Genomic DNA, 40,390 nt, shown 5'->3' on the forward strand with positions numbered 1-40,390 from the left:
AGAGGGGCCGGGGGTCGCCAACGTTCGATTGCAACCACACCCACGCCGTATTCGTACCCTCATCCGCCCCGGTCCCCTTCTCCCACAGTGAGAAGGGAACAGCCCTGACGGTCCGCTCCTGGCAAAGTCGGAACATCAAGCCGCGTGGCTTTCCTGATTGGCCTGCGGCCGATTGAGGTGCAGGCGCTCGACGACAATGCCTTCCACTTCGGCCAGTTTCTGCAGCAGTTCGGGTTCTGCGCGGACGCCGAATTTGCCGTTGGCGTCGAGGGTGCCGCGGGCGGTGGGGGTGCTGATGTCTAGGCGCAGCGGGGTGTTGCCGGGGCGGTACTGCTTTAGCAGGTCGTTCAGTCGTTCGAAGGCGGCGGGCTTTCTGAGGTCGAGTTGCAGGTCGAGGCGGCGGGCGAGGCGGGTGATCTCGGCTTTGAAGTCCCAGGCGTGTTTCACACGCAGTGACCAGCCGCCGTTGAATTCGTCTTCCTGCAGATTGCCTTCCAAGATGAGAATTCGGTCGCGGCTGAGCAGGCCGCGGTAGTTCATGCAGGGTTCGCGGAAGAAGGCGGCTTCGACCCGGCCGAGGCCGTCTTCGAGCTGCACAAAGGCCTGGGTATCGCCGCGCATGCGCACGGCGGTCACCAGTCCGGCGAGCAGAATGTAGCCCGCTTCGAAGCGCTGACCTTTCTTGTCGGCGTAGGCCTTTTCCAGTTGATCGAGGCGATAGCCAGCGACTTGGCTGAGCAGTTCGCGGTAGGGGTCGAGGGGATGGCCGCTGAGGTAGTGGCCCAGGGTTTCGCGTTCGCCTTCCAGGCGGGTTTCCAGCGCCGATTCGTTGCAGGTAGGGAGTTCAATCTGGATTGGCTGCGCTGCGCTGCCACCAAAGATATCGATCTGGCCGGCGGCCTTGTCGCGTGCGGCTTGCTCGGTGGCGCGCAATACTTCGGGCAGCTGCAGGAACAGCGAGGCGCGATTCGGGCCGAGGGCATCGAGGGCGCCGGCCGAGATCATTGCTTCGATCACCCGCCGGTTCAGCTTGCTGGCTTCGACGCGCTGGCAAAAGTCGAGCAGGTCCCTGTATGCGCCGCCACGCTGGCGTTCCTCAACAATGGCTTCCACCGCGCCGCGACCGACGCCCTTGATCGCGCCGAGACCGTAGCGGATCACCTTGTCGCCGACTGCTTCGAACATATAGGCCGAGGCATTCACATCGGGCGGTAGCACCTCGATCTTCAGTGCTTTGACTTCGGTGAGGAAGTTCACCACCTTGTCGGTGTTGTCCATATCGGACGAACAGACCGCGGCCATGAACTCGGCCGGGTAGTGCTGCTTCAACCAAGCGGTTTGATAAGCGACCAGGGCGTAGGCGGCCGAGTGCGACTTGTTGAAGCCGTACTCGGCGAATTTTTCCATCAAGTCGAAAATCGGGGTGGCGATTTCCGCCGCGATGCCGCGCTCGGCGCAGCCCGCCTCGAACTTGGCACGCTCCTTGGCCATCTCTTCGGGCTTTTTCTTGCCCATGGCGCGACGCAGCAGGTCGGCGCCGCCCAGCGAATAGCCGGCCAGCACCTGAGCGATCTGCATCACCTGTTCCTGGTACACGATCACCCCGTAGGTGGGTGAAAGTACCGGTTCAAGCAACGGATGCGGATAAGTGACCTCGGCATTGCCATGCTTGCGGTCGACCCAGTCCTTATCCATCCCCGAGCCCAGCGGGCCGGGGCGGAACAGCGCGGCCAGAGCGATGATGTCTTCGAAACGGTCGGGCTTGGCCCGCTTCAGCAACTCGCGCATGCCGCGCGATTCGAACTGGAACACCGCCACGGTGTCGCCGCGGGCAAACAGACGGTAGGTGGCAGCGTCGTCCAGGGGCAGGGCGGTGATGTCAAGAAAGCCGGGATTGGGGATTCGGGATTCGGGATTCGTGAGAGCAGTCTGCGCGGGCCCTGAAACCGAGTCCTGCTGCGAGCCTTTTGAAATCGCCGAGTCCCGCTTTTGCGAATCTCGAATCCCGAATCCCGAATCCCGCCGCTTGTTGATCGCCTTTACGGCCCAATCAATGATGGTGAGCGTGCGCAGGCCAAGAAAGTCGAACTTCACCAGGCCGACGGCTTCGACGTCGTCCTTGTCGAACTGGGTAACCGGATTCTTACCGCCTTCTTCGGCGAACAGCGGGCAGAATTCGGTCAGCGGTTTGGGTCCGATCACCACGCCGCCGGCGTGCTTGCCGGCATTGCGGGTCAAGTCTTCCAGTTTCAGCGCCAGGTCGACCAGCTCGCGGACATCATCCTCGTCCTGGTAGCGCTGAATCAGTTCGGCTGAGCAGAGCTCGCGATCCTTGGCCGCCTTTTCGCTGCGGCCCAGCGCATCGTCCAGGCAGATGCCGAGGGTCATCGGAATCAGCTTGGCGATACCGTCGACGAAACCGTACGGATACCCCAGCACGCGGCCGGTGTCGCGGATCACCGCCTTGGCCGCCATGGTGCCGTAGGTAATGATCTGGCTGACGTGGTCGCGACCGTACTTGCGGGCGACATAGTCGATCACCTCGTCGCGCCGATCCATGCAGAAATCGATGTCGAAGTCGGGCATCGACACGCGTTCTGGATTGAGGAATCGCTCGAACAGCAGGTCGTAGGGCAGCGGATCAAGATCGGTGATGCCCAGTGCCCAGGCGACCAGGGAGCCGGCGCCGGAGCCGCGGCCGGGTCCGACCGGGATGTCGTTCTGCTTGGCCCAATTGATGAAGTCGGCGACGATCAGGAAGTAGCCAGGGAAGCCCATCTTGATGATGACGTCGAGCTCGATGTCGAGCCTTTGTCGATAGCTGGCCTCATCGTGGCCGGCGGCGCAGGGCTGCTTAGCCAGGCGTTCGCTCAGCCCCTCGTGCGAGGTGTGGCGAATCCAGCTTTCCAGCGTGTGGCCGTCGGGAATCGGGAACTCGGGCAGGTAGTAGGTGCCGAGTTGCAACTCGATGTTGCAGCGCTTGGCCAGTTCGACGCTGTTCTGCAGTGCCTCGGGCAGATCGGCAAACAGCTCGGTCATCTGCTCGGGCGATTTCAGATACTGCTCGGCGCTGTACTCCCTTGGCCGTTTCGGGTCGGCCAGCACCCGTCCGGTGGAGATGCAGACCCGCGCTTCGTGCGCCTCGAAGTCATCGCGCTCGACAAAGCGCACATCGTTGCTGGCGATCGCCGGCAGATCGAATTCGAAGCCGAGATGGAGGGCCTGTTGCACCCAGACCTCCTCGCCGGCGCGACCGCAGCGGGTCAGCTCCAGATACAGCCGGTCAGGGAATATCCGTGACCAGTGGCGCAGCTGGCGTCTGGCAAGCTCTTCTCGCCCCTCGGCCATGCACTGCGCCACCGCCGATTCGCGGCCCAGGATCAGGATCAGGTCTTCCGCGTGCTGGGCCAGCCAGTCTGGGTCAATCTGTACCCGCCCGTCGGCGTGGCCCTGCAACCAGGCCTTGCTCAACAGGCGCGAAAGGCTGAGGTAACCCGCGTAACTCTGACAGAGCACGGTGATGCGACACGTCGCCTGTTCCGGGCTGGTCAGCCACAGGTCGGCGCCCACAATCGGCTTCAGTCCGGCCTTGCGTGCGTCCTTGACGAACTTGACCGTGGCGAACAGGTTGCTCTGATCGGTAAGAGCGACCGCCGGCATGCCCATGGCGGCGCAGCGCTTGACCAGATCGCCAATGCGAATGGTCGAATCGGTCAGCGAATACTCGCTGTGCAGATGGAGATGGATAAAGCTCGGGGACATGGGTACTCGCGCCGACCCGCTACCCTTGGTGAGGACGCACCAAGCAGCCGGTCTGAAGCAGGAGCGTAGCCTTCGCATGCATCACGAACAAGGCTTGACGTGCGATGCATAAGGCCTTCCGGGCATGGTCGTGGTGGCCGGTGGAGGGCGGCAGCGCCTGCCGGACAACGGATGCTCTCGGCAAAGCTCATGTGTCAGTTTGAGGCGGCGCACTCTGCATGCTGCCAGGGGGGCGTCATCACGCCGGTGAAAGTGACTTTTTTACCTTGCATGGGTCGGTTTGACATCGGCAAGCTTCAAACAGCACCAGCTCGCACGTTCGGCAGGGGGGCGCAACGTGCCAAAGCAATCATGCGCCAGGCAGACTAATGCGCGGGGCGCCGGCCGTTCGGTGCTCACCTGCCTGAGCGCAATCAAATCGAATCAACGACTTGGAGATACCGGAAATGAAAGTGCAAGCCTTGATCTTGTCGGCTTCGGCCGCGCTTCTGCTCAGCGCCTGCGCCAGCGCGCCGGTGGCCAATCCGTCGGGTATGCGTACGGTGGATGTGCCGGTCGATAGCAAGGGGCCGGTGCAGGGCGTCGGAATTGAAGGCGCCGACATTGTCGCCATGACCAACCAGATGGCCCGCGACCTGATGGCCAACCCAACCGTGGCCGGGCGTTCCACGGCACCGCGGGTGATCATCGACAGCCAGTATTTCACCAACGATGGCATGCAGCGGATCAACAAGAACGCCATCACCGATCGACTGCGCGTCGAACTGAATCGGGCATCGGCTGGACGGATGGTGTTCGTCGGTCGCCAGGGGGTCACGGCGATGGTGGAAGAAGAACGCGCACTGAAGCGCGAGGGCGTCACTGATAGCGGTACCGTGGGCATGGCGCGGGCGCAATTCGGCGGCGATTACCGTCTGGCCGGCCGGATCAGCTCGCTCGATAGCCGTGATCCGCGTACCGGCGTGATTCAGCGTTATACGCAGATCACCTTCCAGTTGGTCGACCTCGAAACGGCAGAACTGGTGTGGGAAAACATCTATGAGTTCCAGCGTGCGTCGGCAGACGACGTGATCTATCGCTAAGGCAGCCTAGCCGAGCGCATTATTCCAGGGGGTCAAGATGCTCAATCGAAGCAAGATGTCCGCGGCCCTGATGGCCGCCCTGTTGGCCGGCTGCGCATCGGCACCGGTGCAAACCGTGCAAAACGACGCACGACTCGACCGCATGCTGGATGGGCACTCGCCGCGCATGCAACGAGTGTTGACCGATATGTATCAGCAGGGCGAGTGGAACGCCGTGCTAAATCTGGGTCGAGCCGCGCATCTGGCATTGGAGGAAGGCGATACCGCCACCGCTGCCCGCGCTCTCGACATGGCCATTCTGCGCGTTGAGAGCGTCTACGCCGACAACGAGTCGGCGAAGAAGGCGCGCTCGGTGTGGTCGAAGGAAGCGATCAAGGACTTCAAGGGCGAGCCGCACGAGCGCTCGATGCTGTATTTCTACCGCGGCCTGGTGGATCTCGCCGAGGGCGATTACGAGAACGCGCGTGCCATGTTCCGCTCGGCCGAGTACCAGGACACCCTGTCGGAGGCGGAGTCCTATCAGTCGGACTTTGCGCTGATGAACTGGATGTCGGGTTGGGCCTCGCAGTGCGCCGGCGACAGCAGCTCGGCCGAGGAAGGCTTCAGCCTGGCCAAGGCGCAGCTGCAGGCGCGCGCCGATAGCGGCGCCGAATGGGAAACCAAGCTGATCGAGAGCAATGGCGAGATCGCGCCGGTTGCGGATGCCACCCGATTGCAGGTGTTCGAGCTGGGACGGGGGCCGACCAAGTACGCCGGTGGCAAGAACAATGAGCTGTTGATGTTCACCTACGGCGCCCTCAGCGAGCCGCGCGAGTGGGCGTTGGGGCCTGATGTGGAATCGCTGCGCCCGGACGAGAAGACCAATGGCTGGATGGCTGAAAGCCTGGGCTATCAGGCCACCACGCGTGGCGGTCGGCAGGTCGATTCGGTGCTGGCCGGCAAGGCCAACTTCAAGAACAACGCCGAAACTGTCGGCCAGGTGGCCCAGGATGTCGGCACTGCGGCGATGTACGCCGGTGCGTTTTCCGGCAATGACGACCTGATGGGGGCCGGCGCTGCGGTGGCCTTGATCGGCCTGTTCTCCAGCGCCATGGCGGCGGCCGCAGATCCTGATGCTGACAAGCGCGCCCTGGGTCTGCCAGAGCTGCTGTTCGCCGGTGCCGCTCCGCCGTCGGACAAGCTGTTCTCGCGGCCGAGCGAGGGCGGAGAGTGGACCTTGGTCGAACCGGTATTCACGGCCGAAGCCGGCAAATGCTCGATCGAAATCTATCGCGATCAAGAGGCCAGCAATGTCGCTCTTAACGGGCAGTTTGTATTGGATCCGCTGACCGATCGCGAACGACGCAAGCTGATGAAGAAAAACAGCGCACGCGACACCGCGTTCCGCAATGAAATCACTTCGCTATTCGAGCGACCGCTGAGCCCGCCTGCCGAAGCGCCGGCCGACGCTGAGTCGTTGACCAATCAAATCGACTAGGACATTGAGATGAGCAGTTCTTTTGATGTTGTTCGCAGTGCTCGCAGCGTGCTGGCGGCGATGGCCTTGGCTGCGCTGGCAGCGGGGTGCGCCGCGCCCGCCGGCGTGCGTCCGCAGTCGGTGCCGGAGTGCGACTACAAGGCGCTGAAGAGTGCTACACGAGCGGACGGTCCGGCGATTGTCGCTACCGCCTACAACTCGATTTCCAATGTGCCGCTCAACGCCATTTCGATGGGCGATCAGGGCATCTACAACTCGATCATCGTGCAGACGATCGCCTCCGAGCGTACCGCCACCGGTACCGTGCGCACCATGGCGCGCTTCATGAACTGCACCGACCAGCCGCTGCAATTCCGCATGCGTACCAGCTTCCTGCGCGGACCGGCTGACAGCGCCGTGCCTAGCGAGGCAGTGTCAGCCTGGAAAACGGTGTTCTTCCAGCCGCGCGCGCTCAGCGTCTACGAGGAGCTGTCGCTGAGCAAGGATGTCGACTACTTCCTGATCGAAGTTGGGCGTTGAGCCGGAGAAGGCCATGAGCAGTCGAGTCGCAAATTACACTGTTGGTATCGGACGGATGACCCAGGTCGCGATCGGGATGGCCGCCGTACTGGGCGTCGTCGGCACGGCGGTTGCACAGGATCCTGGATATCGCGATCAGCCGCCGGTGATGCAGAGCCCGGACTACGGTCCCAGCTCGCAGCAGCGCTGGCAGGAAGCCTTCGACTCGTTGCGCATACGCTATGCCGATCGCGGGCCGCTGCGCATCGCGGTGTATTGGGGCAAGCAGATCGACTCCGAGGCGCATAGCAGGGTGGTCGATGTGGAAGTCAGTGAGACCGTGACCGGCGCCGCTGCGGCGACCGTGCGTGCCGCGGGCTATGCCTCGGAGGTCGAGCATGGGGCCGGCGTTCGGGTCGAGCGCTCGGCCACGGTGCGTGGCCAGGCCCGTCTCGACAATAGCGAGTCATCGGCGTTGTCCCGGCATCAGGGCTGGGATCTGGAAACGCGCTTCAATCAAGTGCTGCGGCAGGCCGGTGTGTCCCTGGTGCGTTCCGATCTCGCGGCCCGACAGGCACGTGAGAAAGGCGAAGGGGATGCCAATCAACTCGAAATCCGCGGCTTGAACCAATCGGCCGATCTGATTCTGGAAGTCGAGGGGCGCCCCGACTACGCGCAACCCACCGGCTGGGAGTTTCGGGTCACCGCCACCGCACTGAAGAATTCGCAGATCGTCGCTGAGTTTGTCACCAGCGCGATTCCACCCGCCGGGCCACGTCCGCGATTCGTTGCCGGGCCAGATGGCTTTGAACGCGAGCGTCCGGCCGATATCAGCGAGTATGAGGTGGCCCAGCAGCTCGCGCTGGAAGTGGCGCAGCAGATTCTCGGCAGGTCACGCTGAAGCGGTGACCCATCTGGTGCGGCGTGCCGCACGAGATGGCTGCGTTGAAGGGCGGAGTCCCGGCCATCCTTGGCCGAGCTCCGGCGCCTGCGCCGAGGGGAGGGCGGTACAGGCGGGTTGGTTGCGCGGAACTCAGTTGACCCGGAACGTCGTCAGTTCGGCCTGCGGGGCATAGCCCTGACGCAGGCGACGACGATGGCGCAGCGCCAGCTTAAGTTCCTGCTCACGCATGTCCATCCAGCCGTCGCGGTCCAAGGCGGCGAACTGCGGATAGTCGCGCAGGAATCGGCGGTACTCGCGCCAGGCCTGCCACTCATGGTTGTGATCGGCCAGGGCCAGCTCCAGCACGATGGCATCATCGAGCAGACCGAACTGCGAGCTTTGATCGGGGATCAGATCGTCATCATCGATGAAGTAGCCCAGCGCTGCGTTCAAGGCATGACGCATGGCGGGATTCGCCCATTGCGGATGATCGAGCAGTTCGATGACTTCGCCAAAGCTGTCGAGATGAGCTTGTAGAAACTGTGGCAGCCGGCTGCGATCGACAGCCTGGCAGTGCTCGCGTGCGGCCTGCAGCAGATCGGCTTGTGGCATCGCCACGGTTGACGCGGCGGCACCTGCCCACGCCGAGCGGAACGGCGCCAGTGCCTGTTCGTTCATGCTGACGTGGATATCGAAACTCATGACACTCTCCTGCTGTGGGTGATACCTGTTTGATGACCTAAGATGGAGATTGGTTGCCTGATGTGACTGCGCCGAAAGTCATGATCGTGACTTATGGCAGAGTGTTTTCTTTAGCTGGCGTTTTGTTTTCGGCGCATCTATTGGTTTCGGCTGCGACGTAATGAGGCCTGGCAGCGATGAAGCGAACAGTCGACATCGCTTCTTAGCATGGTGTTTCAACAGTTGTCGGGGGAGAGGCAATGGGCTGGATGGTGAGGACTGGCACAATCTGTGCGTGCTATCTCTTGCTCGTGCCGTTGGGGTTGTACAGCGCGGTGGGGTGGGCGGCGGAGTCGACGGTCGACTGGGTGCGCGAGGAGCCCAAGGCGTTCGCTCAGGCTCGAGAGGAGAAGCGTCTTGTCCTGCTCTATCTTGAGGCTGTCTGGTGCCACTGGTGCCATGTGATGGATGAGCGCACCTACCGCGATGAGAAAGTACGGCAACTGATCTCCGAGCACTATGTTCCGTTGCGCATCGATCAGGACGGGCGGCCGGATCTTGCGGCGCGCTATCGGGACGTGGGCTGGCCGGCAACGGTGGTATTCGATGCGGATGGACGAGAGATCCTCAAGCGCCAGGGCTTCGTTCCGCCTGAGCCGATGGCCCGGCTGCTGCAGGCCGTGGTCGATGATCCGTCGCCCGAAGCGGCGTCGCGTGTGCTGGCGGATGTCGTGTCCAGTGGCAGCGAGGCGCCGGAAGCTGCGACACTTAACGAATCGTTGCGCCAGAGGTTGATTGCACGCCATGAGCGATCGGTGGATATGCAGCGCGGCGGTCTGAAGATGGCGCAGCGCTATCTCGACCGCGACAGCGTTGAGTATTCCCTGCGTCAGGCCGCCCTTGGCGATGATGTGGAGGCCCAGCGGGCGAAGGTTTCGCTGGATGCGGCGCTGGCCCTGCTCGACCCGGCCTGGGGCGGTTTCTATCAGTACTCGACGGGTGGCGATTGGCGTCACCCGCACTTCGAGAAATTGACCGCCATCCAAGCCGACTACCTGCGCATCTATGCTTTGGCCTGGTCGCTGACCGGCGATCGCCGTTACCGTCAGGCGGTGGAGCAGGTGATCGCCTATCTTGAGCGGTTCATGCTATCTGCCGAGGGGGGCTACTTCGCCAGTCAGGATGCCGACCTCAAGCCGGGCGAGCATGCAGCTGACTTCTTCGCCCTGGACGACGCGGCACGCATGGCCCTGGGGGTGCCCCGTATCGCCGAACAGCGCTACACGCGAGAAACCGCCTTGGTCGCCGAGGCCTTGGCGATCTGGTACGAGATCAGTGGTGAGCGCAGCGCCCTGGACCGCGCCCGTGCGGCCTGTGTTTGGGTGCTCGCTGTGCGCAGCCGTCCGGAGGGCGGATTCCTGCACTTGTCGCAGGACGACACCACCCCCTATCTGGCCGACCAGTTGGCTGCGATGCGCGCCTTTACCCAGATGTACAAGGTGACGGCCGAGCGATCCTGGCTCAAGGAGGCTGGAATCGCCGCCAAGACGATCGAGCAGCATCTGCGCGCATCTTCAGGGTATCTGGCCGCGCCGCGAGGTAGCTCGGTGATCGCGCCGGTGGCGCCGATTGACGAGAGCATCGCGCTGGCGCGTGCCCTTAACCGATTGCTTCGCTATAGCGCCGATCCGTTGCATCAGGCGATGGCCGAGCATGCGATGCGGCATCTGTCGCGGCCGGAAGTGGCTCTGGCGCGCTTTACCGAGATTGGCATCGTGTTGGCCGACGAGGAGCGGCAGGTAGCGCCGCTGCATCTGACCGTGGTCGGCGGCAAGCAGGATCCGGAGGCGCAGGCCTTGTTCGCGGCGGCCATGCGCCAGCCGGCGGCTGACAAGCGGCTCGATTGGTGGGATCCGGCTGAAGGGCCGCTGCCCAATCCGGATATCCGCTACCCAAGCTTGAGCCGCGCGGCGGCCTTCGTATGCAATGAGGGTCGCTGTTCGACGCCCTTGCATGAAGCCGGCGAAATCGCTGACTTCCTGCGTAGCCTGGACCAAGAATCCCGCCCTATCAGTCAATGAGCCGGCGAGGCGCTGCTGGCCAGTGACCGCATTGTAGGCAACTCTACCCTCGGTCCTGCGCTGAAGCCGTCGACAGGCGTATGCTTGGTCGCATCGGCCGTCGTCATGGCTCGCGGCGGCGAAGGGGGCTGTGTGCGCGACTTCGACCGCTTCTTGCTCACCGTTGTCTACGACATTCCCTTGCTGCTGTTCGTGGTGGATCCCGAGAGTGGCGAGATCGTGTATGCCAATCAGCACACCAGGTCGACCCTGGGTGAGCACTGCGTCGGCCGTTCGTTTGCCGAGGTATTTCCAGCCGGAGGCGGCAGCCACTACTTCGTCAGCTATACGCAGCGTCAGGACGGCGATCAGGATGCCGCCCCGCCGCTGCGTTCCGAGTACTACGACGACGACAGCGAGAACTGGTATCACGTATTGCAACGTTCGATCGAGTGGGCCGATGGCAGCAGCAAGTACCTGATCCTGCTGAATGAGATCAATGCGCTGAAGCGATTGCAGAAGGATCTTAGCGAGGCCCACGCTGCGGTCGCCTTCAAGAACCGTGAGCTGGAACATGCAGCTAAGACCGATCGGCTCACCCACCTGTACAACCGCCGTCACCTGGATGCGATCCTGGAGCAGGAGATGGTGCGGTTTCGCCGCTTCTGCAAGCCCTTTTCTCTATTGATCGTCGATTGCGACAGATTCAAGCAGGTCAACGATCAGCACGGTCATCAGGTCGGGGACATAGTGCTGGTGCATCTGGCGCGCCTGCTGGCAACCGGAGTGCGCGCGACCGATACCGTGGGGCGCTGGGGCGGTGAGGAGTTCTTGATCGTGTTGCCGGAAACCCATTTGCGCAGCGCCGCGCTCGTGGCTGAAAAGCTTCGTCAAAGCATCGATCAGCACGAGTTTCCGGTGATCGGCCACATCACCAGTAGTTTCGGCGCGACGGAATTGCGTGGCGATGAAGACATCAAGGACCTGGTCGCCCGTGCAGACGCGGCCTTGTACAAGGCCAAGCACAATGGCCGCAATCGGGTCGAGGTGATGAGTTGAGATGAGAAGCCTGTGCGGCCTGCTGCTGTGGTTGGCCTCGGCGGCCATGGTCTTGGCCACTGAACCACCACCGCAGAAGGTCAGCCTGCAACTGCAGTGGAAGCATCAGTTCGAGTTCGCTGGCTTCTATGCAGCCAAACAGCAAGGCTACTACCGAGACGTCGGGCTGGAAGTCGAGTTCGTCGAATACAGCCCGGACATCGACACGCTCGAAGAGGTGCTCTCAGGGCGCAAGGAGTTTGGCATCTGGGGGGCGCAGCTGATTCGCGAGCGCTTGCAGGGCGTTCCAGTCGTGCTGGTCGGTAACTATTTCAAGCGCTCGCCACTGGTCATTCTTGCCCAGCCGGACATCTCGTCACCGGGAGATCTGCGCGGACGGCGACTGATGGCACCCGAGGGCGATATCGGTACGGTGAGCTATCAGATCATGTTTCGCCAGTTCGGCCTGCGCACTGAAGACATCGTTCTCGTGCCGCACTCATTCCGTGTCGATGAGTTCTTGCGAGGTGAGGTCGACGCCATGTCGGCCTTTGTTACCGACCAGCCATTCTATCTGCGTCAGGCCGGCAAACCGTTCAATGTGCTCGATCCCAACAACTATGGCGCTGAGTTGTATGACGTCAATTTGTTTACCTCGGAAGCCTACGCCAGGAAGTTCCCGGCCCAGGTACGGGCATTTCGCGATGCTAGCAATCGCGGCTGGGACTATGCCCTGGCACATCCGGAAGAGCTGATCGCGCTGATCTTGCGTGACTACAACACCCAGGGACGATCGGCGGAAGGGTTACGCTTCGAGGCGCGTGAAACCAACAAGGTCATGCTGCCGCGCGTCTACCCGGTGGGCGATATCGACTCCGGCAAGTTGAGGCGTATGGCGGAGCTATATGTTCAGTTGGGTGAGGCGGATTCCTTGGATGGCTTGCAGGGCTTCGTATTGGACGGAGACTCTGCAGTCGGCCAGGCGACCGAGACGCTGCAGCTCAGTGCCGAGGAGCGGGCCTTCGTTGCCGAGCATCCGGTGATTCGGGTCAGCAACGAGATCGATTGGCCACCATTCGACTTCTTTGAAAATGGCGCCGCTCAAGGGTATTCAGTTGATCTGTTGCGTCTGGTGGCGCGCAAGATCGGGGTTCAGATCGAGTTCGTGCAGCACGACACCTGGCCGGCGCTGGTGCAGGCATTCTGTGACAAGGAGATCGACATCCTGCACCCAACCGATCGCTCCACCGAGGCGACGCGCTGCGGGTTGTTTACCGAGCCGGTGATCCGTGAAACCTCGCAGTTCCTCACCCGGCGCGATTTCAAGCCAGTTCATGAGATTCAGGACCTGTTCGGCAGCGTTGTTGCCACGCCCGCAGGCTGGGAGCAGACCGAAGTATTGCGCCGACTCTATCCCGACCGGCTACGCTTCATCGAAACCAAGGGAATCGAGGACGCCATCGACGCCGTGCGCGATGGCCGGGCCGATGCGACCACTGACTTCGGCTCATCCCTGCACTATCACATCAACCGTTCCGGCTACACCAACCTGATCGTGCAAGGCATGTGGACGCGCGCTGACAAGGGCGGCGAGTTCGAAGCACTGTACCTGGCCGCTCGCAACGACTGGCCCATCCTGCAGCGCCTGCTGCAGCGCGGTTTGGCCGCCGTCAGCGTGGCGGAGCGGCGAGAGCTGCAGATGCGCTGGCTGGATGCTCGTGGACAGATCGCAGCGCTCGATCTCAGCGCGGAGGAGCGCGCCTTCCTGCGAGCCCATCCGGTGATTCGCGCCAGCAGTGAAGTGAATTACCCGCCGTTTGATTTCCTGCAAGGCGGAGAGCCTAGCGGCTACAGTATCGAACTGCTCAACTTGCTGGCCGAGCGCGTTGGCTTTCGGGTCGAGTACGTGACCCATGAGAGCTGGTCAGAGTTGATTGAAATGCATCGTCGGGGGGAAATCGACCTTCTTCACTCACTGTTTCGCTCTGCTGACCGGGAAGTGTGGGGGGAATTCTCCCAGCCCTACATGCGGGTGCGCCAGGTATTCGTCAATCGCAAGGGCGGCCCGCGCCTGAGTGAGTTCGCTGAACTTGAAGGCAAGGTCGTTGCGGTTGGCAAGGGGTGGGCGCACGACGACTATCTCGCCAGGAACTATCCCGCGATCAGACGTTTGCCCGTTGAAAACGTCGAGCAGATGCTCGATGCAGTGTCGACTGGACGTGCCGACGCCACCTTGGAGTCGGAAGCGGTACTGCGCTACTGGATGGACAAGAAGGCCCTGACTGATCTGCAGGTCGCCGGCTGGGTGCGAGAGCTGGCGCAGAACGAAACTGGCAGCCATTACTTCATGGGGCAGAAGTCGGCGCCGGAACTGGTCGGAATTCTGGACAAGGCGATGGCATCGCTGACGCCCGCTGATTTGCGGCCGCTGCAGTCGAAATGGTTGAGCAGTCTGCAGCAGGAAACCGCTTCGTTGGTGGAATTGAGCGTGGAGGAGAGTAGCTATTTGCGGCAGAAGGGTCGATTGCGCCTGTGTGTGGACCCCGAAAGCCCTCCTTACGAGCGCATCAACGAAAAGGGAAACTACGAGGGGGTTGGCGCCGACCTCGCCCAGCTGATCAGTGATCGAATCAATCTGCCGTTGGAAACGCATGTAACACCGCATTGGGATGCCTCGTTGGCTGCCCTGCGTGCGCGTGACTGCGATCTGATGTTGCTGGTGACCGATCTTCCGAGCCGACGCGATCGAATGGATTTCACCCGCACCTATGTGGAGGAGCCGCTGGTGGTGGCGACTCGCGCGTCCGAAGTATTCGTGCGCGATATTCAGGCCATCGGCGATCGGCCCGTTGCGATCGTCAAGGGGTACTCCTACTCCGACATTCTGCGTCAGCGGCATCCTGACATACACATTGTCGATGTCGAGAGTGCCGAGCACGGGCTGGCGGACGTGCGTGATGGCAGGGTCTGGGGCTACATCGGTTCGATTCCGGCCGTGGCCTACAGTCTGGCCAAACACCGCATGTTCGATCTCAAGATCGCTGGCAAGCTTGAAGTCAGTGATGAGCTGAGTGTGGCGACGCGCAATGATGAGCCCTTGTTGGTTGGCATCATGCAGAAGGCCATAGACTCGATCAGCGATGCCGAACGGCGCGAGATCATCAATCGATGGATCTCGGTTCGCTACGAGCAGGCTTTCGATTACGCATTGTTCTGGAAGATCGGGGCGGCGGCATTACTGGTGTTGTTCGCCATCGGAATCTGGAATCGAAAATTGGCGCGCTTCAACACCGCCCTTGGTCGGGCAAAGGAACAAGCCCAGTCTGCGCTGAGCCAAGTGGCCATGCTGCTGGACAACTCGGGCCAAGGCTTCCTTTCGTTTGGGCCGGATCTGGTGGTGGAGCCGGGCTGTAGTCGCGAATGTGAGCGCATCTTTGGCGGCGAGGCCGATGGGCGTAAGCTCCCCGATCTCTTGGCGCCTGCGAATCCCACTTTGCGCGGACTGGTTGGCAAGACCCTGCCCCGGGTGATGGCGTCTGCCGACGCCTTGCAGCGCGACGCCTATCTCAGCCTGTTGCCGCGGGAAATCGTGCTCGGTCAGCAGGTTCTGCACGCCGATTATCGCTTGATCGGCACCGATCGCATGATGCTGGTGCTGACCGACATCAGTGCGGAAAAAGCCTTGGCGGAACGCTTGGCCCAGGAGCGTTTGCGGCTGGAGTTCGTTGTTCAGTCGCTGGAGAATCGTGAAGATCTACTGAGCACCCTGCGTGAGTTTGAAGATTTTCGCTCGCGGGCATTGCCGGACCTGCTGAGCTTTCAGCGCGACCCCATGAGCGTGCTGGACGAATTGTATCGGCGGATTCACACCTTCAAGGGATTGTTTGCGCAGGCCGGTTTACCGCTGATGCCGGAGCAGCTGCATGACTTGGAGAGCAAGCTGGCGAACCTGCGCCAGTCTCAAGGTGGTTTCGACCTGTCGGAAGTCAAGCGCGTGCTCGGTAGTGTCGACCTTGGGGCAGTACTCGAACAGGATCTTGAAGTGTTGCGCGAAAAGCTGGGCAGTCAATACTTCAGTGGCGAAACCGAGATACATCTCGCTGCTTCCCTGATCGACCAATTGCAAAATGAGGCAGAGGCTCTCTATGGTGCCGACTCACGCATGCTGGATCTGATCAGGCAATTGCGCTTCGAACCCTTGACCACCTTGCTCGCCCCGTATGGTAGAGCAATGGAACGGTTAGCTAAGAGGCAGGGCAAGCTGTTGGCGCCGATTCGCTTCGAAGGCCTGGACATGCGCGTCGATCCGGCCGTGCTGGGGCCATTTTGCCGGTCGTTGTCGCACGTGCTTCGCAATGCCGTTGATCACGGTATCGAGGACCCTGATACCCGCTTGCTGGCGGACAAGCCCGAACTCGGTAGCATCGTCTGCCGTGGCCGCGTCGATGCAGGTCGGCTGATTCTGAGCATCGAAGATGATGGCTGTGGGCTCGATCTTGCGGCCATCGCCGCCAAGGCCGCTGATCTCGGTCTGATCGACGCGGGCGAAACCGAGTCCTTCGATCTTGCTGATGCCGGACGCATGCTGTTCGCCGATGGGTTTTCGACCCGTGCTTCCGCCGATGTGGTGTCCGGGCGCGGTGTTGGCCTGGCGGCGGTGCGCGTTGAACTGGAGCGAATCGACGGTGACTACCGGGTCGAGTCGGTGAGCGGGAAAGGAACCCGCTTTGTGTTCAGCCTGCCCTATGTGACGCCACGCGCCGTATCCGAGCAAGATTCGCCGCTGCAGCGAGCCAACCTGCTGTTGCAACCTCTGCCCAAGGTGATGCGGGCATTCTGTCTCCAGCACCTTGATCTGGCGATTGAATTTGAATCGGAGTCACGTGAGATCAGCGCCAACGATCTGGGCGAGTTCACCGCTGTGATCGGATTGGGCAGCGGTCTGGATGCGGAGATTGGCCTTTCAATGAATCGCCCGCTTCTGATGGAGATGACCCGCCGTTTTGGCCCGGAATTCGCCGAGCATGAACTCACCGGAATGGCGGTCAGCGTCGGCGCCGAGATTCTCAATACCCTGGTGGGCAACGCCACGGTGTATTTCACCCATTTGGCCCATCATGTCGACATGGGCACGCCACAGGTGGTGGACAGCGACGACTACCCGATAAGATTCGGGGAGCGCGTTTTTCGGGCAGTCGTCGGTCGCGCCGAGGCCGGAGAGATCAGCCTGTTCTGCATTCTGCGCGAGGAGTTGATGGCATGAAACCGCGAACCTTCCTGATCGTTGACGACTCGCCGGCGGTGATCAAGCGCCTCAGTCTGATTCTGGAAAGCCTGGGGCACGAAGTGGTGGGGACCGCCAGCAATGGTGTGGAAGCCGTCGCCATGGCCCAGGCGCTCAAGCCCAGTGCGATCACCATGGATATCCAGATGCCGCAGATGGACGGCCTCGAGGCCACCAAGCGCATCTTGCATGACTACCCGGACAAGCCGGTGATCATCATTACCGCGCATGGTCAGGAGAGTACCGTGGTCGACGCCATCGGTGTCGGCGCGAAGTATTTCATTTGCAAGCCGATCGAGCGCGACAAGGTGCTTGAGGTTCTTAACAAGGTGTTTGATGAAACCTAGCGCGGATATATCCGGGCTAGTCGGTCGTTGGCTGCTCGAAACCGCCGTGACTGACTGCGCTTGGTTGCGCTTGGGTCAGCGCAATCCTTTGCACCACCAGCACGCCATCGGCGTGGGTATAGGGATGGGGCATCAACTCCGGCGGGCGTGCAGGTAGGGCAAGATCTCCGATGGCCTTGGGATACACCGAAGTCAGGACCAGTTCGGTGGTCTCGTTCACGGCCTCGGCGTCAAGCTCGAATTCGATCAGCACACCTTCCTGCGGCGGCGCGTAGACGCGCAAGACCGGCCAGGAACGAGATTGATCTGATGGTGGCGGTAAGGCTTTGCCATCGATTCGCCATGAGGTGAATGCATTGCGCGGCACGTAGAGATTCATTTGTCGCACGTCGGATGGGGCCTTCAGTTCCAGCCGTCCTCCGCTTGCTGTCGCTCGGAGTTCGATCGAAGCGCCTTCGAGCGAGGGAAGTGCAAGTTCTCGGGCGAAGACTTCCCGCTGACTGCCCGGTGCGTAGCGTTCGCTGTTGAGGGTGGTCGGCGCATCACCGAGGATGTCTCTATGCCAGTCGCTGAGTAGCGCATCGTCGCTGATCCGGAAGCTTTTTCCATCGACCTGCACGGTGAATACGCTGGCCGGGGCAGGGTGCTGTTGATCGAACGGTGAGCTAAGTGCGGCCCAGGCAAACCCGGTTACTGCGCAGAGACTGAGTACGGCAGCGGGTGCGCGGAGGTCGCGGCAAAACAGCGCGGGCAGGGCAGTCAGCAAGGTCATCAGCAACAACAGCATGGCGATGGCCGCACTCATCAGGGCGAGCATCACGAACAAGGATTGGGCAAACGGAATCAGGATCAAGCCGGCCGGTATCACGATCAGGGCGCTGACCAGGACCAGGGCACGGCGGGCCTGGGCGTCGCGCCCGGCCACGACCCACCAGATGGCAGGCAAGCACATGGGCCAGGTCACCAGGAAGAGTCCCTGGGGCATGGCGAATGCGAGCAGGCCGATCAGCAAAGGCCACAGCAGGGCAGCGCCAGCGACCAGCGCGACGGATGACAAGGGCTTCGAAAGAACCAGTGCCGCGATCAGCAGCACGGTGGTCGCCCCGATGGCGGGAAGCCAGTGAATGTCTCCGTTATGAAGCTGGGTGATGAGCAACAAGAGCGCCATCAGGGCGATGGGCAGAATGGCCTTGCCGCGGTGCGCGGCGGCCTGTAGCCAGATCGCCAGGCCGAGTGTGAGCAAGGCAAATATCCACCACAGCGCCTCGCTGCGCGCGAGCTGAGCCAGGCTGGCGCGCAGGTTTTCGCTGCCCAACCAGTTGTTCTGCAGGTGGATGATCAATAGCAGGGGCAGGGCCAGGGTGAGCAGGGCGGTGACCCATCCGCGCAGCAGATCGAGCCAGGACAGACGCGACTCCCACTTCAGCCGCGCCACGGCCAAGCCCAACAGCAGTGCGACCAAGCCCCCCGCTAGCAGATCGATCCATGCTGGATAATCGACCAGACCGATGCCGGGCAGAAAGAAGAAGCTGCGTTGCGCAGGCGATTTGCCCAGGTCAACGTCGCCCAGTTGCTGTTCATTGGCCAATCGGCGGGCCAATGGCAGGGCGTAGTCACCGAGATGCTGCAGGGTTGATAGTGAAAGTCTCTGTGGTGTGTCGGTGGCCTGGTGATAGTCGAAAAAGCCGTCAATGAAGGCGAAGTTCATCCCGGCAAAGCCGGCTTCCAGGGCGATCGACAGATCGGTGTCGTTGGGGATCTGCTTGTAGGCGGCCAGGGACAGTGAATTGGCCAGAGGATGGCTAACTTCGTCCTGTAGTATCTCGATCAAGGGCGCTGAGGGTTCGCTGGTCTGGAACATCCAGACCGGTCCGCGGCTGCCACGAGCATCGAAGTTCAGAACAAGCCCGGTCCGTGCCGCCGAAGGATGGTGGCCGAAGTAAGCCTGGGCACCGAACAGCCCGGTTTCCTCGCCATCGGTGAACAGAAATAGCACATCGTTTCGTGGTCGCTCGCCACTGCTCAGCGCACGGGCAGTCTCCAACAAGGTGGCGACGCCGGAACTCGCATCACCGGCGCCCGGTGTCGACTCGCGGGTGTCGTGGTGACTCATGAGGATCAGCTGCTTGCCATCGCGGCGCTGGCCCGGAAGGCGGGCCAACACGTTGTGGACGGTGGCCACGCTGGCCGCACTCGGGTGCCGCGAATATTGGTAGGTCACTACTTGGCGTTGCACCTCCACTTCGAGTCCGAGCGCCTGCAGGGTTTCCACCAGGTAGGCGCGAACGGCTGCGTTTTCCGGCGAACCGCCAGCGTGTGGGGTCTGGGCGATCCGCTCCACATGGGCGAAGGCGCGGCCGGCCGAGAACTGATCGGCCGGGGCGTCAGCGGGCAAGGGGGCTGGAGGCTGGCTGCTATAGCGACCGACCAGACTCAAGCCGACGAATACCAGCAGTATGGTTGCCATCAGCAACCAGCGATCACGCCTGGGCTCAGTTCTGCGCACGATGGCTCCGTCAAGCAGGTGGCTGAAATACTTCCATCCTGAAGGATTTCCGCGCTCGCCATCCATGGCGCGCGCCTATCAGTCTTCTGACATGAGTCTCAGGACTACGCTTGAAGTTTGGCCCAGGCCGAGCCGCGGTAGCAAATCACAACCCGCTTAGCGCTGTGGCGGGCAGTCGTTCGAAGCAAACAGATCGAACTGTTTGACCGGCGCAAAACTGCGGCGGTGCAATGGGCAAGGCCCGTGGCGGCGCAAGGCATCCAGGTGCGCGGCTGTGGGATAGCCTTTGTGGCGGTCGAAGCCGTACTGCGGAAATTCTGCGTGCTGGGCAGTCATCCAGCGATCGCGACTGACCTTGGCCAGGATCGAGGCGGCGCTGATGGCCGGTTCCAGATCGTCGCCGGCGATCAAGGGCTCGGCCCGGCAGGGCAGATCGGTAGGCAGCTTGTTGCCGTCAATCAGGGCCAGATCAAGGGGCATGTTCAGGCCGCGCAGCGCTTCACGCATCCCCATCAGGCTCGCTTGCAGGATGTTCAGTCGATCGATGGCGGCCACATCCACATGCACGATGTGAAAGCCAATGGCCTGTTCGATGATCTCGCTGTAGAGCTTCTCGCGCTGCGCTTCGCTGAGCTTCTTCGAATCGGCCAAGCCGGCGGGATGGCGGCGCGGGTCGAGCACCACGGCGGCCACCACCACCGGACCGGCCAAGGGGCCACGACCGGCTTCATCGACACCGGCAATACCTGCGTGCGGTGTGCGAGCCTGGTAGGGTGCGGGGCTGTTCACGACGCTTCGCCGGTGGCGAGCAGATCACTCAGCGCGACGGCGGCGGCGGACTCGCTGGGAGGCAGCAGACTCTGGTGCAGTTCGCGACTTCGCTCGCGGTAGTGCTGGCGCCGTTCGCTTGCCTGCAACCAGGCCATCAGCTCGGCGCACAGGCGCGACGCCGTGCAGTCGTGCTGCATGCATTCGGGCACCAGATCTTCGCCTGCCAGCACGTTGGGTAGACTGTAGCGATCGACCTTCAGCAGTCCCAGGCGTTTGACGATCCAGTGGGTCAGCGGCGCAATGCGATAGCCGACGACCATCGGCACCTTGGCCAGCATGCCCTCCAGTGCGGCGGTGCCGGAGGCCACCAAGAGCAGATCGCTGGCCTGCATCACCGATAACGAGCGACCCTCGGTGATGATGAGTTGCCGCCGCAGCTGGGCAATATCAGACAGCGACAGGCGCTCACTGAGTACGGTGGGGTCGGGCGCTGCGCCGCGTTCAAGGTCGGTCAGCGCCCGATCGATCAGACTGGCCAAGGCCGGACGCGCCAGGGGCAGGGCGACCTGCCAATCGGAATGGTGGCGCAGAAACAAGGCTGCAGCGGACAGAAAACTCGGTGCCAGTCGACGCAACTCGCTGTTGCGACTGCCCGGCAGCACGGCCAGCACCTTGGCTTTTTGTGCAATCGAAAGCGCGGCGCGTTCGCGGGCGACATCCGGGTTCAGTGGGATCGCCTGGGCAGTTGGGTGGCCGACGAAGCGGGCATCGACCTGATAACGTTGATAAATCGGCGGCTCCATCGGAAACAGACACAACACGCGGTCGGCACTCTGACCGATCTTGGCCGCACGCTGCTCACGCCATGCCCAGACCGAGGGGCTGACGTAGTGTGCAGTGCGAATGCCGCGCTGTTTCAGCCAGCGCTCCAGGCCGAGGTTGAAGTCCGGCGCATCGATGCCGACCACCAAATCCGGCGCCCACGCCAATAATCGTTGACGCAGCTCGCGGCGAAAGCGCAGCAGGCCGGGCAGGTGCTTGAGCACCTCCACCAGCCCCATCACCGACAAGCGCTCGCAGTCATACCACTCGGAAACACCGGCACGTCGCATCGCCTCGCCGCACACGCCAACCAGTTCCACCGACGGGTGGTGGGAGAGCAAGCCCCGGGCCAGCTCAGCCCCGAGCAGATCGCCCGAGGCCTCGCCAGCGATCAGGGCGATGCGGCGCGGACGCTTGGCGTCCGCCGGGATTCGGGATTCGGGATTCGGGATTCGAGAAAGCGGGTTGTCGCTCATGTTGAAGACTGCGCCTTGCTCGTGCTCTTGAAGATGCATTCCAGCATCGACACATCAATTCCCGGCGAGGACTCGCACGCGAATCCCGAATCTCGAATCTCGAATCCCGGCTCTCAACGCACCAACGACCGCTGCGAGCGGTCAATGAACTCGATCAGCGAGGCGACATCGGGGGCGTCTTTGGCGGCTTCGGCGAGTTGTGCGCGGGCGTCGGCGAGGCTGAGGCCGGATTTGTAGATGGTGCGGTAGGCGCGTTTGATGCTGCTGACGCGGGTGCTGTCGAAGCCGCGCCGCTTCAGGCCTTCGCTATTTATGCCATGTGGCTCGGCATAGCTTCCCGCCACGGTGACGAAGGGCGGCACGTCGCGATTGATCACGCTGCCCATAGCGGTGAAGGCGTGGGCGCCGACCTGACAGAACTGGTGGACCAGGGTGAAGCCGCCAAGGATGGCGAAATCGTCGACCCGGCAATGACCGGCCAGCGAGGCGGCATTGGCAAAGATGGTGCTGTTGCCGACCAGGCAGTCATGGGCGATATGCACATAGGCCATGATCCAGTTGTCGTTGCCGATCCGGGTCAGGCCACCGTCTTCCTCGGTGCCGCGATTGAACGTGCAGTACTCGCGAATCACGTTGCGGTCGCCGATTTCGAGCCGCGTTGGTTGCGCCTTGTATTTTTTGTCCTGCGGCTCGCCGCCGATGGAATTGAAGGCGAAGATGCGATTGTCGCGGCCGATGGTGGTCGGGCCCTCGATGATCACATGACCGGCGATTTCGGTCCCTGCGCCGATCTGTACGCCCGCGCCGATCACGCTGAACGGACCGACGCTGACGTTCTCGTCCAGTTCGGCTTTGGGGTCGATGATGGCGCTGGGATGGATCATCAGGATTTCCTGCCTTCGGCGCAGAGAATCTCGGCGCTGGCGACTTCGTTGCCGCCGACTTTGGCGCAGCATTCGTACTGTGCCATGCCACGCAGGTTGCGTTTCAACACTACTTCGAGTTCCAGCTGGTCGCCCGGAACCACCATGCGCGAAAAACGTGCCTTGTCAACCTTGACCAGATAGAACAGCCGGTCGCTGTTCAAGGGCTTGCCACCGGCGCTGAGCTGGGTGAGCAGCCCGCCGGCCTGGGCCATGGCCTCGACCACCAGCACGCCGGGCATCACCGGGTGGCCTGGGAAGTGGCCGGCGAAGAACGGCTCATTGATGCTGACGTTCTTGATTGCCTTGATCCGCTTGTGCGGCTCCAGCTCAACCACCCGGTCCACCAGCAAAAAAGGAAAGCGATGCGGCAGAAGCTGCATGATTTGGGTGACGTCGACCGGCATTGTCGGTACGGCGGCAGTGTCGTTCATCAATCGGAGTCCTTCGATTCGTTTTTCATCGCCCGCGCCAGCCTGTCGAGCTGACGAAACCGGGCCGCATTCTTGCGCCAGGATCGCACGTCCTGGATCGGTGTGCCTGAGGCATATTCCCCTGGGCCGCTCAGCGAGCGGCTGACCAGACTCATGGCATTGATCCGCACCCGATCACCGATCTCAAGGTGACCGGCAATCCCCACGCCGCCAGCGATCAAGCAGTATTGGCCTATTGTCGTCGATCCGGCGATGGCTGTGCAGCCTGCGATGGCGGTATGGGCACCGATGCGCACGTTGTGGCCGACCTGGATCTGGTTGTCCAGACGCACGTCGTCTTCCAGCTCGGTGTCGTCCAGGGCGCCGCGATCGATGGTGGTATTGGCGCCGACCTCGCAGTCATCGCCGAGGCGCACCCCACCGAGCTGCGGCACCTTCAGCCAGGTGCCCTGGTCGAATGCCAGGCCAAAGCCATCGGCCCCCAATACGGCGCCGGGGTGAATCAGACAGCGCCGGCCCAGTCGCACGCGACGCACCAGCACCACGCGCGCCACCAGTTCGCTGCCGGCGCCAAGCTCACAGTCTTCCCCGATGATGCAGCCAGGGCCGAGCCGGACACCAGCGCCGACCCGCGTACCCGGCCCTATGCTGCAGTGCGGGCCGATCTCGGCCGTCGGATCGATCGTGGCCTGAGGATCGACCACGGCACTGGGATGGACGCCTGAGCGCAGGGTCGGCCGTGCTTCGAACAGCGCGGCGATCCGCGCAAAGTCGGCGTAGGGGTTGCGGCTGACCAGGCAGCGGCCAGGCACGGCGCCTCGGTCGGCCTCGGCAACCACCACGGCGCCGGCTTGGGTGTCGGCCAGTTGACTGCGATAAGCGGGGTTGGCCAGAAACGCGACCTCATTGCCGCTGGCTCGCAGCAGGGTGGCCACACCGTCGATGGCGTGATCGTCGCCGACCAGCTCGAGCCCGAATCGCTCGGCCAACTCGGACAGGGCAAGGCGCAGCGACTTGCTCATTCCGCACCGGCGCTGCGCAGGCTGTCGATCACCCGGTCGGTGATATCGATCTTGGCGTTGTAATAGATCACCGGACTGGTCAACACCAGATCGATGCCCTGGGCGCGGGCGTATTCGGCGACTGCTTCGCTGATGGCCGGAAAGGCGCGGTCAGCCTCCTCGCGGGTGCGCCGGGTAAGTTCGTCGCGCATGCGTTCGCGGCTGCGTTCGACTGAACGGCGCAGGGCATCGGTCTGCTGTTTCAGCCGTTCGGCTTCGTCGCGCTGGATGAAGGCTCCTTCTTCCCGCAGGCGCGTCTCCATGCTGGCCAGCCGTCCCTGGTCCTGCTTCAGCGCAGCATCGCGGGCGGCAAATTCCCGGGCCAGACGCTCCCGCGCCGCTGCCATCTGCGGCGCACCGTCGAGCAGGCGCTGCATATCGACGTAAGCGATTTTCAGCTCGCTACCGGCTTGTGCCGCCAGCGGGCCTGGCAGCGCCAGTCCACACAACAAGGCCCCGGCGAGCAGGGCACGCATGGCCACGCCTGGGGCATCGGCAAGACGAGCCCCGCGCATACGTCGGCGGGGCTTGATCTTGGCGTTCATGGAGGGCGAGTCGTGGTTGAGCGGTCTTAGAACTGAGTCCCGAAGGTGAACTGCAGGCGCTCGATCTGATCGTCATCCTTTTTCTTGATCGGCGTCGACAGGTTCAACACGATCGGGCCAATCGGCGCCTGCCACTGCAGGGCCACACCCGCCGAGGCGCGGAACTCGCCGACGTCGAAGGCGTCGAAATCGGCGAACACATTGCCGAAATCAAAGAACGCCGAGACTCGCGTGGTGTCGGAATCGAGCAAGGTGGGGAAGATCAGCTCCAGGGTGCCGGTGGTCTTGAACGAACCGCCCAAGGGCTGGCGGAACGAGCTGAACGGCGACGTGAAAGTTGGGCCGAGGGTGTTGTCTTCAAAGCCGCGAATCGAGCGCACGCCGCCGGCGTAGAAATTCTCGAAGAAGGGCAGCCCCTCGGCCGTAACGGTGACAACGTCGGGCAGGGTGTCGTCGTCTTCGATGCCCGGATACACGCCATCGGGGTACACCACGTCGCGGGTGAAGGACTTGCCATAGCTGTCGCCATAGCCGATTTCTGCAGCGGTCAGCAGCACGACCTTGGTGCTCAGCGGCCAGTAGCGCGCAAACTGGTAGTTCAGCTTGTAGTACTCGACGGTGGAGCCGGGCAGGGTGACTTCGGCGCCGATGCGCTGGAAGGCGCCGCGGGTCGGATTGAAGAAGGCATTGCGCGAGTCGCGCGCCCAGGAGAGCTCCATGCGCCAGGCATTGAAGGTCTTGCTGCCCAAGGCATCGAGGTAGTCAATGAAAGGCTGCGGCGAACCGGCGCCAAAGCCATTCAAATTGCAATAGATGAAGCCCGGCGGCGGGTCCGGGAAGGGCAGCACGTTGCCTTCATCATCAAACTCGGGCGGCGGTGTGTTGACGTGGTTTGCCGGGCAACGTCCGTCAAACAGATTGATCTGATTGCGGTCGATGCCGAATACCAGACCGATGGTGTCGGTCTCGGTGAGCGGAATGCCGAACACCGCTTGCAGCGCGCCGTTGTCGGAGGTGAAGCTCGCTACGTTCTGTTCGCCGGAATCGAGCTCACGGTAGATCAGGTTGTAGCCCAGCGACACCCCGTCATCGGTGAAATAGGGGTCGAGGTAGGAGAAGTCGACGCGCTTGACGAAGTCGTTGTTCTGCACCGTAAAGGCAACGCGATTGCCGGTGCCGAAGAAGTTGTTCTGCTGCACCGACACCGAGGTGATCAGGCCGGAGAGCTGCGAGTAGCCGAGGCCGAACACGAAGCTGCCCGAGGTGCGCTCCTTCATGCTGATCACCACGTCGACCTGATCGTCGGTGCCGGTGACTGCCGGAGTTTCGATACTGATGTCTTCGAAGAAGCCGAGCCGTTGCAGACGGATCTTCGAGCGGTCGATCGCCGCTTGCGAGAACCACATGCCTTCGAACTGACGCATCTCGCGGCGGATCACTTCGTCGGAAGTACGGGTGTTGCCCTTGAACAGCACGCGGCGCACGTAAACGCGCTTGCCCGGTTCGACAAAGAAGTTCAGCGACACCGTACGCTTTTCGCGGTTGATTTCCGGGATCGGCTGCACGCTGGCAAAGGCGTAGCCGATATTGCTCAGCACCGCGGTAATGGAGTCGGAGGTCAGCTCCAGCAGGCGGCGTGAGAAGGTGTCGCCGTTGCGCACCAACACCAGGCGATTCAGTTCCTCCACCGGGATGATGGTGTCACCGCTGATCTTCACCTCGTCGACGGTATAGACCTCACCCTCGCGAATATTGGCGGTCAGGTACATCTCGCGACGGTCGGGGCTGATCGACACCTGAGTGCTTTCGACATTGAAGTCGACATAGCCGCGGTCGAGGTAATAGGAATTCAGTTTTTCCAGATCGCCAGACAGCTTTTCGCGCGAGTACTGGTCGTCACGACGATACCAGCTCAGCCAGTTGGTGGTGTCCGATTCCCAGCTATCGAGAATCTCCTCATCGCTGAAAGTCTCGTTGCCGACGATATTGATGTGCTTGATCTTGGCCGCTTTGCCTTCCTTGACGTTGATGGTGACGTCAACGCGATTGCGGTCTAGATCAGACACCGAAGTGTCAATCGAGACGTTGTACTTGCCGCGATTGTTGTACTGCCGGACCAGCTCCTGGGTCACCCGCTCGAGCTGCAGACGGTCGAAGGTTTCGCCTTCGGACAGGCCGATGTCTTTCAGGCCCTTCAGCAGCTCTTCGCTCTTGATGTCCTTGTTGCCGCTCAGAATGATCTGATTGATGGCCGGACGCTCGGTGATCTGCACCACCAGAATGTCGCCCTGGCGTGACAGCGATACATCGTTGAAGAAGCCGGTGCGGAACAGGGCGCGAATCGCTTCGGCGGCGCGGGACTTGTCCACCACATCGCCTCGCTCGATGGGCAGATAGGTGAATACCGTGCCGCTGGAGATGCGTTGCAGACCATCGACCCGGATATCGGAGACGGTAAACGGGTCAAAAGTGTTCGACTGGGCCAGTGAACTGGCAGGCGCACAGGCAAGCGCCAACAAGATGGCAGCGGCTATTCTTTTCATTGTCACGTCCGAAGTGGAAAGGTGCGAAGCAAGCTGGGGCGAATCAACTCACGAGCCGCACGATATCGTTATAGAAGGCCAGGCCCATCAAACCGGCGAGAAAGACCAAGCCCACATATTGCCCGGCAACCAGCATGCGCTCGCTGACCGGGCTGCCTTTTATCATCTCGATAAGGTAATACAGCAAATGACCGCCGTCCAAGATCGGGATTGGCAGAAGGTTCATGATGCACAAGCTGAGCGACAGCACGGCGAGGAAAAACAGAAAGCCGGCGACCCCGGTCTGGGCCGAGGCATTGGCAAACTGAGCGATGGAAATCGGCCCGGAGAGATTGTTGAGGCTGGCCAACCCAACGATCATGCGTTTCAGCATGCCGAGAGTGGCGGCGCCGAGCTCGTAGGTCTCCTTGAACGATGCCCCGATGGCGTCGATCGGCCCGTAGCTCAGCACGACGTCATGTTTTGCCGATTGGCGATCTGGCGCAATGCCTACCCGCCAGACCTTGCTGCCGTCGCTCGCTGATTCGGCTTTCGGCTGCAGCTGGAAGTCCAGTCGCCCGCCATCGCGTTCGACCACCAGGGTGACCGCAGCACCGCCGTCCTCACGCGCATTGAGCACGCTGCCGATGCGGTCAAAGAAGTCGATGGCCTGGCCGTCGATGGAGATGATCCGATCACCGGCGCGCAGCCCGGCCTCGGCCGCAGCGCCGTCCTTGACTGCTTCCCCGACAATTGGCGGCAGCATCCATTGGCGCGGCATCAGGCCGACCTTGCGCATCGCCTGGCGTTCTTCCAGCGCCGGGTCGATGCTGTCCAGGCCGAGCTCGACCTGTCGTATGGCGCCGTCGGCGTCGGCAACCTGCAGATCCAGCGCGCGGCGATCCATGACCGCTGCGGTGAGCTCGATATTCAGGTGGGTCCAGGTCGGCACCTCTTTGCCATCGACCTTGAGGATGCGGTCATCCAGCAGCAGCCCGGCCTGCTCGGCGATGCCGCTGGTGCGACCGACGGTGGGTGAGTAGTCGCCCTTGCCGATCAGGAACATGGCCCAGAGCAAGAACAGGGTCAGGATCAGATTGAACAGCGGGCCGGCAAAGACAATGGCAAAGCGCTGGTAGACCGATTTCTGAGTAAACGCCTGCGGCAACTCGGCTTGTTTCACCTCGCCTTCGCGTTCGTCGAGCATTTTGACGTAGCCGCCCAAGGGCAGGGCGGCGACCACGAATTCGGTGCCGTTCTTGCCCAGGCGCCGCCACAACGGTGTGCCGAAGCCGACCGAGAAGCGCAGTACCTTGACGCCGCAGCGACGCGCCACCCAGTAGTGGCCAAACTCGTGAAAGGTGACCAGCACGCCGAGCGCGACGATCAACCACCACACCGAGCCGAAAAACTCACTCATGAAACTGCCTCGTTCTGCTTACTTGCGCCGGCTGATGTCAGCCTGCGCCCATTGTCGCGCCTTCTGGTCCAGTTGTAGCCGGGTTTCAACGCAAGATCCGGCCTCCAGTGAAACCGCATTCAAGGTCGATTCGATGACCTCGGCGATGTCGAGGAAACCCAGTTGGCGCTGAAGGAAGGCTGAAACCGCCACTTCGTTGGCTGCATTCAATACCGTGGTACCACCGATGCCATGGCGCAAGGCCTCGAAGGCCAGCCGCAAACAGGGGAAGGCCTGCAGGTCGGGTGCTTCGAAGTCGAGTCGACTGAGGCGCACCAGGTCGAGTTCAGCGACCCCGGCGTCGATCCGCTCCGGCCAGGCCAGGCCGTAGGCCAGGGCGGTACGCATATCCGGGTTGCCAAGCTGGGCCAGGGTGCTGCCGTCGATGTAATGCACCAAGGAGTGCACGATGCTCTGCGGGTGCACCACCACCTCGATTTGCTCGGCGCGCAGATTGAACAGCCAGTGTGCCTCGATGACCTCCAGGCCTTTGTTCATCAGGCTGGCCGAATCCACCGAAATTTTCTGTCCCATCGACCAGTTCGGATGCGCGCAGGCTTGTTCGACCGTCACCTCGCGCAGGCTGTCGCGTGAGCGGCCACGAAACGGACCGCCGCTGGCGGTGAGTACGATGCGGCGGATATCCGGTCGCAATCCGGCGTTACGCGAGCCGGTCGGCAGGCATTGGAAGATCGCATTGTGTTCGCTGTCCACCGGCAGCAGCTCGCCGCCGCCCTCGTCCAAGGCCGCGCGCAATAGATCGCCGGCCATGACCACTGATTCCTTGTTGGCCAGCAGGATGCGCTTGCCGGCGCGGGCAGCAGCCAGGGCCGAAGGCATGCCGGCGGCACCGACAATGGCGGCGATCACGGTGTCGCAGGCCGGGTCGGCCATCAGCTCGGCCAAGGCCACCGGGCCAGCATGCGCCTCGGTGCTGAGGCCGCGCGCCGATAAGCCGGCCCGCAGGGCGGAAAACAGCGTCGCATCGGCAATCAGCGCATGACGCGGCCGATGCTCGGCGCATAGCTCGATCAGCTTGTCGACCTGCTGTCCGGCACTCAGCAGGTATGGGCGGTAACGCTGCGGGTGCCGGCTGATCACATCCAGGGCACTGCGACCGATCGAGCCGGTGGCGCCCAGCACGGCCACCGATGTCATGCTGTCAGTCACAAACCCAACCAGAGCTTGCCGAGGGCGAATACCGGCAGGGCGGCAATCAGGCTGTCCAGGCGATCCAATGCCCCGCCGTGCCCGGGCAACAGGTCGCCCGAGTCCTTGGCGCCGGCCTGACGCTTCATCAGCGACTCGAACAGGTCACCGAGCACCGAGACCAGCCCGGTGAGCAAGGCCAGGGCGGCCATCGGCAGCCATTGATGCCAGCCCACTCCCAGCAGGGGCATGGCGGCACTGGCGACCAGCATGACGCCGGCCAGACCGCCGAAGAATCCGGCCCAGGTCTTGCCCGGGCTGATGCTCGGCGCCAATTTGCGGCCACCGACACGGCTGCCGACGAAATAGGCAAAGGTATCTGCGGCCCAGACCAGCATCACGGCGTACAGCAGCCAGCCCGGGCCGTTCGGTTGTTCAGCATGCAGCAGGGCGGCGCCGCTCCAGGCCGGCACGATCAGCACGGTGCCGATGGTCAGCTTGATCAAGGCGTTGCCGCGATTGCGAGCTTTACCGATCTCCGGCTTGGTCAGCCACAGGGCGGCCAGTATCCACCAGATCAGGCCGACCACGATCAACTGGCGCGCAAGGTCATTCCAATCAGCCCAGGCCAGCGCCGCCAGAAGCACGGCGTTGATCGCCACCACCAGGGCTCGGTGCAAGGTCTTGCGCAAGCCGGCGAGCAGGCCCCATTCCCAGATGCCGGCCAGCAACAGAATCGAGATCAGGGCCATGAACACGCCGGTGGGCATGTACAGCACGGCCATGATCGCCAGCGGCGCCAGCACCAGGGCGGTCAGCACTCGCTGTTTCATGACGCGGCTCCTGCCTTCAGTTGCTCGCTGATCAAGCCGAAGCGACGTTCGCGAGTGTTGAACCAATGCATCGCCCGATCCAGTTCGGCGGCATCCATGTCGGGCCAGAAGGCATCGGTGAAGTACAGCTCGGTGTAGGCCATCTGCCACAGCAAGAAGTTGCTGATGCGTTGCTCGCCGCCAGTGCGGATGAACAGGTCGGGCGGCGGCAGATCAGCCAGACACATCGCCTGGCTGAGCCGCGGCTCATCGATGTGCGCGACCTGCAGTTCGCCGTTGGCCACCTGGGCGGCCAGTCGGCGGCAGGCCTGCACGATGTCCCAGCGCCCGCCATAGCTGGCGGCGATGTTGAGCTGCAGGTGTGTGCCGCTCGCGGTGTGCTGTTCGGCGCGTTGCATGCGCTGCTGAATCGGGTCGCTGAATGCCTGGCGCTCGCCGATGAAGCGCAGCCGCACGCCGCGCCTGGCCAATTCTTCGACCTCGCGATCCAGTGCCCGCATGAACAGTTGCATCAGGGCGCTGACTTCGTCCTGAGGTCGCTGCCAGTTCTCGCTGGAAAAGGCGAACAGGGTGAGCGCTTCGATGCCACGGTCCAGGCACCAGTCGATGCAGCGATTGACCGCGCGCGCGCCTGCCCGGTGGCCGATGGTGCGCGGCCGATGCCGCGCCTTGGCCCAACGGCCATTGCCATCCATGACAATGGCGATATGACGAGGCGGCATACTGCCTGCCGATCCAGAAGCGTTCACCCAGGCAGTGCCTCAGACTGCCATCAGCTCGTCTTCTTTGGCCTTCACCACGCCATCGACGTCCTTAACGAAGCGATCCGTCAGCTTCTGAATGTCGTCTTCGGCCTTGCGCTCTTCGTCTTCGGTGATCTGCTTGCTCTTCAGCAGTTCCTTGACGTGTTGAATGGCATCGCGACGAATGTTGCGAATGGCCACCTTGGCGTTCTCGCCCTCATGCGACACGTGCTTGGACAGCTCCTTGCGGCGCTCCTCGGTGAGCGGCGGCAGGATGATGCGGATGATCTGGCCGGCGGTATTCGGCGTCAGTCCGAGATCGGACGCGAAGATCGCTTTCTCGACCGCCTGCACCATGTTCTTTTCCCACGGCGTGATGGTCAGGGTGCGGGCGTCGGCGATTGCCACATTGGCGACCTGCGACAGGGGTACATCCGAGCCGTAGTAGTTCACTTTCAGGCTGTCGACCAGGGCAGTGCTGGCGCGTCCGGTGCGCAGCTTGGTGAGATCGTGCCGGAGCGACTCGACGCTCTTGTGCATGCGCGTCTGCGCGTCTTTCTGGATGTCGTTGATCATGCGTAGCTCCATCAGTGAGCGTTTAGCCGTGGGCCGGAATCATACGTGGCAACTGTCGTCGCCGCACCCGAGGCGGGCGGGGCGGCACGCTGCCACTAGTTGAGGCGGTCGCGGGTGTGAACCAAGGTGCCGATGTCCTCTCCCTGCACGATGCGCATCAGGTCGCCCGGCTGCGCCATGTCGTAGATGCGCAGCGGAATGGCGTAGTCGCGGCACAGCGCGATGGCTGCGGTATCCATCACCCGCAGATCGCGGGTGATGACGTCCTCATAGCTCAGCCGCGCGTAGCGCTTGGCCTCGGGGTTTTTCTTCGGGTCGCTGTCGTAAACGCCGTCGACCTTGGTCGCTTTCAGCATCAGCTCAGCACCGATTTCCACTGCGCGCAGGGCGGCGGCGGAGTCGGTGGTGAAGAACGGATTGCCCGTGCCGGCGGCGAAAATCGTGATCCGACCTTTTTCCAGATGCCGGATGGCACGGCGCCGAATGAAGTCTTCGCACACCTCATTGATTTTCAGCGCGCTCATCACCCGGGCGTAGGCGCCGAGCTTTTCCAGCGCGTCCTGCATGGCCAGGGCGTTCATCACCGTGGCCAGCATGCCCATATGGTCACCGGTGACCCGATCCATGCCGGCAGCAGCCAGTCCGGCGCCGCGGAAGATATTGCCGCCGCCAATCACCACGCCCACCTGGCAGCCGGCGCGGCTGATTTCCTGGATTTCCCGCGCCAGACGCTGCAAGACCTCGGGGTCGATGCCGTAGTCGAGCTTGCCGAGCAGGGCTTCACCGCTTAGTTTAAGAAGTATTCGCTTGTATTTCAGTGGCTTAGCGTTCACGGTCGGGGCCTGGGCGGAGACAAAACCCGCCTATTCTAGCCGGCTCTGCCCGGTTCGTCCGAGACTTTCTGCGCCGCAACCCAGCGCAGACGGCATTGATGGCGCTGCAGCCACGCTTCCAACGACGCAGAGAGCAGTACATCGCCTGCTGCCAGCAGTTCGCCGTCGGTGTTCCAGAGCAGGGGGATCTGTTCGCGCTCCCAGGGCGGCAGGCCCAGTGCCTGCAGGCACTTCTTCAATGAGCTGTGGTGGGTCCGGCCGGGCAGAAGCAGCCGCTCGCCGCCATGACGGGCGCTGACCCGCCAGGTCTGCGCCGCCGTGACGGGCGGTTCCAGGCTCAGTCGGCCGCCGCCGGGCAAGTCGCAGGGCTCAAGGCCGCTCCAGTCGCAGTCGCTCAGCTGCAACGGCGGGCTGGGTTCGGCGAGTCGCAGCAGGTCGCGATAGCAGCGCAGTTCGTAGCCCGACCAGATCAAACGAAAATGATCATCGGCCGATGAATCCGCGCTCGCAACGAGCTGCTGATGCAGGCGCGCGATCAGACTGGCGGGCGGCACGGCAAAGCCGAGTCGACGGCACCAAGCACGCAGCACCTCGCCCAGGGCGAAGCGATCGAGTCCGTTCCAGACTGGCCAGCGCCTGACCTCCGGCGCCAGGGTGGCGGCGGCGGCCAGCCGCTGCTCGGCCAGTCGTTCACGATCCTCGCTCTCGGCCCGCAAGCGCTCGGCTGCGCTGGACAGCAGCCGGTCAGCGTGCGGCCAGCGTTCGCTCAGAACTGGCAATACGCGATGGCGAATCCAGTTGCGATCGAGGCCAAGATCGGTGTTCGCAGGGTCTTCCAGCCAGTCGATCTGTTCGGCCACGGCATAGGCCCGCAAGCGGCTGCGATCGAGATCCAGCAGTGGGCGCCAGATCCAGCGCTGATCGGAGAAGCGGCGCAGCGCGCGCATGCCGGCCATGGCGCCGCTGCCGCCGCCGCGCATCAGCTGCAGCAGCAGGGTTTCGGCCTGATCCTGGCGATGATGGGCCAGGGCGATCAGCGCGTCAGGCGGAGTGGCCTCGGTGAATGCGGCGTAGCGCGCCGCGCGTGCTGCGCCTTCCAGGCCCAGGCCGGCGGCGCGATTGACCTGAACCGGCAATCGCCGAAAGCCGACACCCAGGCGCTGGGCGAAGCGCTCGGCTCGATCGGCCCAGGTAGCCGAATCGGCGTGCAGCTGATGGTCAACATGCAACAAGCTCAGCGCGCCGGGGGGCAACAGGCGCGCCAGGGCATGCGCCAGCACGCATGAATCGAGGCCGCCGCTGAACCCCAGGTACAGCGGCCCGGCCGGCCGCTCGGCCAGCCGCGCACGCAGATGATCCAATACCATTGCGCCATGAGAGCGAGCATTCATCCCGGCATCGTGCCGGAAAACCGGCGCTTGTCCATGCCTGACGGCGCCTCGGGCAGTCGCCGATGAGCGCGCGTCCCGCGGTCATTGCGCTGATGGGGCCAACGGCGTCGGGCAAGACCGCCGCCGGGATTGCACTTGCTCAGCGTCTGGATGGTGAGGTCATCAGTGTCGACTCGGCCCTGGTCTATCGTGGACTGGATATCGGGGCGGCCAAACCTGATCTGGCCGAGCGGGCGGGCATACCGCATCATCTGATTGACCTGCGCGAGCCCTGGCAGCCCTACAGCGCGGCCGACTTCGCGCGCGATGCCGAGCGCCTGATTGTCGATATTGCCGGCCGTGGTCGGCTGCCGATTCTGGTCGGCGGCACTGGCCTGTATTTTCGCGCCCTGCTGGATGGCCTGTCGCCGATGCCGGAGTCAGACCCGGACACCCGGGCGACGCTGCAGACCGAGCTGCACGAGCGCGGCATTGCCGCCCTGCATCAGGAATTGCAGCGGATTGACCCGCTGGCGGCTCAGCGAATTCGGCCCACCGATCCGCAGCGCATTCTGCGCGCGATCGAGGTGTTCAGGGTCAGCGGCCGGGCCCTGAGCACGTGGCAGAGCGAGCAGGGTCGCCGCGTGCGACCGTTTCGATGCCTGAAGCTGGTGCTGGCCCCCGACGACCGCTCGCTCTTGCATCAGCGGATCGAGCTTCGCTTTGAGCAGATGCTGGCCCAGGGCCTGATCGATGAGGTGCGTGCCTTGCGCACCGAGCCGCGCAATCATGCCGATCTGCCGGCCATGCGCGCCGTGGGCTATCGGCAAGTCTGGCAGGCGCTGGACGCCCCGGCCTTGCTGCCCGAACTGAAGGCGCGCGGGGTGGCGGCCACCCGCCAGCTGGCGAAACGCCAGTTGACCTGGTTGCGCTCCGAACTCGATGCGTTCTGGGTCAATCCACTGACCGAGGCTGAGCGTCTGCTGAGCCGGGTGGGGGATTTTCTGCGCCATTGAGCGCCAATCGCATTGAATCTGGCGGCGATCCGCCCTCCGTCAGCGCAGACTCCGTGTACCATAGAGACGTTTTGTCACCGAGGCGGTTCCGGTTTGGAGCGATGCGCGGTGAAGACGGTGACCGGATCGACCGGTCGCACATAACAACACATCAGCAGGAGATAACATGTCCAAGGGTCAGTCGTTGCAGGATCCGTTTCTGAATGCTCTGCGTCGTGAGCGCGTGCCGGTGTCGATCTATCTGGTCAACGGTATCAAGCTGCAGGGCACCATCGAATCGTTTGACCAGTTCGTTGTGCTATTGCGCAACACGGTCAGCCAGATGGTCTACAAGCACGCCATCTCCACCGTTGTACCGGCGCGCAATGTGCGCATGGGTACGCCGGGAGTGGGCGGCGCCGAGGGTGCGCCGGCCGGCAATGGCGGTGAAGAGTAAGTTCTGATTGTGCGCCGGCCCAGCCCGGCGCCGCGGCCGCGCCAGGCGGTCAAAGTGAAAGCCATTGTTTGAACGTTCTCGGCGCGGGGAAACCGCGCTTTTGATTCAGCCGCATCCGCCCGGCCAATTCGATCAGGAAATTCTCGACGAATTTGCTGAACTGGCACGCTCAGCCGGTGCCCAGGTGGTAGCGACCCTGCCCGCACGCGTCGAGCGCGCCAACCCGGCTCTCTTGATTGGCAGTGGCAAAGCCGACGAGGTCAAGTCGATGTGCGCGGCCACCGGCGCCGATCTGGTGCTGATCAACCACACCTTGAGTCCGGTGCAGGAGCGCAATCTTGAGCGCCTGCTGGAGCGGCGTGTGGTGGATCGCACCGGCCTGATTCTGGATATCTTTGCCCTGCGTGCGCAGTCGCATGAAGGCAAACTGCAGGTTGAGCTGGCGCAACTGCGCCACATGGCCACCCGTCTGGTGCGTGGCTGGACCCACTTGGAGCGCCAGCGCGGTGGTTCGATTGGTTTGCGCGGCCCGGGCGAAACCCAGCTCGAAACCGATCGTCGCCTGCTGGCCAAGCGCGTCGACATGCTGCAGCGGCGGCTGGAAAAAGTGGCTGCCCAACGCCAGCAGATGCGCCGTGCGCGGGTGCGCAACGAGATCCCGCGCGTGGCCCTGGTCGGCTACACCAATGCCGGCAAGTCGACCTTGTTCAATGCCTTGACTGGCGCCGAGGCCTATGCGGCGAACCAGCTGTTCGCCACCCTCGACCCGACCGTGCGTCGCCTCGATGGCCTGCGCTGCGGGCCGATTACCCTGGCCGACACCGTTGGTTTCGTTCGCGACCTTCCGCATGATCTGGTCGCGGCATTTCGTTCCACTCTGTCAGAAGCGCGTGAAGCTGACCTGCTGCTGCATGTCGTGGATGCGGCCGACCCGCAGCGCGACCTGCGCATCGAGCAGGTCAACCAGGTGTTGAGTGAGATCGATGCGGCGGATATTCCCCAGTTGCTGGTCTACAACAAGATCGATCTGATCGAGGATGGGCAGCCGCGCATCGACCTCGACGAATCTGCTCAGGCGCGTCGAGCCTTCGTTTCGGCGCGTAGCGGTGCCGGCCTCGATCAGCTACTCGACGCTCTGGGGCGCCGCTTCAGCGAAGTCCAGGTCAATGCCTGGCTGCAGATTCCCAACTCCGCGGGCCGCCTGCGGGCCCGTTTGTACAATCTGGGGGCGGTTCGCGACGAGCGGCACGACGAGCAGGGCTGGCGCCTGCAGCTCGACCTGCCGCAGCGTCAGGCAATGCAGCTGTTCAGTCAGGAGGGCGCGCTGGGGCAGTCCTGTATCGATCAGCTGGAGCTGCGCGCCGCAGCGGTGGACGACTGGGGCTGACCCTGTTATGCGGAAGTGTAGGCCCTCGCTTGGCACTTGCATCGACTGCTGCAATCGGGCTTTGTGTAGCCGACACGGGGTTCGGGCTAGAATGCGGCGCTTGTAATTGCGCTGGGTCGACCCCAAGTGCTCAGAACCGAGGCGGGTGTTCGTCTTCGCTGCAGTGCATCGCAGGGCGAAGCGTTCGATCGCCAAGATCAGCCAATGTTAATCAGGACGGCCGCCGCTTGTGGAGGCCGCTCAGGGAAGCGGAGTATCAAGATGGCGTGGAATGAGCCAGGCGGCGGCAAGAAGGATCCCTGGAAGGATCAGGAAGGCCAAGGCGCCGACGTCGAAGCTTTTCTCAACCGTCTCAAGAACAGCATGGGGCGAGTATTCGGTGGTGGTGGTGGCGGCAGCGCTGGTCGCGAAGGGCGTGGCGGGCCCAATCTGTGGCTGATCATCGGCGGCCTTCTGGCCATCTGGTTCGTGCTCGATGCCTGGGTGATGATCGACGAGCGCCAGCGCGGTGTAGTGCTGCGCTTTGGCAAGTTCGAGCGGATCATGGATCCCGGTCCCAACTTCAAGTTGCCGCGTCCGTTGGAGTCGGTGACCAAGGTCGATGTCACGCAACTGCGCAGCGTCACCGATCAGGTGCGCATGCTGACCGCCGACGAAAACATCGTCCAGATTGAATTCAATGTTCAGTACCTGGTGAATGATCCTCAGGCTTACCTGTTTGGCGCGCGTGAGCCCGACGCCACACTGAAGCAGGCTGCCGAGTCTGCCGTTCGCGATGTGATCGGCTCCAGCCTGATGGATTCGGTTCTGACCGGCGAACGTGCCGCCTTGGCGGCCGATGCTCGCAAACGTCTGCAGGCCAGCCTCGACAGCTACAAGACCGGCTTGTCGGTCTCGGTGTTCAACATGCAGAACGCGCGACCACCCTCCGAAGTGCGCGAAGCCTTCGACGACGCCATCAGTGCTCGTGAAGACCGCGAGCGCATCGAGAGCGAGGCTGAAGCCTATGCCAGCAAGGTGGTGCCCGAAGCGCGTGGTGAGGCAGCGCGGATTCGAGCAGAGGCTGAAGGTTACAAGGAAACGTCCATCGCTCGAGCCGAAGGCGATACGCGTCGCTTCACTCTGCTGGCCGATGAATACGCCAAGGCGCCGGAGGTGACACGCCAGCGGCTCTACCTGGAAACCATGCAGGACATTCTGGGGCGTAACCGCAAGGTGTACGCAGGCGATGGCGGCAACGTGCTGTATCTGCCGATGGATGGGGGCGGTGCCGGCAACGCACCGATGTCGCGGCTGCCGGCAGCCAACACGGCCCTGCCTTCAATGACTGTCAGCGCGCCGTCAGCCGAGCGCGATACGCGCCGCCCTGAGCGCGGCAGCCGAGGAGAACCCCGCCGATGAGAGCAATGCTACCGATTCTGCTGATCGTGGTCGCCTTTCTGGGCATGGACTCGGTCTACCAGATCCGCGAGAGTGAGGTCGGCCTGCGCTTCCAGTTTGGACGCATTGTCGAATCCGATATCAAGCCCGGCATTCACTTCAAGCTGCCTCTTGTGCAGAACGTGTTGAAGTTTGATCGCCGTATCCTCAGCCTGGATGGGGAGCCCGAGCGCTACCTCACTTCGGAGAAGAAAGACGTCAATGTCGACTTCTTCGTCAAGTGGCGCATTGCGGATGTGCGCAAGTTCTACCAAGCCACCGCCGGCATGGAAGTGAATGCCATGCAGCGGATGTCGCCCATCGTGAAAGAAGCCATCCGCAATGAGATCAACCAGCGCCCGCTGAAAGATGTGGTGGCTGGCGAGCGCAACAATCTAGCCGAGCAATTCGTCAGCGTGGCCAATCGCTCGGCCGAGAGCCTGGGCGTGCAGATCGTTGACGTGCGCATCAAGCGAATCGACCTGCCGGAAGACAGCCTGGTGGTCGGCTCGGTGTTCGACCGTATGCGCGCCGAACGCTTCCGCGTGGCCAACGAGCTGCGCGCAGAGGGTGTCGAGCAATCGGAAACGATTCGTTCCAATGCTGATCGTCAGCGCGCCGTGATCATCGCGGAGGCCGAACGGGATGCCCAGCGCCTGCGCGGTGAAGGCGATGCGACCGCGGCTGAGATCTATGCCAAGGCCTACGAGCAGCGGGCTGAGTTCTATGCTTTCTACCGTAGCCTGGAAGCCTACCGCAACAGCTTCAGCGATGGTCAGGGGGTGCTGGTGCTGGATAAGAACAGCGACTTCCTGCGTTACTTCGAACAATCCAGCGCGCCGCGTCGCTGATCGTCAGCGCCGCGAGCGGAACACTAGTCAGGTATGAGTGAGGATCTGCTCGCCGCGTTGTGCCTGATGCTGGTGATCGAGGGGCTGTTTCTGCTGGCCGGGCCGAACGCCTGGAAACGCATGGCTGAGCAGATTCAGCAACTGCCGACCAGCAACCTGCGGGTCGGTGGTGCGGTAATGGTTGGCCTGGGGCTGATCTGTCTGCAGCTGGTGCGCGGCTAGTGGGCCCACCACTTGCGCTCGTCGCGCCTTGCACTCGACGCAAAGTCCTCGGTGATCATCCGCGCCTCCTCATGAAATATCCGGGCTAGCTCGTGTGCTGGGAAACCGTGCCGGCGCGGAAAGGTGTTGCTACAGCCAGCGAGCTCGCTTGAACACGATGTACAAGGCGATCAAGGTACTGAAGGTCAGCCCGATCAATACCCAATAGCTGTACTCGCCGGCCAGCTCCGGCATATGCACGAAGTTCATGCCGTACCAGCTGGCCACCAGGGTCGGCACGCCGAGCAAACCGGCCCAGCTCGCCAGGCGTTTCACCACTTCACCCTGCTGCATCGTGGCCAGAGCCAGATTCACGCTCATCGCCGCGGTCAGCATCTCGCGCATCGTGTCGGTGGCTTCGTTTACGCGAACGGCGTGGTCGAATACGTCGCGAAAGTAGGGCCTTACCTCATCGCGGATCAGCCCCGGGTGCAAGGACATCAGTTGGTTGAGAATGTCTTGCAGTGGTGAAACCGCTAGCCGCAGGGTGACCAGCTCGCGTTTCAGCTCGTACAACTTGTGAATGGTCGACTGGTGGAAGCGCTTGCTGAAGATGGCCTGCTCAAGCTTCTCCAGCTCGTCCTGAAAATTGCGCACGATCGGCATGAAGTTGTCGACGATCAGATCCATCACCGCATACAGCCCATAGCTTGGGCCCAGACCCAACACATCTGGTTCGCGCTCACAGCGCGCCCGCGCCGGCGCATAACTCACCGATGCGCCGTGACGGACGGTCAGCAGGTACTGCGGCCCAACAAATACGGCTCTGTTGAATTCTGAGTGGGTAAGTTAGGTAGCATGCGGGTTAACAGCTCGGAAGTTGAGCTTGCCCGCGATCAAGAAGATGACGGTGCGGATCGTGTCGAAACGAGAGAATCCGCGAGC

30 protein-coding genes and 2 pseudogenes are annotated in these 40,390 nt (G+C 62.7%); 14 read left to right on the plus strand and 18 right to left on the minus strand.

The features are described from left to right. Window positions 1-135: 135 nt before the first annotated feature. A complete protein-coding gene (dnaE, locus tag IFO71_RS15820; protein WP_192030632.1) occupies window positions 136-3,762 on the minus strand; it encodes a DNA polymerase III subunit alpha in 3,627 nt (1,208 codons plus the stop codon). Between the two features lie 446 nt (window positions 3,763-4,208). On the opposite strand from dnaE, the gene IFO71_RS15825 reads away from it, so the two are divergent. Genes IFO71_RS15825 through IFO71_RS15840 form a run of 4 tightly spaced genes read left to right on the plus strand, consistent with a single transcriptional unit; the run spans window position 4,209 to window position 7,720 of the window. Beyond that, the gene (locus IFO71_RS15825) at window positions 4,209-4,844 is read left to right on the plus strand and encodes a penicillin-binding protein activator LpoB (protein ID WP_192030633.1); all 636 of its coding nucleotides are present in this window, start codon (window positions 4,209-4,211) and stop codon (window positions 4,842-4,844) included. A 37-nt stretch (window positions 4,845-4,881) separates the two neighbouring features. Next, window positions 4,882-6,321: a YfgM family protein gene (locus IFO71_RS15830; protein ID WP_192030634.1), complete on the plus strand. Its 1,440-nt coding sequence runs from the start codon at window positions 4,882-4,884 to the stop codon at window positions 6,319-6,321. A gap of 9 nt (window positions 6,322-6,330) precedes the next feature. Then, window positions 6,331-6,840 carry a hypothetical protein gene (locus IFO71_RS15835; protein ID WP_192030635.1) on the plus strand — a complete coding sequence of 170 codons (510 nt, stop codon included), beginning with the start codon at window positions 6,331-6,333 and terminating at the stop codon, window positions 6,838-6,840. Between the two features lie 13 nt (window positions 6,841-6,853). Then, window positions 6,854-7,720, plus strand: a complete 867-nt coding sequence (locus IFO71_RS15840) for a hypothetical protein (RefSeq protein WP_192030636.1) — start codon at window positions 6,854-6,856, stop codon at window positions 7,718-7,720. Window positions 7,721-7,852: 132 nt separating this feature from the next. On the opposite strand, the gene IFO71_RS15845 is transcribed toward IFO71_RS15840, so the two are convergent. Beyond that, the gene (locus tag IFO71_RS15845) at window positions 7,853-8,404 is read right to left on the minus strand and encodes a YkvA family protein (RefSeq protein WP_192030637.1); all 552 of its coding nucleotides are present in this window, start codon (window positions 8,402-8,404) and stop codon (window positions 7,853-7,855) included. Between the two features lie 290 nt (window positions 8,405-8,694). Between IFO71_RS15845 and IFO71_RS15850 the strand changes: the two genes are divergently transcribed. The 4 genes from IFO71_RS15850 to IFO71_RS15865 all read left to right on the plus strand — a co-directional run bounded on the left by IFO71_RS15850 (window position 8,695) and on the right by IFO71_RS15865 (window position 17,112). Further along, window positions 8,695-10,464, plus strand: a complete 1,770-nt coding sequence (locus IFO71_RS15850; protein ID WP_332309390.1) for a thioredoxin domain-containing protein — start codon at window positions 8,695-8,697, stop codon at window positions 10,462-10,464. 132 nt (window positions 10,465-10,596) lie between these two features. Continuing rightward, complete coding sequence (locus tag IFO71_RS15855; RefSeq protein ID WP_192030639.1) at window positions 10,597-11,502, plus strand: sensor domain-containing diguanylate cyclase; 906 nt, start codon at window positions 10,597-10,599, stop codon at window positions 11,500-11,502. 1 nt (window position 11,503) lies between these two features. Then, complete coding sequence (locus tag IFO71_RS15860; protein ID WP_192030640.1) at window positions 11,504-16,744, plus strand: transporter substrate-binding domain-containing protein; 5,241 nt, start codon at window positions 11,504-11,506, stop codon at window positions 16,742-16,744. Further along, window positions 16,741-17,112: a response regulator gene (locus IFO71_RS15865; RefSeq protein WP_192030641.1), complete on the plus strand. Its 372-nt coding sequence runs from the start codon at window positions 16,741-16,743 to the stop codon at window positions 17,110-17,112. Before IFO71_RS15860 ends, IFO71_RS15865 begins: the two co-directional genes overlap by 4 nt. Before the next feature lie 16 nt (window positions 17,113-17,128). On the opposite strand, the gene IFO71_RS15870 is transcribed toward IFO71_RS15865, so the two are convergent. From IFO71_RS15870 to tilS, 15 genes and pseudogenes are all read right to left on the minus strand, one after another. Next, the gene (locus IFO71_RS15870; RefSeq protein WP_192030642.1) at window positions 17,129-19,618 is read right to left on the minus strand and encodes a M28 family peptidase; all 2,490 of its coding nucleotides are present in this window, start codon (window positions 19,616-19,618) and stop codon (window positions 17,129-17,131) included. Window positions 19,619-19,774: 156 nt separating this feature from the next. Continuing rightward, complete coding sequence (locus IFO71_RS15875; RefSeq protein WP_192030643.1) at window positions 19,775-20,407, minus strand: ribonuclease HII; 633 nt, start codon at window positions 20,405-20,407, stop codon at window positions 19,775-19,777. Next, window positions 20,404-21,687 carry a lipid-A-disaccharide synthase gene (gene lpxB, locus IFO71_RS15880; RefSeq protein WP_192030661.1) on the minus strand — a complete coding sequence of 428 codons (1,284 nt, stop codon included), beginning with the start codon at window positions 21,685-21,687 and terminating at the stop codon, window positions 20,404-20,406. Before lpxB ends, IFO71_RS15875 begins: the two co-directional genes overlap by 4 nt. 113 nt (window positions 21,688-21,800) lie before the next feature. After that, the gene (lpxA, locus tag IFO71_RS15885; protein ID WP_192030644.1) at window positions 21,801-22,571 is read right to left on the minus strand and encodes an acyl-ACP--UDP-N-acetylglucosamine O-acyltransferase; all 771 of its coding nucleotides are present in this window, start codon (window positions 22,569-22,571) and stop codon (window positions 21,801-21,803) included. After that, window positions 22,571-23,044, minus strand: a complete 474-nt coding sequence (gene fabZ / locus IFO71_RS15890) for a 3-hydroxyacyl-ACP dehydratase FabZ (RefSeq protein ID WP_192030645.1) — start codon at window positions 23,042-23,044, stop codon at window positions 22,571-22,573. The genes lpxA and fabZ overlap by 1 nt, the downstream gene beginning before the upstream one ends. Then, the gene (gene lpxD, locus IFO71_RS15895) at window positions 23,044-24,054 is read right to left on the minus strand and encodes a UDP-3-O-(3-hydroxymyristoyl)glucosamine N-acyltransferase (RefSeq protein ID WP_192030662.1); all 1,011 of its coding nucleotides are present in this window, start codon (window positions 24,052-24,054) and stop codon (window positions 23,044-23,046) included. Before lpxD ends, fabZ begins: the two co-directional genes overlap by 1 nt. An 8-nt stretch (window positions 24,055-24,062) precedes the next feature. Then, window positions 24,063-24,650: an OmpH/Skp family outer membrane protein gene (locus tag IFO71_RS15900; protein WP_192030646.1), complete on the minus strand. Its 588-nt coding sequence runs from the start codon at window positions 24,648-24,650 to the stop codon at window positions 24,063-24,065. A 26-nt stretch (window positions 24,651-24,676) separates the two neighbouring features. Continuing rightward, window positions 24,677-27,151: pseudogene (gene bamA / locus IFO71_RS15905) on the minus strand (outer membrane protein assembly factor BamA); the annotation flags it as partial. An 85-nt stretch (window positions 27,152-27,236) separates the two neighbouring features. After that, window positions 27,237-28,592, minus strand: a complete 1,356-nt coding sequence (gene rseP, locus IFO71_RS15910; RefSeq protein ID WP_192030648.1) for an RIP metalloprotease RseP — start codon at window positions 28,590-28,592, stop codon at window positions 27,237-27,239. Between the two features lie 18 nt (window positions 28,593-28,610). Then, on the minus strand, window positions 28,611-29,789 hold the full coding sequence (locus tag IFO71_RS15915) for a 1-deoxy-D-xylulose-5-phosphate reductoisomerase (protein WP_192030649.1): 1,179 nt from the start codon (window positions 29,787-29,789) through the stop codon (window positions 28,611-28,613). 8 nt (window positions 29,790-29,797) lie between these two features. Next, the gene (locus IFO71_RS15920) at window positions 29,798-30,613 is read right to left on the minus strand and encodes a phosphatidate cytidylyltransferase (protein WP_192030650.1); all 816 of its coding nucleotides are present in this window, start codon (window positions 30,611-30,613) and stop codon (window positions 29,798-29,800) included. Beyond that, complete coding sequence (gene uppS / locus IFO71_RS15925; RefSeq protein ID WP_192030651.1) at window positions 30,610-31,335, minus strand: polyprenyl diphosphate synthase; 726 nt, start codon at window positions 31,333-31,335, stop codon at window positions 30,610-30,612. The genes IFO71_RS15920 and uppS overlap by 4 nt, the downstream gene beginning before the upstream one ends. A 39-nt stretch (window positions 31,336-31,374) precedes the next feature. After that, window positions 31,375-31,932, minus strand: coding sequence for a ribosome recycling factor (frr, locus tag IFO71_RS15930; protein WP_192030652.1), 558 nt, complete (start codon window positions 31,930-31,932; stop codon window positions 31,375-31,377). Between the two features lie 95 nt (window positions 31,933-32,027). Next, window positions 32,028-32,765 carry a UMP kinase gene (pyrH, locus tag IFO71_RS15935; RefSeq protein WP_192030653.1) on the minus strand — a complete coding sequence of 246 codons (738 nt, stop codon included), beginning with the start codon at window positions 32,763-32,765 and terminating at the stop codon, window positions 32,028-32,030. 35 nt (window positions 32,766-32,800) lie between these two features. After that, entirely contained in the window at window positions 32,801-34,156 is a 1,356-nt protein-coding gene (tilS, locus tag IFO71_RS15940; protein ID WP_192030654.1) for a tRNA lysidine(34) synthetase TilS, read from the minus strand. Between the two features lie 62 nt (window positions 34,157-34,218). On the opposite strand from tilS, the gene miaA reads away from it, so the two are divergent. The 6 genes from miaA (at window position 34,219) to IFO71_RS15970 (ending at window position 39,466) form a co-directional block, all read left to right on the plus strand. After that, window positions 34,219-35,151 carry a tRNA (adenosine(37)-N6)-dimethylallyltransferase MiaA gene (gene miaA / locus IFO71_RS15945; protein ID WP_192030655.1) on the plus strand — a complete coding sequence of 311 codons (933 nt, stop codon included), beginning with the start codon at window positions 34,219-34,221 and terminating at the stop codon, window positions 35,149-35,151. 166 nt (window positions 35,152-35,317) lie between these two features. Then, complete coding sequence (gene hfq, locus IFO71_RS15950; RefSeq protein WP_192030656.1) at window positions 35,318-35,587, plus strand: RNA chaperone Hfq; 270 nt, start codon at window positions 35,318-35,320, stop codon at window positions 35,585-35,587. 64 nt (window positions 35,588-35,651) lie between these two features. Then, window positions 35,652-36,974, plus strand: coding sequence for a ribosome rescue GTPase HflX (hflX, locus tag IFO71_RS15955; protein ID WP_192030657.1), 1,323 nt, complete (start codon window positions 35,652-35,654; stop codon window positions 36,972-36,974). Between the two features lie 261 nt (window positions 36,975-37,235). Beyond that, a complete protein-coding gene (gene hflK / locus IFO71_RS15960; RefSeq protein ID WP_192030658.1) occupies window positions 37,236-38,375 on the plus strand; it encodes an FtsH protease activity modulator HflK in 1,140 nt (379 codons plus the stop codon). Beyond that, on the plus strand, window positions 38,372-39,244 hold the full coding sequence (gene hflC, locus IFO71_RS15965; RefSeq protein ID WP_192030659.1) for a protease modulator HflC: 873 nt from the start codon (window positions 38,372-38,374) through the stop codon (window positions 39,242-39,244). Before hflK ends, hflC begins: the two co-directional genes overlap by 4 nt. A gap of 33 nt (window positions 39,245-39,277) precedes the next feature. Next, window positions 39,278-39,466 carry a DUF2065 domain-containing protein gene (locus IFO71_RS15970; protein ID WP_192030660.1) on the plus strand — a complete coding sequence of 63 codons (189 nt, stop codon included), beginning with the start codon at window positions 39,278-39,280 and terminating at the stop codon, window positions 39,464-39,466. 129 nt (window positions 39,467-39,595) lie between these two features. On the opposite strand, the pseudogene IFO71_RS15975 reads toward IFO71_RS15970, so the two are convergent. Next, window positions 39,596-40,258: pseudogene (locus IFO71_RS15975) on the minus strand (magnesium and cobalt transport protein CorA); the annotation flags it as partial. Window positions 40,259-40,390: the final 132 nt, after the last annotated feature.

It is taken from the genome of Pseudomarimonas arenosa, from assembly GCF_014841215.1.
GTDB classification, from domain to species: domain Bacteria; phylum Pseudomonadota; class Gammaproteobacteria; order Xanthomonadales; family Xanthomonadaceae; genus Pseudomarimonas; species Pseudomarimonas arenosa.

Excerpts from the sequence above, each read along its gene's own strand:
- dnaE (WP_192030632.1), bottom strand. The coding sequence starts at position 3,762 with ATGTCCCCGAGCTTTATCCATCTCCATCTGCACAGCGAGTATTCGCTG.
- IFO71_RS15825 (WP_192030633.1), top strand. The coding sequence starts at position 4,209 with ATGAAAGTGCAAGCCTTGATCTTGTCGGCTTCGGCCGCGCTTCTGCTC.
- IFO71_RS15830 (WP_192030634.1), top strand. The coding sequence starts at position 4,882 with ATGCTCAATCGAAGCAAGATGTCCGCGGCCCTGATGGCCGCCCTGTTG.
- IFO71_RS15835 (WP_192030635.1), top strand. The coding sequence starts at position 6,331 with ATGAGCAGTTCTTTTGATGTTGTTCGCAGTGCTCGCAGCGTGCTGGCG.
- IFO71_RS15840 (WP_192030636.1), top strand. The coding sequence starts at position 6,854 with ATGAGCAGTCGAGTCGCAAATTACACTGTTGGTATCGGACGGATGACC.
- IFO71_RS15845 (WP_192030637.1), bottom strand. The coding sequence starts at position 8,404 with ATGAGTTTCGATATCCACGTCAGCATGAACGAACAGGCACTGGCGCCG.
- IFO71_RS15860 (WP_192030640.1), top strand. The coding sequence starts at position 11,504 with ATGAGAAGCCTGTGCGGCCTGCTGCTGTGGTTGGCCTCGGCGGCCATG.
- IFO71_RS15865 (WP_192030641.1), top strand. The coding sequence starts at position 16,741 with ATGAAACCGCGAACCTTCCTGATCGTTGACGACTCGCCGGCGGTGATC.
- lpxB (WP_192030661.1), bottom strand. The coding sequence starts at position 21,687 with ATGAGCGACAACCCGCTTTCTCGAATCCCGAATCCCGAATCCCGAATC.
- lpxA (WP_192030644.1), bottom strand. The coding sequence starts at position 22,571 with ATGATCCATCCCAGCGCCATCATCGACCCCAAAGCCGAACTGGACGAG.
- fabZ (WP_192030645.1), bottom strand. The coding sequence starts at position 23,044 with ATGAACGACACTGCCGCCGTACCGACAATGCCGGTCGACGTCACCCAA.
- IFO71_RS15900 (WP_192030646.1), bottom strand. The coding sequence starts at position 24,650 with ATGAACGCCAAGATCAAGCCCCGCCGACGTATGCGCGGGGCTCGTCTT.
- rseP (WP_192030648.1), bottom strand. The coding sequence starts at position 28,592 with ATGAGTGAGTTTTTCGGCTCGGTGTGGTGGTTGATCGTCGCGCTCGGC.
- IFO71_RS15915 (WP_192030649.1), bottom strand. The coding sequence starts at position 29,789 with ATGACATCGGTGGCCGTGCTGGGCGCCACCGGCTCGATCGGTCGCAGT.
- IFO71_RS15920 (WP_192030650.1), bottom strand. The coding sequence starts at position 30,613 with ATGAAACAGCGAGTGCTGACCGCCCTGGTGCTGGCGCCGCTGGCGATC.
- uppS (WP_192030651.1), bottom strand. The coding sequence starts at position 31,335 with ATGCCGCCTCGTCATATCGCCATTGTCATGGATGGCAATGGCCGTTGG.
- frr (WP_192030652.1), bottom strand. The coding sequence starts at position 31,932 with ATGATCAACGACATCCAGAAAGACGCGCAGACGCGCATGCACAAGAGC.
- tilS (WP_192030654.1), bottom strand. The coding sequence starts at position 34,156 with ATGAATGCTCGCTCTCATGGCGCAATGGTATTGGATCATCTGCGTGCG.
- miaA (WP_192030655.1), top strand. The coding sequence starts at position 34,219 with ATGAGCGCGCGTCCCGCGGTCATTGCGCTGATGGGGCCAACGGCGTCG.
- hfq (WP_192030656.1), top strand. The coding sequence starts at position 35,318 with ATGTCCAAGGGTCAGTCGTTGCAGGATCCGTTTCTGAATGCTCTGCGT.
- hflK (WP_192030658.1), top strand. The coding sequence starts at position 37,236 with ATGGCGTGGAATGAGCCAGGCGGCGGCAAGAAGGATCCCTGGAAGGAT.
- hflC (WP_192030659.1), top strand. The coding sequence starts at position 38,372 with ATGAGAGCAATGCTACCGATTCTGCTGATCGTGGTCGCCTTTCTGGGC.
- IFO71_RS15970 (WP_192030660.1), top strand. The coding sequence starts at position 39,278 with ATGAGTGAGGATCTGCTCGCCGCGTTGTGCCTGATGCTGGTGATCGAG.